This is a genomic window from Streptomyces sp. NPDC088261, from assembly GCF_044740805.1.
GTDB lineage: Bacteria > Actinomycetota > Actinomycetes > Streptomycetales > Streptomycetaceae > Streptomyces.
Genome location: NZ_JBIURL010000002.1, coordinates 398,292 through 455,962 on the forward strand (window position 1 = coordinate 398,292; position 57,671 = coordinate 455,962).

At 73.3% G+C, this 57,671-nt stretch carries 37 protein-coding genes (2 of these 37 cut by a window edge); 11 read left to right on the forward strand and 26 right to left on the reverse strand.

The annotated features are described in order from the left end of the window. The 6 genes from ACIODU_RS05735 to ACIODU_RS05760 form a co-directional block, all read right to left on the reverse strand. Positions 1–1,727: the start of an amino acid adenylation domain-containing protein gene (locus ACIODU_RS05735; RefSeq protein WP_401764275.1), read on the reverse strand. The gene continues 5,362 nt to the left of window position 1, outside the view; the window shows 1,727 of its 7,089 coding nt (coding positions 1–1,727); the start codon lies at positions 1,725–1,727; the stop codon falls past the left edge of the window. Next, on the reverse strand, positions 1,724–13,078 hold the full coding sequence (locus ACIODU_RS05740) for an amino acid adenylation domain-containing protein (protein WP_401764278.1): 11,355 nt from the start codon (positions 13,076–13,078) through the stop codon (positions 1,724–1,726). The genes ACIODU_RS05735 and ACIODU_RS05740 overlap by 4 nt, the downstream gene beginning before the upstream one ends. Before the next feature lie 126 nt (positions 13,079–13,204). Continuing rightward, complete coding sequence (locus tag ACIODU_RS05745; RefSeq protein ID WP_401764280.1) at positions 13,205–14,473, reverse strand: glutamate synthase-related protein; 1,269 nt, start codon at positions 14,471–14,473, stop codon at positions 13,205–13,207. Further along, positions 14,470–15,486, reverse strand: coding sequence for an asparagine synthetase A (locus ACIODU_RS05750; RefSeq protein WP_401764283.1), 1,017 nt, complete (start codon positions 15,484–15,486; stop codon positions 14,470–14,472). Before ACIODU_RS05750 ends, ACIODU_RS05745 begins: the two co-directional genes overlap by 4 nt. After that, entirely contained in the window at positions 15,483–16,964 is a 1,482-nt protein-coding gene (locus tag ACIODU_RS05755) for a methylaspartate mutase (protein ID WP_401764285.1), read from the reverse strand. The genes ACIODU_RS05750 and ACIODU_RS05755 overlap by 4 nt, the downstream gene beginning before the upstream one ends. Beyond that, a complete protein-coding gene (locus ACIODU_RS05760) occupies positions 16,961–17,308 on the reverse strand; it encodes a cobalamin B12-binding domain-containing protein (RefSeq protein ID WP_401764288.1) in 348 nt (115 codons plus the stop codon). Before ACIODU_RS05760 ends, ACIODU_RS05755 begins: the two co-directional genes overlap by 4 nt. Before the next feature lie 365 nt (positions 17,309–17,673). On the opposite strand from ACIODU_RS05760, the gene ACIODU_RS05765 reads away from it, so the two are divergent. Together ACIODU_RS05765 and ACIODU_RS05770 are read left to right on the forward strand one after the other, a co-directional pair. Beyond that, positions 17,674–17,955 carry a hypothetical protein gene (locus ACIODU_RS05765; protein ID WP_327233088.1) on the forward strand — a complete coding sequence of 94 codons (282 nt, stop codon included), beginning with the start codon at positions 17,674–17,676 and terminating at the stop codon, positions 17,953–17,955. 141 nt (positions 17,956–18,096) lie between these two features. Beyond that, entirely contained in the window at positions 18,097–18,309 is a 213-nt protein-coding gene (locus ACIODU_RS05770) for an MbtH family NRPS accessory protein (protein ID WP_161311378.1), read from the forward strand. A 175-nt stretch (positions 18,310–18,484) separates the two neighbouring features. On the opposite strand, the gene ACIODU_RS05775 is transcribed toward ACIODU_RS05770, so the two are convergent. Then, on the reverse strand, positions 18,485–19,411 hold the full coding sequence (locus ACIODU_RS05775) for an ornithine carbamoyltransferase (protein ID WP_356420353.1): 927 nt from the start codon (positions 19,409–19,411) through the stop codon (positions 18,485–18,487). A gap of 124 nt (positions 19,412–19,535) precedes the next feature. Next, positions 19,536–20,912 carry a helix-turn-helix domain-containing protein gene (locus ACIODU_RS05780; RefSeq protein ID WP_401764292.1) on the reverse strand — a complete coding sequence of 459 codons (1,377 nt, stop codon included), beginning with the start codon at positions 20,910–20,912 and terminating at the stop codon, positions 19,536–19,538. Between the two features lie 277 nt (positions 20,913–21,189). On the opposite strand from ACIODU_RS05780, the gene ACIODU_RS05785 reads away from it, so the two are divergent. Next, the gene (locus ACIODU_RS05785) at positions 21,190–24,201 is read left to right on the forward strand and encodes a BTAD domain-containing putative transcriptional regulator (RefSeq protein WP_401764294.1); all 3,012 of its coding nucleotides are present in this window, start codon (positions 21,190–21,192) and stop codon (positions 24,199–24,201) included. Between the two features lie 130 nt (positions 24,202–24,331). Here the strand turns inward: ACIODU_RS05785 and ACIODU_RS05790 are convergent, their stop codons facing one another. Both ACIODU_RS05790 and ACIODU_RS05795 read right to left on the reverse strand, forming a co-directional pair. Further along, the gene (locus ACIODU_RS05790) at positions 24,332–24,622 is read right to left on the reverse strand and encodes a hypothetical protein (RefSeq protein ID WP_401764297.1); all 291 of its coding nucleotides are present in this window, start codon (positions 24,620–24,622) and stop codon (positions 24,332–24,334) included. A 99-nt stretch (positions 24,623–24,721) separates the two neighbouring features. Further along, the gene (locus tag ACIODU_RS05795) at positions 24,722–25,150 is read right to left on the reverse strand and encodes a hypothetical protein (RefSeq protein WP_356420341.1); all 429 of its coding nucleotides are present in this window, start codon (positions 25,148–25,150) and stop codon (positions 24,722–24,724) included. Between the two features lie 336 nt (positions 25,151–25,486). On the opposite strand from ACIODU_RS05795, the gene ACIODU_RS05800 reads away from it, so the two are divergent. From ACIODU_RS05800 to ACIODU_RS05830, 7 genes are read left to right on the forward strand one after another with little or no spacing between them, the layout of a single operon-like run. Further along, positions 25,487–26,863, forward strand: a complete 1,377-nt coding sequence (locus ACIODU_RS05800) for an MFS transporter (protein WP_356420338.1) — start codon at positions 25,487–25,489, stop codon at positions 26,861–26,863. After that, positions 26,847–30,509 carry an amino acid adenylation domain-containing protein gene (locus tag ACIODU_RS05805; protein ID WP_401764303.1) on the forward strand — a complete coding sequence of 1,221 codons (3,663 nt, stop codon included), beginning with the start codon at positions 26,847–26,849 and terminating at the stop codon, positions 30,507–30,509. Before ACIODU_RS05800 ends, ACIODU_RS05805 begins: the two co-directional genes overlap by 17 nt. Beyond that, on the forward strand, positions 30,494–31,546 hold the full coding sequence (locus tag ACIODU_RS05810; RefSeq protein ID WP_327233080.1) for a MupA/Atu3671 family FMN-dependent luciferase-like monooxygenase: 1,053 nt from the start codon (positions 30,494–30,496) through the stop codon (positions 31,544–31,546). The genes ACIODU_RS05805 and ACIODU_RS05810 overlap by 16 nt, the downstream gene beginning before the upstream one ends. After that, positions 31,546–36,363 (forward strand): amino acid adenylation domain-containing protein, encoded by a 4,818-nt coding sequence (locus ACIODU_RS05815; protein ID WP_401764307.1) that lies wholly within the window; start codon positions 31,546–31,548, stop codon positions 36,361–36,363. Before ACIODU_RS05810 ends, ACIODU_RS05815 begins: the two co-directional genes overlap by 1 nt. Further along, a complete protein-coding gene (locus tag ACIODU_RS05820; RefSeq protein WP_401764310.1) occupies positions 36,360–40,391 on the forward strand; it encodes an amino acid adenylation domain-containing protein in 4,032 nt (1,343 codons plus the stop codon). Before ACIODU_RS05815 ends, ACIODU_RS05820 begins: the two co-directional genes overlap by 4 nt. 4 nt (positions 40,392–40,395) lie before the next feature. Continuing rightward, on the forward strand, positions 40,396–43,692 hold the full coding sequence (locus ACIODU_RS05825; protein WP_401764312.1) for an amino acid adenylation domain-containing protein: 3,297 nt from the start codon (positions 40,396–40,398) through the stop codon (positions 43,690–43,692). Continuing rightward, positions 43,689–45,737: a beta-ketoacyl synthase N-terminal-like domain-containing protein gene (locus ACIODU_RS05830; RefSeq protein ID WP_401764315.1), complete on the forward strand. Its 2,049-nt coding sequence runs from the start codon at positions 43,689–43,691 to the stop codon at positions 45,735–45,737. Before ACIODU_RS05825 ends, ACIODU_RS05830 begins: the two co-directional genes overlap by 4 nt. A gap of 77 nt (positions 45,738–45,814) precedes the next feature. Here ACIODU_RS05830 and ACIODU_RS05835 read toward each other — a convergent pair whose 3' ends face one another. The 8 genes from ACIODU_RS05835 to ACIODU_RS05870 all read right to left on the reverse strand — a co-directional run bounded on the left by ACIODU_RS05835 (position 45,815) and on the right by ACIODU_RS05870 (position 50,175). Continuing rightward, positions 45,815–46,594 carry a thioesterase II family protein gene (locus ACIODU_RS05835; protein ID WP_401764318.1) on the reverse strand — a complete coding sequence of 260 codons (780 nt, stop codon included), beginning with the start codon at positions 46,592–46,594 and terminating at the stop codon, positions 45,815–45,817. A gap of 56 nt (positions 46,595–46,650) precedes the next feature. Continuing rightward, positions 46,651–47,139 (reverse strand): hypothetical protein, encoded by a 489-nt coding sequence (locus tag ACIODU_RS05840; protein WP_401764320.1) that lies wholly within the window; start codon positions 47,137–47,139, stop codon positions 46,651–46,653. Positions 47,140–47,158: 19 nt separating this feature from the next. Next, positions 47,159–47,404, reverse strand: a complete 246-nt coding sequence (locus ACIODU_RS05845; protein WP_161308223.1) for a hypothetical protein — start codon at positions 47,402–47,404, stop codon at positions 47,159–47,161. A 122-nt stretch (positions 47,405–47,526) separates the two neighbouring features. Next, positions 47,527–48,003, reverse strand: a complete 477-nt coding sequence (locus ACIODU_RS05850) for a GNAT family N-acetyltransferase (protein WP_401764323.1) — start codon at positions 48,001–48,003, stop codon at positions 47,527–47,529. Positions 48,004–48,056: 53 nt separating this feature from the next. Next, entirely contained in the window at positions 48,057–48,386 is a 330-nt protein-coding gene (locus tag ACIODU_RS05855; protein WP_401764326.1) for a hypothetical protein, read from the reverse strand. Next, the gene (locus ACIODU_RS05860) at positions 48,377–48,658 is read right to left on the reverse strand and encodes a hypothetical protein (RefSeq protein WP_161308224.1); all 282 of its coding nucleotides are present in this window, start codon (positions 48,656–48,658) and stop codon (positions 48,377–48,379) included. Before ACIODU_RS05860 ends, ACIODU_RS05855 begins: the two co-directional genes overlap by 10 nt. Before the next feature lie 297 nt (positions 48,659–48,955). Continuing rightward, complete coding sequence (locus ACIODU_RS05865; protein ID WP_356420308.1) at positions 48,956–49,165, reverse strand: CDGSH iron-sulfur domain-containing protein; 210 nt, start codon at positions 49,163–49,165, stop codon at positions 48,956–48,958. Between the two features lie 2 nt (positions 49,166–49,167). Further along, on the reverse strand, positions 49,168–50,175 hold the full coding sequence (locus ACIODU_RS05870) for an iron-containing redox enzyme family protein (RefSeq protein WP_401764331.1): 1,008 nt from the start codon (positions 50,173–50,175) through the stop codon (positions 49,168–49,170). 174 nt (positions 50,176–50,349) lie between these two features. On the opposite strand from ACIODU_RS05870, the gene nhaA reads away from it, so the two are divergent. Next, on the forward strand, positions 50,350–52,239 hold the full coding sequence (gene nhaA / locus ACIODU_RS05875; protein WP_356420305.1) for a Na+/H+ antiporter NhaA: 1,890 nt from the start codon (positions 50,350–50,352) through the stop codon (positions 52,237–52,239). Positions 52,240–52,246: 7 nt separating this feature from the next. Here the strand turns inward: nhaA and ACIODU_RS05880 are convergent, their stop codons facing one another. The 8 genes from ACIODU_RS05880 to ACIODU_RS05915 all read right to left on the reverse strand — a co-directional run. Beyond that, positions 52,247–52,753, reverse strand: a complete 507-nt coding sequence (locus ACIODU_RS05880; RefSeq protein ID WP_356420303.1) for a hypothetical protein — start codon at positions 52,751–52,753, stop codon at positions 52,247–52,249. 67 nt (positions 52,754–52,820) lie between these two features. Further along, a complete protein-coding gene (locus ACIODU_RS05885; protein WP_356420301.1) occupies positions 52,821–53,267 on the reverse strand; it encodes a cupredoxin domain-containing protein in 447 nt (148 codons plus the stop codon). A gap of 53 nt (positions 53,268–53,320) precedes the next feature. Then, positions 53,321–53,899 (reverse strand): hypothetical protein, encoded by a 579-nt coding sequence (locus ACIODU_RS05890; protein WP_401764336.1) that lies wholly within the window; start codon positions 53,897–53,899, stop codon positions 53,321–53,323. Positions 53,900–54,050: 151 nt separating this feature from the next. After that, positions 54,051–55,232, reverse strand: coding sequence for a serine hydrolase domain-containing protein (locus ACIODU_RS05895; protein ID WP_401764339.1), 1,182 nt, complete (start codon positions 55,230–55,232; stop codon positions 54,051–54,053). Beyond that, positions 55,229–56,149: a DUF6895 family protein gene (locus tag ACIODU_RS05900; protein WP_401764342.1), complete on the reverse strand. Its 921-nt coding sequence runs from the start codon at positions 56,147–56,149 to the stop codon at positions 55,229–55,231. Before ACIODU_RS05900 ends, ACIODU_RS05895 begins: the two co-directional genes overlap by 4 nt. A 51-nt stretch (positions 56,150–56,200) precedes the next feature. Continuing rightward, positions 56,201–56,854 carry a hypothetical protein gene (locus ACIODU_RS05905; RefSeq protein ID WP_401764345.1) on the reverse strand — a complete coding sequence of 218 codons (654 nt, stop codon included), beginning with the start codon at positions 56,852–56,854 and terminating at the stop codon, positions 56,201–56,203. A 92-nt stretch (positions 56,855–56,946) separates the two neighbouring features. After that, entirely contained in the window at positions 56,947–57,129 is a 183-nt protein-coding gene (locus ACIODU_RS05910; protein WP_202534746.1) for a hypothetical protein, read from the reverse strand. A gap of 187 nt (positions 57,130–57,316) precedes the next feature. Further along, positions 57,317–57,671 carry the 3' end of an APC family permease gene (locus ACIODU_RS05915; protein WP_401764933.1) on the reverse strand. The gene runs 1,901 nt beyond the window's last position, so the window shows 355 of its 2,256 coding nt (coding positions 1,902–2,256); its start codon lies beyond the right edge, outside the window — the gene reads right to left on this strand; its stop codon occupies positions 57,317–57,319.

Here is a 57,671-nt window from a genome sequence, read left to right on the forward strand (position 1 = left end):
TGGTCGGCGAGGGCCCGGTCGGTCAGCAGGACGGGGGCCCGGGTGTCGGCGAGGATCTGGACCAGCCGGCTGTCCGGGTCGGTGGTGTTCAGCGGGGCGTACACGGCCCCCGCCTTCACCACGGCGAGCAGCGCGGTGAGCAGGCCGGTCGAGCGTTCCATCAGGACGGCGACCACGTCGTGCCGCCGGACGCCCAGGTTGACGAGGTGGTGGGCCAACTGATTGGTGCTCGCGTCGAGTTCGGCGTACGTCAGGTCGTGGTCCTCGTCCACCAGCGCGATCGCGTCCGGGGTACGGGCCGCCTGCTCGGCGAACAGCTCGGCGACGCTGAGGTCCGCCGTACCGGTGACCGTACCGATCCGCTCCTCCAGGAGCAGCCGCCGCTCGTGCTCGCCCAGCAGGTCCAGCACCGACAGCGGGGTGTCGGGCGAGGTGAGCACCGCCTCCAGGAGCCGGCACAGCCTCGCCATGAGCGCGTCGATCGTCCGGGCGTCGTACAGGTCGGTGGCGTACTCGATGGTGATGTCCAGGCCGTTGGGCCGGCCGTCGCGCGTCCGGTGCTCGGCGAAGCCGAAGGTCAGGTCGAACTTGGCGATCTGGAGGGCGCTGTACTCGGTCCTGGCGTCGAGCCCGGGGAACCCGACGGCGTCGGAGCCGGCCTCGCCCATCGTCAGCATCACCTGGAAGAGCGGGTGCCGGGAGGCGGAACGCTCCGGGTTGAGCACCTCGACCAGCCGGTCGAAGGGGAGATCCTGGTTGTCCCAGGCCGCCAGGTCCGTCCCGCGGACCCGCTTCAGCAGCTCACGGAAGCTCGGGTCGCCCGACAGATCCGTCCGCAGGATCAGGGTGTTGACGAAGAAGCCGACCAGATCGTCCAGGGCCTCGTCGATGCGGCCGGAGACCGGGGAGCCGACGGGGATGTCGAGACCCGCGCCCGAGCGGGACAGGGCCGTAGCGACCGCGGCCTGGGCCGCCATGAACACCGTGGCCCCCGACTCCCGCGCGAGGTGCGTCAGTCCGGTGTGGAGGTCGGCGGACAGGTGGGCGTCACAGGTGGCGCCCACGTACGACGCGGCGGCCGGGCGCGGCCGGTCGGCCGGCAGCGTGGCCTCCTCCGGCAGGTCCGCCAACGCCTCGCACCAGAAGTCGAGTTGGCGCGCCCCGGTGCTCGCCGGGTCGTCGCCCTCGCCGAGCAACTCCTGCTGCCACAGCGTGTAGTCGGCGTACTGCACCGGCAGCGGCTCCCAGTCCGGCGCCCGCCCCCCGGCGGCGCGGGCGCCGTAGGCGGCGGCCAGGTCCCTGAGCAGCGGCCCGGTCGACCCGCCGTCCGACACGATGTGGTGCATCACGACGAGCAGGACGTGCTCCCGCTCACCGAGCGCGATCAGCCGCGCCCGGATCGGCAGGTCCACCGCGAGGTGGAACACCTGCGCGGACTCCTCGGCGAGGACGGCCGCCAGACTCAGCTCGTCGGCGGGGACCACCGGCAGCGGGAGGTCCACCTCCTCCTCGGCGAGGATGTGCTGGTACGGCGTGCCGTCCTGGTCGGGGAAGAGGGTCCGCAGGCTCTCGTGCCTGCCGACCACGTCCAGGAGAGCCGACCGGAGGGCCGCGTGGTCGAGTTCGCCGTGGAGGCGCACGGTCAGGGGGATGTTGTAGGTGGTCGAAGGCCCTTCCATCTGGGCGATGAACCACAGCCGCTGCTGGGCGAAGGACAACGGAATCACTTGGTCGCTCCCATCCGGCGCATCGGCCGCAGTGTGGGCCTTGCGGCCTCGGCGCTGTCGAGCTTCTCGACGAGCGTTGCCACGATCGGGTGTTCGAAGAGCGTCGCCACGGACAGACCGACGCCCATGACGGAGCGGATCCGGCCGACGAGGCGGGTGGCGAGCAGCGAGTGGCCGCCCAGGTGGAAGAAGTGGTCGTCGATGGTGACCGACGGCAGTCCGAGGATCTCGGCGAACAGGCCGCACAGGATTTCTTCCTTGACCGTGCGCGGGGCGCGCCCGGTGGTGGGGGCGATCTCCGGTACGGGCAGGGCGCGCCGGTCCACCTTGCCGTTGACGGTCAGCGGGATCTCGTCCAGCACCATGAAGGCGGACGGGATCATGTACTCGGGCAGCAGCCCGGACATCCGCCGCCGCACGTCCTCGGTGTCGATCCGCGCGCCGTCCTCCGCCGTGAGGTAGGTGACCAGGCGCTTGTCGCCGGGCAGGTCCTCGCGAACGGTCACGACGGCCTGCGCGACCCCGGGCCGGCCGGTGAGGACGGTCTCGATCTCGCCGGGTTCGATGCGGAAGCCCCGGAGTTTGACCTGCTGGTCGGCGCGGCCGAGGTATTCGAGGGCCCCTTCGTGGTTCCAGCGGGTGAGGTCCCCGGTGCGATACATCCGGGTGCCCGCGGGGCCGTACGGGTCGGCGACGAAGCGGTCGGCGGTGAGCGAGGGCCGGTCCAGGTAGCCCTGGGCGAGACCCGTTCCCGCGATGTACAGCTCGCCCGGCGCGCCCGGCGGGACGAGGCGCAGGTGGTCGTCGAGGACGTAGAGGCGGTGGTTGTCGAGGGGGCCGCCGATGGGCAGGGCGCCGGAGTCGGCGGCGAGGGGGTGGCCGACGCGGTGGGTGGTGGCGAAGGTGGTGGTCTCGGTGGGTCCGTAGCCGTTGACGACCGTGATCCCCGGGCAGCGGTCCATGACCCGGCGTACGGCGTCCGGCGGGACGACGTCGCCGCCGGCCCAGACCTCCCGTACCCCTGCGAAGGCTTCCGGCGCTTCTTCCGCGATGAGGCGGAAGAGGCCCGCGGTGAGCCAGAGGGCGGTGACGGAGTGCTCGGTGAGAAGACGCTGGTAGGCGGCGGTGTCGAGGTGGCCGGGGGGTGCGACGACGAGGGTGCCGCCGTTGAGCCAGGGGACCCACATCTCGTAGGTGGAGGCGTCGAAGGCCATCGCGGAGTGGAACAGGACGCGCTGGTGGTGGCCGTTGGCGTACATCGTCTGGGCGGCGAGGTCGGCGACGTTGCGGTGGGTCACCGCGACGCCCTTGGGCACCCCCGTCGAGCCCGAGGTGAACATCGCGTACACCGGCTGGTCGGGGTGGACCGGCACGGCGGGGTCGGTGGTGTCGGCGGAGTGGGTCCCGGTCGTGAGCGTCGTCACGCCCGGGGGAAGGGTGAGTGGGCCGGGGTCGCGGTCGGTGAGGAGGTGGGTGATGGCGGACTGTTCGGTGATGAGCTGGATACGGTCGGCGGGGTAGCGGGTGTCGAGCGGAATGTAGGTGGCGCCCGCCTTGACCACGGCGAGGGTGGTGACCACGGCGCTGAGGGAGCGCTCCTGGAGGAGGGCCACGCGGCTGCCGGGCCGTACCCCTTCCGTGATGAGGTGGTGGGCGGTCCGGTTGGCCAGTGTGTCGAGTTCCCGGTAGGTCAGTTCACGGTCGTCGGCGACGACGGCGATCGCGTCCGGGGTGCGGTGGGTCTGCGCGGCGAACAGCTGCGCGAGGCTCTTGCCGGGGGTGCCGGTGGCGAGGCCGTTCCACTCCTCCAGGAGAAGCCCGCGCTCACCCGCCGAGAGCAACTCCAGCTCGCCGACGGGGAGATCGGGGGAGGCCACGGCTCCGGTGAGCAGGCGGACCAGGCGGTCCGCGGTGGCTTCGACGGTACGGGGGTCGTAGAGGTCGGTGGCGTACTCGACGGTGATGGTCAGACCGGCCGGCCGGCCGTCGTCCGTACGGTGCTCCTCGAAGCCGAACGTCAGGTCGAACTTGGCGATCTGCACCGCCGAGTACTCGTACGCCGTGTCCAGCCCGGGGAGCCCCGGTGCCTCGGTGGTGGTGTCGCCGACGGTGAGCATGACCTGGAACAGGGGGTGGCGGGCGGTGGTGCGCTCGGGGTTGAGGGCTTCGACCAACCGGTCGAAGGGGAGATCCTGGTGCGCCCAGGCCGCGAGGTCGGTCTCCCGGACGTGGGACAGCAGGTCGCGGAAGCTCGGATCGCCCGTCAGATCCGTACGCAGCACGAGGGTGTTGACGAAGAACCCGATCAGGCCGTCGAGTTTCTGGTCGGTGCGGCCGGCGACGGGGGAGCCGAGGGGGATGTCGTGTCCGGCGCCCGACCGGGAGAGCAGAGTGGCGACGGCGGCCTGGGCCACCATGAACAGGGTGCTGCCCGTGTCCTGTGCCAGGGAGATGAGCGCGTCGTGCAGGGCGGCGGGGCAGTGCACGGTGTGCGTGGTGCCCCGGTTGGACGCGGTGGCGGGCCTGGCGTGGTCGGTGGGAAGGGTCACCTCCTCCGGGAGGTCGGCCAACGTCTGCCGCCAGTGCTCGAGTTGGCGCTCCTCGTCGCTCTCCAGCAACCGCTGCTGCCAGAGGCTGTAGTCGGCGTACTGGACCGGCAGTGGCTCCCACTCCGGTGCCAGGCCCTCGATGCGGGCCGCGTAGGACGTGGCGAGGTCCTGGAAGAGGGGTGCGTTGGACCAGCCGTCGGACGCGATGTGGTGGATGACGACGAGCAGGACGTGTTCCCGCTCGCCGAGGGCGAAGAGGTGGGAGCGTACGGGGGCCTGGGTGGCGAGGTCGAAGGTACGGGCGGACAGCTCGGCGAGGAGCGCGGGCAGCGCCTCCTCCGTGGTGGCGGTCAGCGGCAGGGCGACCGGGGCCGGCGGAAGGATGTGCTGGTGGGTGCGGCCCTCATGAGTGGGGAAGACCGTACGGAGGGATTCGTGGCGGGTGGTGAGGTCGGTGAGGGCGAGCCGCAGGGCCTCGTGGTCGAGCGGGCCGGTGAGGCGCAGCGCGAGCGGGATGTTGTAGGTGGGGGAGGGGCCCTCCATCTGGTCCAGGAACCAGAGGCGCTGCTGGGCGGAGGAGAGCGGGATCAGCTCCGGGCGCTCCTCGCTGGTCAGCGCCGGACGCGGCAGTTCGCCGTTGCCCGCCGTGACCTGCTCCGAGAGGGCGGACACCGTGGGGTGCTGGAAGAGGTCCTTGACGCCGAGCTGGACGCCGAACGCCTGCCGGATGCGGCTGATGAGCCGGGTGCCCAGCAGGGAGTGTCCGCCGCTCCGGAAGAAGTGGTCGTCGATGGTGACCGACGGCAGTCCGAGCACGGCCGCGAACAGGCCACACAGCACCTCCTCCTGCGGAGAACGGGGCGCTCTTCCCTGGGTGAGGTGGGAGATCTGGGGGGCGGGCAGGGCGCGCCGGTCGACCTTGCCGTTGGTGTTGAGAGGGATCCGGTCCAGGACCATGAAGGCGGACGGGACCATGTACTCGGGTACGGCGTCCGCGATCGCGCGGCGCAGCTCGGTGAGGTCGATGGTGGCGTTCTCGGCGGGGACGACATAGGCGACGAGTCGTTTGTCGCCGGGGCGGTCCTCACGGACGCTGACGTTGGCCTGGCCCACGGTCCGGTGGCTGATCAGGGCGCTCTCGATCTCGCCGAGTTCGATGCGGAAGCCGCGCAGTTTGACCTGCTGGTCGGTGCGGCCGAGGTATTCGATCTCCCCGTGCCGGTTCCACCGGACCAGGTCGCCCGTGCGGTACATGCGGGTACCCGCGGGACCGTACGGGTCGGCCGTGAAGCGTTCCGCGGTCAGGGCGGCTCGGCCGAGATAGCCGCGCGCGACGCCGGCGCCCGCGATGTACAGCTCACCGGGGGTGCCCGGCGGGACGAGGCGCAGCCCGGGGTCGAGGACGTAGAGGCGGTGGTTGTCGAAGGGGCCGCCGATGGGGAGCGCGCCGGGATCGAGGGGGCGGCGGACGGGGTGGGTGGTGGCGAAGGTGGTGGTCTCGGTGGGTCCGTACACGTTGAAGACGGTGGTGCCCGGGCAGCGGTCCATGACCCGGCGCACGGCCTCCGGCGGGACGACCTCCCCGCCGGTCCAGACCTCCCGCAGCCCCGCGAACGCCTCGGGTGCCTCGTCGGCCACGACCCGGAACAGGCCCACCGTCAGCCACAGTCCGGTCAGACCGGCGTCCTTGAGCAGGGCGCCCAGTGTCGCCGGATCGAGGTGGCCCGGGGGTGCGACCACGATGGTGCCGCCGTTCAGCCACGGCACCCACATCTCGTACGTCGACGCGTCGAAGGTGTGGGGCGAGTGGAACAGCACCCGCCGGTGGTTCTCGTTGGCGAACACCCGCTGGGCGGCGAGGTCGGAGACGTTGCGGTGCGTCACCGTGACGCCCTTGGGCACCCCGGTCGAGCCCGAGGTGTACATGACGTACACCCACTGGTCGGGATGGGCCGGGTACGCCGGCGGGGTCGCCGGGAGGTGGTCGAACGCGGCGGTCCCGTCGAGCACGACGACGTGAGCGGTGGTCTTCGGCACGATCGGGTGGTCGGACAGGGCCGTGTCGGTGATCAGGACCGGCGCCCTGGTCTCCGTGATGATCTGGCCGAGCCGTCCGTCGGGGTCGGCGTGGTTGAGCGGGGCGTAGACCCCGCCGGCCTTGACCACGGAGAGCAGGGCGGTGAGCAGGTCGGCCGAGCGCTCCATCAGGACCGCGACGACGCTCTCCTGTCGGACTCCGAGACCGATGAGGTGGTGGGCCAGCCGGTTGGTGGCCGCGTCCAGCTCCGCGTACGTCAGATTCCGGTCGCCGTCGGTGAGGGCGACCGCGTCGGGGGTACGGGCGGCCTGTGCGGCGAACAGCTCGGCGAGGTTCGACCCGGAGACGCCGGTGACCGCGCCGTGCCACTCCTCCAGGAGCCGGTGCCGGTCGTCGGGGCTCATGAACGCCAGCTCCCCGACGGGCAGTTCCGGGTTCTCGGCGGCGGCGCCGAGCAGCCGGACCAGCCGGTCGGTGACCGCCTCGACGGTTCCGGCGTCGTACAGGTCGGTGGCGTACTCGACCCGGATGTCCAGTCCGCCGGGGCGGCCGTCCGCCGTGCGGTGCTCGTGGAAGGAGAACGTCAGGTCGAACTTGGAGATCTCCAGCGGCGCGAAGCCCGACTCGGCGGTGAGACCCGGCAGTCCGAGCGTCGGGGTGACCGCGTCCTGGAGGGTGAGGACCACCTGGAAGAGCGGGTGCCTGGCGGTGCTGCGCTCGGGGTTCAGGGTCTCGACCAACTGGTCGAAGGGGAGGTCCTGATGGGCCCACGCGGCCAGGTCCGTGTCCCGGAGGCGGGACAGCAGCTCACGGAAGCTCGGGTCGCCCGACAGGTCCGTACGGAGCACGAGGGTGTTGACGAAGAAGCCGACCATATCGTCGAGTGACTGCTCGGAACGGCCCGCGATCGGGGCGCCGAGGGGGATGTCCTCGCCCGCCCCGGAGCGGGACAGGGCGGTGGCGACGGCGGCCTGGGCCACCATGAACAGGGTGCTGCCGGTCTCCCTGGCCAGCAGGGTCAGCGCCCGGTGCGGCTCCGCCGGGACGTGCGCGCTGTGGGTCGTGCCCCGGTAGCTGGCGACCGCCGGGCGGGGCCGGTCGGTCGGCAGGGTGGCCTCGTCCGGCAGCCCGTCCAGCGTGTGGCGCCAGAACTCCGCCTGGCGCTCGCCGTCCGCCGCCAGCACCTCCCGCTGCCACAGCGTGTAGTCGGCGTACTGCACGGGCAGCGGCTCCCAGCCGGGCGCCTGCCCCTCGGTACGGGCCGTGTAGGCGGCGGTCAGGTCACGCAGGAGGGGGGTGGTGGACCAGCCGTCCGAGGCGATGTGGTGCATCACGAGCAGCAGCGCCGCGTCGTCACCGCCGAGGTCGAACAGGCAGGCGCGGAAGGGCAGTTCGGACTCCAGGTCGAAGCTCCTGGCGGCCTGCGCGCCGAGGGCCGCGTCCAGGGTGTCCCCGGTCACGGTGGTGACCGGCAGCTCCACCCGGATCTCGTCGGCCGGCACCTGCCACTGGTAGGCGGTGTCGCCGGCCGTCCCGAACAGGGTGCGCAGGCTCTCGTGCCGTACCACCACGTCCGTCAGGGCGAGTCGCAGCGCGTCCCGGTCGAGCGCGCCCTTGAGGCGCAGGGCGAGCGGGATGTTGTACGTCGCCGAGGGGCCCTCCAAGTGGTGCAGGAACCAGAGGCGTTGCTGGGCGGAGGAGAGCGGGACCCGTCGCGGCCGGACCGACTCCCGGAGCGCGGGCCGCCGCACCGCGTCGCCGCCCGCCGCCACGAACGCGGCGAGCCCGGCCACGGTCGGGCCCTGGAAGAGGTCCTTGACGGTGATCTGGACCCCGAAGGTCTCCCGGACGCGGCTGATGAGGCGGGTGGCGAGGAGGGAGTGCCCGCCGAGGTGGAAGAAGTGGTCGTCGATGGTGACGGACGGCAGTCCGAGGACGGCCGCGAAGTGACCGCAGAGGACTTCCTCGGCGGGGGTGCGGGGCGCGCGCCCGTCGGTGTCGGCCTGCTGCTGGGGGGCGGGCAGGGCGCGGCGGTCGATCTTGCCGTTGGTGGTGAGGGGGATCTCGTCCAGGACCAGGAAGGCGGAGGGGACCATGTAGTCCGGCAGGGCGCCGGAGATCTCGCGGCGCAGTGCGGTGAGATCGATGGTGGCGTTCTGGGCGGGGACGAGGTAGGCCACGAGGCGTTTGTCGCCGGGGCGGTCCTCGCGGACGACGACGGTGGCCTGGGCGACCGTCTGATCCATAGTCAGATGATTCTCGATCTCGCCGGGTTCGATGCGGAAGCCGCGCAGCTTGACCTGCTGGTCGGCCCGGCCGAGGTATTCGAGGGACCCGTCCTCGTTCCAGCGGGTGAGGTCGCCCGTTCGGTACATCCGGGTGCCCGCGGGACCGTACGGATCGGCGACGAAGCGGTCCGCGGTGAGGGCCGGGCGGTCGAGGTAGCCCTGCGCCAGCCCGGCGCCGGCGATGTACAGCTCGCCGGGGGTGCCGGGCGGGACGAGACGGAGGTGGTCGTCGAGGACGTAGAGGCGGTGGTTGTCGAGGGGTTCGCCGATGGGAAGTGTGCCGGGGTAGTCGAGCGGGCGGTGGATCCGGTGGGTGGCGGCGAACGTGGTGGTCTCGGTGGGTCCGTAGCCGTTGACGACGGTGGTGTCGGGGCAGTGCGCGTGGATCCGGCGTACGGCGTCCGGCGGGACGACGTCGCCGCCGGCCCAGACCTCCCGTACCCCGGCGAAGGCCTCGGGTGCCTCCTCCGCCATGAGCCGGAACAGGCCCGCCGTCATCCAGAGGGCGGTGATGGCGTGCTCGCTGAGAAGACGCTGGTACGTGGCGGTGTCGAGGTGGCCGGCGGGTGCGACGACGAGGGTGCCGCCGTTGAGCCAGGGGACCCACATCTCGTACGTGGAGGCGTCGAAGGCCATCGCGGAGTGGAACAGCACCCGCGAGTGATGGCCGTTGGCATACATCCCCTGGGCGGCGAGGTCCGCGACGTTGCGGTGGGTGACCGCGACTCCCTTGGGCACGCCCGTCGAGCCCGAGGTGAACATCGCGTACACCGGCTGGTCGGGGTGGACCGGCACGGCGGGGTCGGTGGCGTCGGCGGAGTGGGTTCCGGTGGTCAGGGTGGTGACCCCGGACGGCAGGGTGAGATACCCCGGGTCGTGGTCCGTGAGGAGGTGGGTGAGCGCGGACTGCTCCGTGATCAGCTGGATGCGGTCGCCCGGGTAGCGGGTGTCCAGCGGGACGTACGTGGCACCCGCCTTGACCACCGCGAGCGTGGTGACCACGGCGGTCAGGGACCGCTCTTGCAGAAGACCGACGCGGCTGCCGGGGCGGACCCCCTCGGCGATCAGGTGGTGGGCGGTCCGGTTGGCGAGAGCGTCGAGTTCGCGGTACGTGAGCTCGCGGTCGTCGGCGACGACGGCGATCGCGTCCGGGGTGCGGGCGGCCTGCGCGGCGAAGAGTTCCGCGAGGCCCTGGTCCGGGACGCCGGTCGCCGCGCCGCTCCACCCCTCCAGGAGGAGCCCGCGCTCGCTCGCGGACAGCAACTCCACCTCCCCGACCGGCAGATCGGGTGCGGCCACCGCTCCGGCCAGCAGCCGGACCAGCCGGTCCCCGGTGGCCTCGATGGCGGGCGCGTCGTAGAGGTCGGTGGCGTACTCGATGGTGATGTCGAGACCGCCGGGCCGGCCGTCCTCCGACCGGTGCTCGGCGAACGAGAACGTCAGGTCGAACTTGGCGAACCGCAGCCAGGTGAACTCCGACTCCGTGTCCAGGCCGTCCGCGACCAGCGTCGGCGTCGCCGCGTCCGTCAGCGTCAGCATCACCTGGAACAGCGGGTGCCTGGCCGCCGACCGGTCCGGGTTCAGGGCCTCGACCAGCCGGTCGAAGGGAAGGTCCTGGTGCGCCCAGGCCGCGAGGTCGGTCTCCCTCACCCGCGTGAGCAGCTCGCGGAAGCTCGGGTCGCCCGACACATCCGTACGCAACACCAGTGTGTTGACGAAGAAGCCGACGAGGTCGTCGAGCGCCTGGTCGGTGCGGCCGGCGATCGGGGAGCCGAGCGGGATGTCGTGCCCGGCGCCGGACCGGGACAGCAGCGTCGACACCGCCGCCTGCGCCACCATGAACACCGAGGCACCCGACTCGCGCGCCAGGTCCGCCAGCGCGGCGTGGACGTCCGCGGGGCAGTGCACGGTGTGGGTGGCGCCCCGGTACGAGGCGGCGGTCGGCCGCTGCCGTACGGCGGGCAGGGTGACCTCCTCCGGGAGGTCCGCCAGCGTCCGCTTCCAGAAGCCCAGTTGGCGGGCGCCGACGCTCCCGTCGTCCGCCGGGTCGCCGAGCAGGCCCCGGTGCCACAGCGCGTAGTCCGCGTACTGCGCGGTCAGCGGCTCCCAACTCGGCCGCTCCCCGCGCGAGCGGGTCGTGTAGGCGGTGCTCAGGTCCCGCATGAGCGGCTGGTACGACCAGCCGTCGGAGACGATGTGGTGCATCACCACCAGCAGCACGTGCTCCCGCTCGCCGAGCGCGAACAGCCGGGCGCGGAACGGCAGATCGGACGTCAGGTCGAAGACCCGCTCGGACTCGGCGGTGAGCAGCGCGCCCACCGTCTCCCCGGTCGCCGGGGTGACCGGCAGCCCGACGCGGACCCCGTCGGCCGGCAGCACCCGCTGGTACGCCTGACCCCCGTCCCGCTCCCCGGTCTGCCCGAACACGGTACGCAGGCTCTCGTGCCGGCCCACCACGTCGGTGAACGCCGACTCCAGCGCGGCCAGGTCCAGTTCACCCCGTACGCGCACCGCGAGCGGGATGTTGTACGTCGCCGACGGGCCCTCCAACTGGTCCAGGAACCACAACCGCTGCTGCGCCGCCGAGAGCGGGAGGGGCTCGGGGCGCTCCTGGGCCGTCAGGGCGGGGCGGGCCGGCTCGCCCCCGTTCGTGGCGGCGTACTCGGCGAGCAGCGCCACGGTCGGGTAGAGGAAGAACTCCCGCAGGGTCAGCTGTACGCCGAGGGCCGCGCGCACCCGGCTCACCAGCCGGGTCGCGAGCAGCGAGTGGCCGCCGACCCCGAAGAAGTCGTCGTCGACGCCGATCGACGGCAGCCCGAGGGTGTGCGCGAACAGGCCGCACAGCACCTCCTCGACGGGGTTGCGCGGCGCCCGGCCGTTGGGCGCCGCGCCGACCCGGGGGGCGGGCAGCGCGCGCCGGTCCAGCTTGCCGTTGGGCGTCAGCGGCAGCGCCCCCAGGGGCACGACCGCCGAGGGCACCATGTACTCGACCAGTTCCGTGCCCGCGTGCCGCAGCAGCTCGGCGGCGTCCAGGACGCCCTCCACCGCGGGCACGGCGTACGCCACCAGGCGCTTGTCGCCCGGGCGGTCCTCGCGGACGATGACCGCCGCCTGCGCGACGGACGGGTGGCGGGTCAACACCGTCTCGATCTCGCCCAGTTCGATACGGTTGCCGCGCAGTTTGACCTGCTGGTCGGCGCGGCCCAGGAAGACGATCTCGCCGTGCTCGTTCCAGGCGGCCAGGTCGCCGGTGCGGTACATCCGGGTGCCCGCGGGGCCGTACGGGTCGGCGGTGAACCGCTCGGCGGTCAGGGCCGCCAGCCGGCCGTACCCCTGCGCCAAGTGCGGCCCGGCGACGTAGAGTTCACCGGTCTCGCCCGGGGCGGTGTGGCGCAGTTCCGCGTCCAGCACGTACATCGAGGTGTTCGCCATCGGGATGCCCAGGTGCAGGCGGTCGAGGGTGCGGACCTCGGGCGTGAAGGACTGGTAACTGCAAAAGACCGTGGCTTCGGTGGGTCCGTACACATGCACGACCGTGGTGTCCGGGCAGTGGTCCAGGACCCGCTGGAGGGCAGTGGCGGACAGGACGTCGCCGCCGGTCCAGATCTCCCGCAGCAGCGCCAGGCCGTCGATCGCCTCGCCCGCCATCGCGTCGAACAGCGCGGTCGTGAAGTACGCGGCGGTCACCCCGTGGCGGGCGACGGCCTCGCCCAGCTCACCGATGTCGATCTTCGGCGCCGACAGCACGACGGCCAGCCCGCCGCGCAGCAGCGGGACCCACAGTTCGTACGTCGAGGAGTCGAAGGGCAGCGGCGAGTAGGCGAGGACCCGCTCGTGCGCCGTGGCCCCGAAGCCCGGGTCGAGGGCCAGCTCCACGACGTTGCGGTGGGTGTTGACGACTCCCTTGGGGGTGCCGCTGGAACCGGAGGTGAACATCACGTACAGCGGCTGGTCGGGGTGGACCGTGACGGCGGGCGCGGTGGGCGAGAGGCCGGCCGTGGCGTCGGCGTCGGTGAGCCGCAGGGCGGTCAGGTCGTCCGCGAAGCCCGTCTCCTCCTCGGGGCGGTCCGTCACCAGCAATACGGCCCCGGTGTCGCCGAGGATCCAGGAGAGCCGTTCCGCGGGCTGGCGGGGGTCCAGCGGGACGTACACACCGCCGCTCTTCATCACGGCGAGAACGGTGATCACGTAGGCGAAGGAGCGGTTGAAGAGGAGGCCGACCGCGTCGCCCGGCCGCACGCCGGCACCGATGAGCCGGTGCGCGAGCGCGTTGGCCGCGTGGTCCAGCTCCCGGTAGGTGAGCCGGTGGTCCTCGTGGACGAGGGCGACGGCATCCGGGGTGCGGGCGGCCTGCGCGGCGAATAGATCGTGCAGCGAGCCCTCGGGGAGTGCCAGCGCCGTGGTGTTGTACGCGGCGACGCGCGCGGGCACGCCGGCGCCGGGGGAGAGAGCGGGATCTTCGTGCGGTCGGGACATCTCGACACCTTCTCGGTAGCTCGGATCGACGTGGTCTCGCGGCGTGCCGGGAGACCGACGGAGCCACGGTGGATGACGTGCGGATGGTGCGAAGTCGCGTGCGAAGTCAAAGAGGTGTGCGGGGAGTCAGCCGGTACGGGCCGTCAACACGCCCCCGGGAGGCAGCAGTACGTCGTCCGCCTCCAGGGCGTTCACGCGGTACTTGCCCAAGGAGCTGATCAGCAGGCGGAGTTCGAGGGCGATGCTCTCGGCCAGCCGTACGAGACCGGCCTCGCCGTCCTCGTCCACCGCGAGCAGCGCGGCCCGGCCGAGTCCGACGGCGCGCGCGCCGAGCGCCAGCGCCTTGGTGGCCCGGCCGCCCTCCCAGATCCGCCCGCTGGCGAGCAGGCAGTGGCCGGTCGGTCCGATACGGGCCAGGCACTCGCCGAGCGGCAGTCCCACCTGACCGAGGAAGGCGTTCGGCGCCCAGGCGGTGCCGCCCTCCGCGCCGTCCACCGTGACGGAGTCCGCGCCGGCCGCCCAGGCGGTGGCCGCCGCGAGCGCCACGTCCCGGCCGGGGTGCAGCTTCACCCACACCTTCACGCGGGGGAAGTTGTTGCGCATCAGCCGGATCTGCTGGCGCAGGATCTCCTCGGTGAAGGTGCCGGGGCTGCTGATCCGCAGGACCGCGTCGGTGTCCGCGCCGAACACCGCGTCCGTGGCGTACTGTCCGGCCACCCGGCCCGCCGCCTCGCGGCCGAGGACCGTGAGACCGCCGAGACCCGGCTTGGCGCCCTGGCCGACCTTCAGCTCGAAGGCCAGCCGTCCGGTGGCGAGCAGCGGCTCCGTGACCGGGTCGCTGTAGACCAGGTTCCACACCTCGGCGTCCGCGTCCTCGGTGGACTGCTGCACCACCACCCCGCCGTACTCGTCGTCGGCGGCGGCCGTGTAGGCGGCGATCCGGCCGAGCAGCGGGGAGGCGTCGGCGTCGGACGACGCGCGGTAGCCGTTGACCGGCACCACGTTCTCGCCGATGACCATCGGGATGCCGAGCCGCCCCGCCTGCCGTCCCGCCGCCTCGCCCAGGTCGTGGCTGGCGACCCGCGTCGAGCCGAACGCCGACACGTACAGCGGCAGCCGGGAGGTGAACCCGCCGATCACCGTGGCGAGTTCGACATCCGTGTACAGCGGCTCCCTGGCCAGGTCGATGAGCTTCTTCAGCCGCTCCGGCATGAACACCGGGGGCACGATCCTGGCCCGCTCCAGCAGGTCGTACGGATCGTGGCCGGCCGGAGCCGCGCCCAGCAGGCCGGAGCCGTACGACTCCAGCGCGGGGAACACGGCGGCCGCCCCGGTCCTGGCCCGGTGCCGCACCTGTTCCTCGGGGAAACCGGCGGCGCTCAGTACGGTGCTCATGCCGACACCACTCCGGGGAGCTTCGGGTAGGCGCTGGCCTCCCAGGCGGCCGTGCGGCCGGTGACGTACCGGGTGAACCGCTCCAGGCCGATGCCGAACCCGGAGCTGGCGGGGATGCCGCGGCGGGCCAGGTCCAGGTACCAGCCGTACTTCGCCGGGTTCTCCCCGGTCTCCCGCATCCGCGTGACCAGCGCCGCGTAGACGTGCTCGCGCTCGCTGCCGCTGGCCAGCTCGCCGTACCCCTCGGGGGCGATCAGGTCGAAGTTCCGCAGCACGCCCGGGCGTTCGGCGTCCTCCTGGTCGTAGAAGCCCCGCGACCCCTTGGGGTAGTCGACGACGAAGAACGGCCGGCTGGACTTGGCGGAGAGGATCTCCTCGCCCTCCCAGTCGATCTCGGCGCCCGGGTCCTGCGGGTGGCCCAGCGCGACCAGGTCGGCGGTCGCCGCCGCGTGGGTGGTCCTGGCGAACGCCCCCTGGACGACCTCCCGGAACGCGTCCTTGTCCCGGCCGAGGAGTTCCAGCTCGCCCGGCATCTCCCGGACGACCTCGCCGACCACGTACGCCACCAGGCGCTCCGCCAGCTCCATCGCGTCCTCGCGGCGGGCGTCCCTGATCTCCACGTCGATCTGGTGGAACTCCGCGAGATGGCGGTGCGTGACCGCCGTCTCCAGCGGCTCCAGACGCACGTTGGGCGCGATGTAGAAGATCTTGTCGAAGGCCATCAGCGACGCCTGCTTGTAGAGGATCGCGCTGGTCATCAGCTTGTACTTGTGACCGTAGAAATCGATGTCCACCTGTTTGGAGCCCCGGATGCCCGGGTCGGTGACCGGCCCGATCACCGGCGGCAGCAGCTCCTGGAAGCCCTGCCCGGTGAGGAAGGCCCGGGTCGCCGCGAGCATGTGGCTCTGCACCCGCAGCGTGGCCCGGGTCGGCTCGGCCATCAGGTGCTGGTCGGGCGAGGTCGGGAACGAGGGCGTGGTGCGGCCGTTGCGCTCAGCGATCGTGCTGGTCATGGTGCTACCTCCTGGGTGTGCTGACGGTGGGCTGCCGGGCGACGGGCCGCCGCGGGAAGCGGGGGCCGGGAAGAGGACGGAAGCGGGGGCCGGGACGACGCGTACGACGGCGCCGGCGCGGACGGAGCGGAAGCGGCCGTGCGGACGACCCGGTCGTGCCGGCGCTGGACGAACGACAGCGCCTCGAACAGCCCGGCGGCCGTCAGCCGCCGGCCCCGGTCGGTGACGTGCCCGATGGGCATCGCCCCGATCTCGGACCAGGTCAGCCGCCCCGACGCGTCGATGTGACTGCGGCTGCGGCCCGCGTTGTCCGGGTGCAGGCAGAACGGCACGTCCAGGTAACCGCGGGCGAAGGCCTTCAACAGGGCCTGGCCCAGGTCGCCGTCGAGGTCGAGCACCGCGTCCACCAGGGCGCGGGCCTCCGCGTACACCGCGTTGTCCGCCGCCCCGGCGGGCGGGACCGGCGCGGACCCGTCACGGGCGCCGGGCCGGGTCCGGTGCCGGGCCGCGGCCCGCGAGGCGACCCGCAGGGCCTCCACGTTCTCCGTGACCTTCGGGATGCGGTGCGCCTCGGCGGTCGTCTTCACGATCAGCCGGGCCGCCCCCGTCTCCACGGCCAGCTCGGCCGACCGCTCCAGGAGGTCCAGGGAACCGCTCCGGGTCTGCGGGTACAGCCCCATGTACGTGTAGAGGACGACGTGCCAGTCGGTGTCCGGCAGCAGTTCGGCGGCCAGCCGCCGCAGCGCGTGCACCGCGTCCCGGTCCTGCTCCTGGCTGGTCTGCTGGGCGTAGCTGAGCGAGATGCTGCGCAGCCCCGCCCGGTGGAAGAACAGCGCCTCCAGGGCGCTGATCGCCACGAGCAGCCCGGGCGGGCACAGCTGCCCGAGCATGCAGCCGCCGAAGGTCTCCAGGTGCGGTTCCGCCCCGGTGCCGCGCAGACCGGCCAGGAAGTCGCAGGTCTCCTGCCAGTTCCGTACGGAGTCCAGGAGCGGGGTGCGCCCGTACGGCAGGCAGTACGAGACGGGCCCGCCCTCCGTCGCGTCCAGGCCGAGCCGCGCCAGGGCGGCGACGATGCGCTGGGGGCGGGCGGAGCCGTGCCGGATCTGTACGGGGAAGCCCGCGTCGCGGACCCCGTCCAGGACCCAGTGCGAGGTGTGCGGACTGTACGAGGTGAGGGGAAAGCCGTTGAGGGGGACTCCGCTGTTCAGGGCCCGTACCGCCGACGGTTCGTCATTGACCCGCGTGTAGCTGTCGATGGTCATCGTGCCGACGACCCCGTCCGCCGCGGCCTTGGTGGCCAGCAGGCCCGCCCGCATCAGCGCGGGGTCGGAGAACCCCATGCGGGGCTGGACCACGAGGGTGCCCCGGGCCTGCGACTCGGCGACGAAGCGGCCGAAGGAGCGCGGGCGCCGGTGGGCGGCGATCCGGCCGGCCGGGGCGGCGGGGGGCGGGACGTCCGTACGGACCGGTGCGGTCATCGTTCCACCTCTCGGGACAGGGAGCCGACGTACGACTCGAAGGCGGCGATGTTCACGCCGTCCTGGAAGACCGCGTCGAAACCGGCGCTCATCAGCGCGTCGGTCTGGTCCTGCCGACCGCCGGAGACCCCGAGCTTCCCGCCGATGACGGCGGGCAGCCCGGCCAGTTCCCAGCGGGACCGGATCGCGCCGATCAGCGGCCTGGCGTCGTTGAAGCCGTGCCCGTTGACGCTGCTGACCACCAGCAGGTCGGGCTGGAACTTGCAGCAGGACTCGACGATCTCGTCCTCGGGCACACAGGAACCGAGATTGACCACCGTGTGCCCGAGGTCTTCGAGCAGCAATTGGATGTAAATGAGATTCCAGGTGTGCGCATCGGAGGGGAGTCCGGTGACAACAACATCCAGCGGCCCGGATCGATGACGAGCCGCCCATTCCGCAGGCTTCATTGTTCGCTTCGTCCACATCATTGGATGACAAGGGGAAAAGGAGGCCCTGGCGTGCCGGAACTTCCTTTCGGAGACCACCGTAGATTCGGCGGGGACCGGTTTCCGGCGCCCCGTGCGGCAACCGCCCGGCAGGAAAGGAGCAGTTGCGCGACAGGACCGTGCCGGACGGCCCCGGGGGCGCGAGACTGATCGCACTGCGCTCGCAGAATTCAGCCTCCGGCTCCGTACCGACCGCCGGCGAACGACCGAGGAGTGATGACATGGCAGAGACCGGCCACAGTGTCCTGGTGGCGGACGTACTCGCGGACGTCCTGGAGGAGGTGCGGGAGCGGGTCGACCGCCGGGAGGCGCTGGGAGAGGCCCAGATCGCCGTGCTCGAAGCCGCGCTGAACATCGTCCGTGCCGGTCAGGCCGGGTTCGAGGGCCTGCCGCTGGAGCGCTCCGAGCTGGTGCGCGAGGCGCTCGGGGCGGTGCGCGCGGCGACCGTGGCCACCGGGGTCGCGTTCACGTACGCGCACCAGCGGGCCCGGATGCTCGCCTGACGGGGCGGGCCGTGGTGCCGCCGATCTGCCTGGGCTTCTGCCCGGTGGAGCGGCGCGCCGCTCCTAGTCTTTGACTGAGCCGAACAACTCAGGCGCACCCCACGACCGAACGCTTACCTTCGTCCAACCGAGGTGGAGAACATGGCAACCAATCCGTTCGAGGACTCCAACGGCCGCTATGTGGTGCTGGCCAACGAAGAAGGCCAGTACTCGCTGTGGCCGGCCCGGATCCAGCAGCCCGCCGGCTGGGAGCTGATGAGGGACGAGGGCAGCAAGGAGGAGTGCGGCGAATTCATCGAGGCGAACTGGACCGATATGCGGCCGCGTTCGGTGGTCGCGGCGATGGGTGGCTGATCCCACCGGTTCCTCCCGTTTCCGAAGGGGCGGGTACGAGGCGCTAAAAGCCTCGTACCCGCCCTTTCCGCTACGGCGGGCTTTTCCCCGGCGGGACTCGCGGGAGCCGGGGGCACGGCACGCGCGGCGCCCCCGGCCGGACGGCCGGGGGCGGAAGGCGCGGGGAGCGGCGCGGTCAGTCCTGGGCGCCCACCACACACCACTCCAGGACCGCGGCCGCCGCGGTCATCTTGTGGTGCGCCTGCCGCCACGCCAGGCTCGAAGGACCGTCGAGGACCTCGTCGGTGACCTCCTCGCCCCGCACCGCCGGCAGGTCGTGCAGGAAGACCGTCCGCGGGCCGCCGAAGCGGTCCAGGAAGGCGCGGTTGATCTGGAAGCCGTCGAAGTCGCTCAGCCAGTCGGGGTTCTCCTTCGTCACGCCCATGGTCTGCCACCGGCTGGTGTACACCGCGTCCACCGGGCCCTCGACCTCGTCGGCCGTCACGACCTGGCGCACCAGGGCCGTACCGCCGCTGAGTTCGGCCACCAGGTCCAGGGTGTCCTTGGGCACCTCGTACCCGCGCGGGCACAGCAGGGTGAGCCGCAGGCCGGGGGTGAGGGCGGCGGCCAGCGCGAGGGCGGCGCCGGAGCTGTTGCCCTCACCGACGGCCAGCAGGTGCACCCCGTCGAGCGAGCCGAACTCCTCGGTGAGCGTGGCGAGATCGGCGATCGCCTGGGTCGGGTGCTCGTCCAGGCTAAGGGCGTTGACGACGGCCAGGTCCGGGCTGCTGCCGAGCCGGCGGATCTCCTCCACGTCCCCGTTGGTGCGGACGACGAGGGCGTCGAGGTACTGCCCGAGGACCCGGGCGGTGTCCTCCACCGTCTCCCCGGTGCTGAGCTGGAGCTCGTTCGGGCCGAACGTGATCACGTCGGCGCCCAGGCGGGTCGCGCCGCTCCAGAACGACGTACGGGTACGGGTCGAGGACTTGCGGAAGTAGACGCCGACCTGGCGCCCGGCGAGCGACGTCGCGTGGATGCCGTCACGGCCGAACTCGACGGCCCGGCCGACGAGGTGGTGCAGCTCGGCGGGGGTGAGGTCGGCGAGGGAGATCAGGTTGCGCATGGGGGCGAGGCCTTTCACGAGAGGAGAGAGGAGAGAGGGGGGAGGAGGGGGAGGAGAGGGGAGGAGAGAGGGAGGTACAGAGGGGAGGAAGACGAAAGGAGGGACAGGAAGCGGGCGGGCGGCCCTACTCCACGAGCGCGTCGACCAGGGAGCCGCGCTCCCTTTCCTGCTCGCGCTCCTGCTCCCGCTCCTGTTCCGCCACGAGCGCCGCGCGGACCAGGTTGAGCACCGTGAAGCCCACCGGACCGCCCGGCGTCGTGGGGAGCTGGCGGATCAGCCCCCGCACCAGCAGCGCGTGCGCGTCGCGGGCGGTCTCCGCCAGCGACGTGCCGTTCGCGCGGGCCGCGTCGTCCACCGTCCACGGGTCGACCGGGGTACGGAGCAGGGCCGTCGCGCGCGGGCCGAGCCCGGTCACCGCCGCGGCGAGCCGGTCGCTCAGGGTGGGACCGGCGGCGGGGTCGGTGGGGGTGACGCCGTCGACCAGGACCAGCGGCACGGTGCGGGCGATGTCGAGCAGCTGCTCGGGCGAGTACAGCAGCAGCCAGGAGGCCGCGGCCTCCAGCGCCTGCGGAATGCCGTCCAGCGCCCGGCAGATGTGGGCCGCGGTGGTGGTGACGGTGTCCGTGGGGAGGAAGTCCGGCCGCATGTGGCTGACATGCGACAGCATCAGCTCCACGGCGGGCCGGTCCGTGACCAGGGAGTCGCCCGGCAGGGAACCGGCCAGGTCGGAGGGGGCGGGCACGGGCAGCGGGGCCAGCGGCAGCAGCCGGCCGCCGGGCAGCTGGACCGGCCGGCAGGTGGTCGTGAGGATTTTCACCCGCTCGCAGACGCGCAGCAGGTTCAGCAGCGGCCGGATCGCGGAGGGTGACGAATCGTAACCGTCAAGTACGATCAGGGTAGGCTTGTGCCCTATGACCGTGGCAAGTTCGTCCAGTTTCTCGCCGTCACGGACCAGCGCCCGCACCCATCCCGTCATGGTCGACAGCGGGCTGTTCGCCGCCGCGCCGCTGCTCTCGGCCCCGCCGTCCGCGGCGACCCAGAGCACCGGGACCCGGTCGCGGGAGTGCAGCACCGAGGCGGCCTCCTGCGCCAGCCGGGTCTTGCCCACCCCCGGCAGCCCCACCAGTGTCAGCAGCCGCTCGTGTTCCGTGGACAACCGGGCCGTCAGCGCCTCCAGTTCGGGGCGCCGCCCCACCAGGGGGCGCAGCGGGGTGGGCGGCACGGCGAGGTCTGCTCCGTATATGTCCTGGAATACCCGCCCCACGGCCTGGGCGTCGACGGCGAGTTCGAGCTCGATCCGCCGCGCGTCCGTCAGGCGCATGGCATTGGCGAGGAGTCTGAGAGTTTCTTTGCGGGGATGTTGCACGCGGCCCAGCTCCAGGTCCCGAATGGCCCGCACGCTCACGGTGGAAAGCCCCGCGAGCTGTTCCTGGGTGAGCCCCGCCCGCCTGCGCGCATTCTGGAGCAGTACGTCAAGACCGGGCGCCGTCTGGGAATTCATCATTCTCTCCTTGGTCCCCAAAATCTCGGTAATGCGATGGCCGGTGACGCGATCTCCCAGGACGGTCCGAACGCACCCGCTCGGACCCGTCTTTCCCCGGTCTGCTCACGCTCTGTATCCTCCGCGGCGGCGAAGGACCGCCGTCGATGAACAGCTTGCAACGGGCCATTCCCGAACTCTTCCCGGCGCAGTACCGCGCTTTTCCTGGTAGGGGCTACGATCGCTTCGCGCTGGGGAGGGTCTGCGTGTGAGCAGAGCTGAGGGGGAGGGAGGCCGCATGACGACAGCGGCAGGAGATCGGCTGCGATTCAACATTCTTGGCCCGATCGAGGGCTGGTCGAACGGGACACGACTGCGGCTCGGAGGAGTGATTCAGGAGCGAGTTCTGGCCACTCTGCTCCTGGATCCGGGAAAGGTGCTTCCCGTTTCGCGACTGGTCGAGGCGGCCTGGGACGAGGAGCCGCCGACCACGGCCTCTCACCAAGTACGCAAGGCCATAGCGGATCTGAGACGGCGGATACCGGGCGGAGCGGACGTCCTTCTCACCGACGGGCCCGGTTATCGCGTCGCCCTCGAACAGTGTGAAATCGACCTGGCCGAATTTGGACTGCTCACGCGCAAAGCGAAGATCGCGGCCGCCGAGAGCCGGCCCGCCGAAGCGGCCGAGATCCTGCGGGGAGCGCTTGCCCTCTGGCGGGGACCCGTCCTGTCGGGCAGCGGCGGACCGGTGATCCAGGCGGCCTCCACCTCCATCGAGGAACGCCGGCTGACCGCCGCGGAACAGCTCTTCGAGCTCCATCTCGCGCTCGGCGAGGCCGCCGAACTCGTCGTGGACTTAAAAGATTTGGTCAACCAGCATCCCCTGCGGGAGACGCTGCGCGGCCAGTTGATGGTCGCGCTCTACCGGTCCGGCCGCCAGGCCGAGGCGCTGGAGGAGTACGGCAAGGTCCGCGAACTGCTCGTCGAGGAACTGGGCATCGACCCGGGGCCCCAGCTCACCAAGCTGTACGAGGGAATCCTGCGGGAGAGCCCCGAACTGGCGGGGCCGGGACCCGCGCCCGCACCTGCCGCCCCCGTACCGCTGCCGGCGGAACCGCCCAGCACCCTCCCGTACGACCTCTCCGACTTCACCGGACGCGAGCGGGAACTGGCGGAGATCCTGCGCTGTGCCGGGGAGGTCAGCGAACAGGGCCCGCAGATCGTCGCCATCGACGGCATGGGCGGCTGCGGCAAGACCTCCCTCGCGGTACGGGCGGCGCACCGCCTCGCCCCCGAGTACCCCGACGGCCAGCTCCACATCGACCTGCGCGGCTACACACCCGGCGACCAGCCCGTCACCGCCGGCACCGCGCTCGACAGCCTGCTGCGGGCCCTCGGCATCCCGGGCGACCGCATCCCCGACGACGTACCGGCCCGTACCGCCCTGTGGCGTGCGACCCTCGTCGGCAGACGGCTGCTGATCCTCCTGGACAACGCGGGCGACGCGGGCGGCATCCGCCCGCTGCTGCCCGCCTCCTCCGGCTGCCTCGTCCTGGTCACCAGCCGGGCCCGCCTGGTCGACCTGGACGGCGCGCAGTGGATCTCCATCGGCGTGATGCCGCCCGAGGAGAGCGCCACCCTGGTGGCCGAGACCCTCGGCGCCCAGCGCGTGGCGGCCGAGCCGGAGGCCGCCGCCGAACTCGCCCGGCTCTGCGGCCACCTCCCCCTCGCCCTGCGGATCGCCACCGCCCGCCTGCGCAACCGCCCGCGCTGGACCCTCCAGTACCTGGCGGAACGCCTGCGCGACGAGACCCGCAGACTCGACGAGCTCAGCTCCGGCGCCCGCAGCGTCTCCGCCACCCTCCGTCTGTCCTACCAGGCCCTGGACGACGAGTGCCGTACCGCGTTCCGGACACTGGCCCTGCACCCGGGCGGCGACATGGACGTCCACGCGGCGGGGGCGCTCCTGGGCTCGGGCACCCGCGAGGCGGAGGACCTGCTCGAAATGCTGCTCGACGTGCACCTCGTACAGCAGCCCGAGATCGGCCTCTACACCTTCCACGATCTGGTCCGCAGCTTCGCGCAGAGCCAGCTCGGCGAGTCCGCGGAGGGGGAGGACGCGGTCGCGGTGGAACGTTTGCTCTGCTACTACCTGACCGCCACCGAAGTGGCCTGCGACCTCCTCTACTCCGGGCGGCGCCACCGCCCCACCGGGCTGCTCCCCTCCTCGGCCGAACTGCCCGATCTGAGCACCGCCGACCGGGCCCAGGAGTGGTTCCTGCGCGAGCAGACGGCGCTCCTCGCCGCCGTCAAACTCGCGGAGAGACGGGGCCACGACCGGTATGTCGTGTGCCTCGCCCGCAACCTCGTCTTCCAGCTCAACGCGCGTGGACACCTGGAGGAGTTCGGCGAACTGGGCCGGATCGCGGTCGCCGCCGCCGAGCGGTTGCAGGACCTGGCGCTGCTGGGAGTGAGCCTGTCCAACCTGGGCGTCGCCTGCTGGAAACTCGGCCGGTTCTCCGAAGGGCTCGACGCGGCCCGGGAGAGCCGGGACGTCGCGATCCGCCTCGGTGACCTGCACACCCAGGCGCACAGCGAGAGCATCCTCGGCCAGTTCAACAGCCTCCTCGGCAACTTCGCCGAGGCGCTGGGCCACATGGAGACCGCGATCGCCCACGAACGCTCGCTCGGCATCCCGCGCGCGGAGGCCGAGAGCCTGACCATCCTCAGCACGCTGTACGAACAGTGGGGCCGGTACGAGGAGGCACGGGACGCGGCCCAGCGCTCGGCCGAACTGAGCCTCCAGCTCGGACAGCACGAAGGACTGCCCGGAGCCATCACCGATCTCGCGCTGGCCCACATCGGCCTGGGGGAGTACGGCGAGGCCGACCGCTGCCTGACCGAGGCCCGCGCGCTGTACGGGGACACCGGGAACCAGGTGAACCTGGCGCTGACCCTGGCGCTCTCCGCGGATGTGGAGGACCGGCTCGGAAAGCCGCCCCGCACCCCCGACCAGGCGGAGTACGCCCTCCAGTTGATGCGGACCAACTCCTCGCCCCTGCGGCGCGCCAAGGTGGAGAACACGGTGGGCCGGCTGCGGCTGCGGCAGGGCGACGCGGCGGCGGCGCTGGCGCTGCACCAGCACGCCTTCGACCTCTCCGCGGCCATCAGCTACCGCATCGAGGAGGCCTACGCGTTAGCGGGCATGGCCGCCGCCCTGGGCGACACGGCGGAGGCCCGCGCGCACCGGGCCGCCGCCGAGAAGCTCTTCGCCGAGATGGGAGTGCCTGCGGACCGCCGCCGTACCTGACGGCACGTACCCCGCACACCGCACCGAGCCGCACAGCGCCGAGCCGCACAGCACCGAGCCCCGTACCGGAACTCCGGTACGGGGCTCAGCTGTTCGGGGGAGCGGGAAGAGCGGTGGGACGGGGAGCGGTTCAGAGAACGGAGGACGTGGGGCCCTTGTCGTCGTTGGTGACGGCGATCACGGTCGGACCCTTGTCGTCGGCGAGCACCACGGTCGGCCCCTTGTCGTCCGCCGGGACGAGAGTGGGTCCCTTGTCGTCGGCGGGGACGCCGGGGCCGGTGATCGTGGGGCCCTTGTCGTCGGCGACAACCTGCTGGACGCTCTGGGGGCCCTGCGTGTGTCCCGCCTCGGCCACCGTGCCGAAGCCGAAGGCCAGCGTTGCCGCGAAGATCCCGAAGAGTCCAGCAAGCTTACGTCCCATGGTCCCGCCCCTAAGTTGGTGTTTGTGGGTATTCGCGGTGTTCCGCTTCCCGACACCACTGATGTTGCTGGCGGGCGTTCCCTGACCGTTCCCGCCCCGTTACCGGCCCGGGGAACCGTCGCGGGAACGGTCCAACACCAGGTAGTGCGGCCCCAGTTGGCAGGCGGCCACCCGGGGTCCGCCGGGGGTGAGCACCACATGGGTACGGGCGGGGCCCGACTCGTGGCCGGCCAGGTCGAGCAGCGATCTCACGAGCGAGCGGAGCACGGCGCGCTCCGTCTCGTCCAAGCCCGCGGTACCGCTGTCCGGTACGGGCGGCAGCGCCACGATCCCGGCCACGGTGTGCATGCCGTTCTCGGTCTCGGTCTCGACACTGAACTGGGGCCCGTCCAGGGACTCCTGCGCGGCGTACGGCTCGGGGCGGCCCCCCGACGCCACGCGCTCGGCCCACCGTTCCACGGTGGAGAGGTCCTGGAGGGCGTGGCGCAGATTCGCCCTGTCCGGCGAATGATCCCTGGGGTTCTTCACGGGAGTACTCCTTCTGTGCAGACAACTACGTGACGACCCTCGCCCGTCCGGGTCCCGCCGGCGTCCCGTTCCGTTCCCGCGCCCTTCCCGTTCCGGTGTTCGCGAAGGGAACGCGGAGGTAATCCGCCGACGCATGCTGACCCCGTTCGATTCAGGCAGGGATCCGTGGTGATCCGCGTGGAAAGCGAAAACCCTGGGGGATTGAGGCGTGGCAACCAACCCGTTCGAAAGCCGCGGTACGGCGTACCGGGCCCCGGTGGACAGGGGACCCGGATCGTGAAGGACGCCCAGAAAACAGCGGACATTCCCGGAAGTTTCGCCGGGATGGGGCCGCTCATGCTCGTCTGGTCCGGTCAGGCGGTGTCCCTGGTGGGCAGCGCGGCGGTCCGGTTCGCCTTCATCATCGAGGTGTGGTCGGCCGGCGAACAGGCCACCGCCGTCACGATCCTCTCCCTGTGCGCGATGCTCCCCCAGGCGGTGTTCAGCCCCATTGCGGGTGCGATCGTCGACCGGATCCCCAAGCGGGCCGCGCTCCAACTCGCCGACGCCGGCGGCCTGGTCGTCGTGGGCTCCCTCGCCCTCCTCCACTACCTCGGCGCGCTCCAGTCGTGGCAGATATATCCGGCCACCGTGCTGCTCGGGGTGTGCGCCGCGTTCCAGTTCCCGGCCCTCTCCTCGGCCGTTCCCCTCCTCGTCCGCAAGGACCAGCTCGGCCGCGCCAACGGTCTGCTCGCCGGCGCCAAGAGCGCGGCCGGGATCGGCGGCCCCGCCCTGGGCGGCCTCCTCGTCGCGGTCTTCGGGATCGGCCCCACGCTCCTGGTGGACGTGGCGAGTTACGCGTTCGCGCTCATCGGGATCCGTGTCGTACGGCTCAAGGGCGACGTGGTCGTCAAGGACACCACCGGCGCGCCCCGGCGGCGGATCACGGCCGACGCGGCCGAGGGGCTGCGGTACCTGTTCCGGGTGCCCAGCCTGCGCGACCTGATCGTCAACTTCTGCCTGGTCAACCTGGTCATGGTCTTCGGCTTCGCCCTCATCTCCCCGATGGTGCTGCTGCGCGCCGACACCGGCGCGCTCGCCGCCGTGAACAGCGCGATCGGGATCGGCGGAGTGGCCGGCGCCCTGCTGATGGCGGCCTGGGGCGGACCCGGGAACCGCGGCCGGGGCATGATGCTCGGCGTGGTCGGCATGTGCCTGTCCGGCCTGGTCGCGATGGGTCTGGCCGGCGGAGTCGTCGGCTGGTGCGTGGCGATCCTCATCGGCGCCCTGCTCATGACGACGGTCAACGCGTCCATGCAGGCGATCGTGCAGACCAAGGTGCCCCACGAGTGGCAGGGCCGGGTCTTCGGCGCGGTGATGTTCCTGTCCCAGATCTCCGTACCCCTGGCCATGGCGGTCTCCGGACCGCTCGCCGACCACGTCTTCGAACCGGCGGCGGCCGACGGCTCCGGGATCTTCACCGTCCTCGGGCCGCTCGTCGGCGACGGTCCCGGCAGCGGCATGGCGGCCATGTTGTTCCTCGCCGGGGTCGGCGGGACCGCGATCGCCCTGTGGGGCCTCGCCAGCCGCTCCATCAGAGACATCGACGTCCTGCTGCTCGACTTCGACGCACCCGGGGAGCCAGAGGCGTCCGGGGTGCCGGAAGCGCACGACGCGCCCCGCGCGGAGAGCGGCAGCCATCCAGGAGGTGAGCGCGATGAAGTGCACGCATGAACTGTTCGAGGACCAGGCGGTACGGACGCCCGGCGCGACGGCCCTGATCCACGGCGGCGAACGCCTCGACTACGCCGGACTCGACGCCCGCGCCGACCGGCTGGCCGGCCTCCTCGCGGCGAGCGGTGTCCGGCACGGCGACACGGTCGGGGTGTTCCTGGAGCGCTCCACCGCGCTGGTCGTGACCGTGCTCGGGATCCTCAAGGCCGGCGCCGGGTACGTGATGCTCGACCCCGCCTTCCCCGCCGAACGGCTCCGGGCGATGGCGGCGGACGCGGAGATCGCCGCCGTGGTGTCGGCCCGCGACGCCGGGCCCGACGCGCTCGGCGTCCCCGAGGTCCACGTCGAGGACGCCCCGTCCGCGCCGCCGCTGGCGCGCGGCACGGTCCCGGTCCGCCCCGGCGACATCGCCTGCGTGATGTTCACCTCCGGCTCGACCGGACGGCCCAAGGGCATCGCCGCCTCGCACCACGCCCTCACCGCCACCCTCACCGGACAGGACTTCGCCTCCTTCGGCCCCGGATTCGTGTGGCTCCAGTGCGCGCCCCTGTCCTGGGACGCGTTCGCCCTGGAGCTGTGGGGCCCGCTCCTCAACGGCGGGACCTGCGTCCTGCACCCCGGACGGCGCCCCGAACCCTTCGTGATGGCACGGCTCGTCGCCGAGCACGGCATCACCTCCCTCTACCTCTCCTCCTCCCTCTTCAGCGTCATCGTGGACGAGTACCCGCAGGCGCTCGACGGGCTGCGGGAGCTGATCGTCGGCGGCGAGGCCCTGTCCGCGCCGCACGCGGCCCGCGCCCTGGAGCGCCACCCCGGCCTGCGGCTGAGCAACGGCTACGGCCCCGTCGAGTGCATGATCTTCCTCACCGTCCACCCGGTGAGCCCGGAGGACGTGCGCGACGGCGGTCCCGTGCCCATCGGCCGCCCGCTGGCCGGCAAGCGGCTGCACATCCTGGACGAGGAACTGCGCCCCGTGCCGGACGGCGGGACCGGTGAGCTGTACGCCGCCGGGGCCGGGGTCGCCCGCGACTACCGGGGCCGGCCCGCGCTGACCGCCGAACGTTTTGTCGCGGCCCCCACGGGCGAACGCCTCTACCGCACCGGTGACCTCGTGCGCCGGGGCGCCGACGGTGTCCTCGCCTACCTGGGCCGCGCCGACAGCCAGGTGAAGATCCGGGGCTTCCGGGTCGAGCCCGGCGAGGTGGAGAGCGTCCTGGCCCGCCACCCCGCGATCGACCGGGCGGCCGTCGTCGCCCACGCTCACCCGGCCGGCGACCGGCAGCTGACCGCGTACGTCGTCCCGCGCGGCGGACGCCACCAGGCGCCCCCGGCCGACGAGCTGCGCGCCTACGCCCGTACCGTCCTGGCCGACTACCTCGTCCCGGCCGCCTTCGTCCCCCTGGACGCGCTGCCGCTGACCCCCAGCGGCAAACTCGACCGGGCCGCCCTGCCGGACCCCGGCCGCGCCGCGGCCGACGCGGGACACCCGGAGGCCGGCGGGACCGTGGCCGCCCTCTGCGGCCTCTTCGCCCAGATCCTGCGCACCGGCCCGGTCGGCCCCGACGACGACTTCTTCTCGCTGGGCGGCCATTCGCTGCTCGCCGCCCGGCTGCTCGGCCGCGTTCACGCCACCCTCGGCGCCGAACTCGACCTCCGTACGCTCTTCGAGTCACCCACCCCGGCGCTCCTCGCCCCGTACGTCGACACCGCGCCCCGCTCGTCCCCCGTACCGTCCACCACCGCGCCCCGGTCCGGCACCCTCCCGGTCTCGCCCGCCCAGCACCGTCTCTGGTTCCTGGACCGGATCGGCGCGGGCGCCGCGTACAACCTGCCGATGCTGGTCCGCCTGCGCGGCGACGTCGACCCGGACGCGCTCAGCGACGCCCTGGCGCAGGTCGCCGACCGGCACGAGGTGCTCCGTACCGTCTTCGACGAGACCGACGGCTCGCCCGTACGGAGCGTACGGACCGGCGCCGAGGCGCGGCCTCCCTTCCAGCACGTCCGGCTGCCCGCCACCGACGTGGCCGGGGAGATCGAGCGCGAGGCCGCCCACGTGTTCGACCTGCGCACCGAACTCCCGCTGCGCGCCACCCTGTTCACCACCCGGGAGCGGCCCGACGAGCACGCGCTCCTGGTGCTGGTCCACCACATTGCCGGGGACGGCTGGTCGCTGCGCCCGCTGTTCCGCGACCTGTCCCGCGCCTACCGCGCCCGGGTCGAGGACGGACAGGGCACGTCCGAACTGCCGCCGCTCCCCGTCCCGTACGCGGAACACGCCCGCCACCAGCTCGACCGGCTCGGCTCACCGGCCGACCCGCACGCCCTCGCCGCGCGCCAGCTCACCTACTGGCGCAAGGAGTTGGACGGACTGGCCGCCGACGGGCCGCTGCTGCCCCGCCGTTCCGGACGCCCCGCCGTCCCCGGCCCGGCCGCCCGGGTGGTGGTACGCCACCTCGGCGCGGCGGCCCACGCCCGCCTGGTCGACGCCGCCCGCGCGCAGGGCGCCACTCTCTTCATGGCCCTGCACGCCGCCCTGGCCACCGCGTTGGTACGGGCCGGCGCCGGCGAGGACACCGCGATCGGCGCCCCGGTCGCCGGCCGGTCCGGCGACGGCAGGGTCGAGGACGTCGTCGGGTTCTTCGTCAACATGCTGGTTCTGCGCACCGACCTGTCCGGCGACCCCACGGCGGGGGAGCTGCTGGCCCGCGTGAGGGAGACCGACCTCACCGCCTTCGCACACCAGGACGTGCCGTTCGAGGACGTGGTCGGCGCCCTCAACCCGCCGCGCACACCCGGCCGCCAGCCGTTCACCGACGTGGTCCTCGCCCTCCAGAACAACGCGCGCGCCGAGGTCGCGCTGCCCGGCGCAGACCAGGGCGTCGAGGTCGTCCGTACCGGCGCCGCCCGGTTCGAACTGCTGGTGGACGTCACCGACTCGACCGCGCCCGACGGCACCCCGGACGGACTGACCCTCACGTTCGAGTACCGCGAGGACACCCTGGACGCGGGCTTCGTCCACTGGCTCGCCGACACCCTCCCGCACGCCCTGGAGGCGGCCGCCGCCGACCCGTCCACCCCGCTCTCCCGCCTCGGCCTCGCCGCACCGCCCCGGCGGGCCGGCGTGGGCGACACCGTCGCCGTACCGTCCCGGCCCGCGCCGCCCTCCGGGGCAGGCCCGCGCCCCCTGACCGACCTGGAGCGGCGGACCGCCGCCGTGTGGTGCGAGGTCCTCGGCGTGCCGGAGCCCGGACCGCACGACGACTTCTTCACCCTCGGCGGCAACTCGCTGCGCGCGGTCCGGGTCGCGGCCCGCCTCAGCACCGACGAACGGCCCGTCACCGCGGCCCAGCTCTTCGCCGCGCCGACCGTCGCCGCGCTCGCCGCCGCGCTGGAGCGGCCGGCCACCGGGACCGGACCCGCGGCGGCCCCCATCACACGCCGCCCCCGGGTGCCGCGCCAGCACCAGAACCCGGCGCGGCCACACGACACCTCCGCGCGACCCCACGAGACCCCGGCGCGCGGGCACGAAGGTCCGGCACGACCGCACGACACCCCGGCGCGACCGCGCGACACCCCGGCGCGACCGCGCGACACCCCGGACCGGCCCGGCACCCAACAGGAGGAGTGGCAGTGGACCTCAGTGTGATGTTCTTCGGTGCGGACAGCACCACCGCCGGGGAGACCCGGCACGCCGAGACGTACGAGGACATCCTCACCGTGGCCAGAACCGCGGACCGGCTCGGATTCCACGCCATCTGGACCCCCGAACGCCACTTCCAGCAGGTGGGACAGGTGTTCCCCAGCCCGCCCGTGCTCGGCGCGGCGCTCGCCGTCGCCACCGAGCGGATCGGGATCCGCGCCGGCAGTGTGGTCCTGCCGCTCCACCACCCGCTGAAGGTGGCGGAGGACTGGGCCGTCGTCGACAACCTCTCGCACGGCCGGGTGGGCCTGTCCGTCGCCACCGGCTGGCATTCAAAGGACTTCACCCTGGCCCCCGAGCAGTACGCGGACCGCAGGCGGACCGCCCTGGAGACCGTCCCCCGGCTGCGGGCGCTGTGGGCGGGCGAGCCCGCCGAGTACCCCGACGGCACCGGCACCCCGGTCTCCGTCGTGCCCCAGCCCCGGCCCGTCCAGGACACCCTGCCGCTGTGGATCACCACGTCCGGCAACCCGGAGACCTGGGAGGCCGCCGGACGGCTGCGCGCCGGAGTGCTCGGCGCGACCGTCGGCCAGAGCAGGGACGAACTCGCCGACCGGATCGCCCGCTACCGCGCCGCCTGCGCCGAGGCCCCCGACCAGCGGGGCACCGACGCGCACGGCCGGGTCACCCTGATGGCCCACACCTACGTCGGCACGGACGACGCGGAGGTCCGGCGCCAGGCCGGCGCGCCCCTGCGGGCCTACCTCGCCTCGTACGTCCGCCAGACCGCCGCCAACCGGTCCGCGGACGCCGCGACCGCGCGGCTCACCGACGAACAGGCCGCGATGCTCGCCGAGTTCGCGTTCGAGCGCTACCTGAGCTGGGGCAGTCTCCTCGGCTCACCCGGCCACTGCGCCAAGATGCTCGCCGATCTGGCCGAGCTGGGCGTCGACGAGGTCGCCTGCTTCATCGACTTCGGCATCGGACGGGACGACGTACTGGCCGGACTGCACCGGCTGGCCGAACTGAAAGAGACCCTGTGATGACTGCTCCCACCCTCTTCCGCGCGGCGGCCGCCGCGGCGACCCCTTCCCTGGCCGACCGGTTCGGCGCCCTCGGCCGGGAGCAGCGCGTGCGCCTGATGCGCCGTCTCCTGGAGGCCGGCCGCGCCCGCGAGATACCCGCCGTCATACCCCCGCGCGACCCCGGCAGGCCGGTGCCCCTCAGCCCCGCCCAGCACGACCTGTGGGTGTACGACTCGCTCTATCCCGGCACCGCCGCCCTCAACCTGTGCTCCGCCTACCACTTCGACCGCCCCGCCGACCCGGCGCACCTGGAGGCGGCCCTCACCCTGATCCAGCGGCACCACGACATCCTGCGCACCCGGATCAGGACGGACGAGTCGGGCGGGCTGCGGGTCGAATTCCCCGACGACGGCCCCTTCGACCTGGAGCGCGAGGACCTGCGGGGTACGGACACCACCATCGACGAGGCCTTCGAGACCTTCCGCGCCCGCCCGTTCGACCTGGGCCGGGACAAGCTGATCCGGGCCCGGTTCGTCCGGGTCGACGAGCGGCGCTCCACGCTGATGCTGAGCCTGCACCACACCATCAGCGACTGGTGGTCGTTCGACGTGCTCCAGAACGAGTTCGCCCAGGCGTACGGAGCCCTGCGCGACGGTAAGGAGCCGCCCCTGACCCGGCCCGCCGTCCAGTACGCCGACTTCTCGTCCTGGCAGGACGAGTTGGCGGAGTCCGGGGTCTTCGGGGCCCGCCTCGACTTCTGGCGCCGCTACCTCGCGGACCCGCCCGGGCCGCTCACCGTGCCGGGCGGCGGCGGCACCCCCGTCACCTCGGGCGACGGCATCGCCCAGGTCCCGTTCCACATCGACGCGCGGACCGCCGCGGCCGTGCGCGCCCTGGCCCGCGAGCGCGGCGCCTCCGTCTACGTCGTCCTGATGGCGGCCTTCGCCGTCCTCGCGCACCGGGTCAGCGGCGCCGACGACCTGATCCTCGGCACCCCCATCGCCAACCGCGCGGCCAAGGGGCTCGACCAGGTCATCGGGTACGTCATGAACGCCGTCCCGACCCGGTGGCGGGTGCGGTCCGACCGCTCCTTCGCCGACGTCCTCGCCGGATTCGCGGTCGACTTCCCCGAGTTGATGGCCAACGCGGACGTCCCGGTCGGCCGGATCGTGTCGGCCGCCGCCCCGGAGCGCAGCGCGGGCCGGGCCCCGCTGTACCAGTGGGTGTTCATGCACCTGACGCAGCAGCCCAGCGTCTCCGTGATGAAGGAGTTCGCGGAGCCCGAGCGCATCCACACCGGCGGCGAGCACGACCTCGTCGGCGTCGTGAAGGACTGCGACGACGGCATGGAAGGCAGCTTCGGGCTCCGTACCGACGTCTTCGACCCGCGGGTCGTGGCCCGCTGGACCGAGTGCTACGTCGAACTCCTGCGGCGGATCACCGCCGATCCCACCGCGCTCGTCGGTGACATCGACCTCGTGCCGGGTGCCATGCGCGGCCGGCTGCTCGCCGAGTCGGCGGGACCCGCCGCGCCCGCCCCCGCCTCGCTTCCCGGGCTGGTGGCCAGGCAGGCGGCCCGTACCCCGGACGCACCGGCCCTCGAATCCGGCGGAGAAGCCCTCAGCTACGCCCAACTGGCCGACCGCGTCGACCGGTTGGCGCACCGGATGGTACGGGAGGGAGCGGGGCCGGGGCGGATCGTCGCCCTCGCCCTCGACCGGGGCACCGACTGGCCGGTGGCGGCGCTGGCCGCCCAGCGCGCCGGCGCCGCGTACCTGCCCGTCGACCCGGCGCACCCCGTCGAGCGCGTCCGGCGTGTCCTCGCCGAGGCCGCCCCCGTACTCCTGGTCACCGCACCGGGCGCCGAGCCCGTCGGGGCGGACGTGCCGACCCTGGTCCTGGACGCGAACGCCTGGGCGGGGGAACCCCTTCTGCCGCCCGGCGACCCGGAGACCACCGGCGCCGCCCACGTCATCCACACCTCCGGCTCCACCGGCACCCCCAAGGGCGTGATCGTCACCCACGCCGGGGTGGCCGCCCTGACAACCGGTCTCGTGGACGGCACCGCCCTCGGCGCGGGCAGCCGGGTCCTCCAGCTCGGGCCGCCGACCTTCGACATCTCCGTCGGCGAGATGTGCCTGGCCTTCGGCTCGGGCGGCACCCTCGTCCTGCCGCCCCGGGGCCCCCTCGTGGGCGACGCCCTCGGGGACGTACTGACCGAACGCCGCGTCTCCTGCGCCTTCGTCCCGCCGTCCGTGCTCGCCACCGTGCCCGCCGGACCCCACCCGGAGCTGCGCACCCTTCTCGTCGGCGCGGAGTCCTGCCCGCCGGACCTGATCGCCCGCTGGGCCGCCGGAGGCCGGCGCCTTTACAACGCGTACGGGCCCACCGAGGCCACCGTCGTCTCCACCCTCTCCGCGCCCCTCGCCGCCGACGGCACCGCCCCGCCCGTCGGCACCCCGCTGCCGGGCACCGGCGCCTACGTCCTCGACGAGCGGCTGCGCCCGGTGCCCGCCGGGGTCAGCGGTGAGCTGTACCTGGCGGGGCCGGCGCTCGCCCGCGGCTACCTGGGGCGCGCCGCGCTCACCGCCGAGCGGTTCGTCGCCGACCCGTACGGGCCGCCCGGCAGCCGCATGTACCGCACCGGCGACCTCGCCCACCGCGACCCCGACGGCACCACGCACTACCTGGGACGCGGCGACGAGCAGGTGAAACTGCGCGGACTGCGCATCGAACCGGGCGAGATCGCCGCCGCGCTCACCGAACACCCCACCGTGGACCGCGCGGTGGCCGTCGTACGGAACAGCAGGGCCGGAGTCGCGCAGCTCGTCGCGTACGCCGTCCCCGCCCCCGGGAGCACGATCGACCCGGACGCACTGCTGCTCCACGCCGCCGGGCGCCTGCCCGCGGCCATGGTCCCCGCCGCCGTGGTGGCGCTCGACGCCCTGCCCCTGACGTCCGGCGGCAAGCTCGACCGGGCCGCCCTGCCGGCGCCCGCGCAGCGCTCCGACGCGACCGTACGAGCCCCGGGATCGGCCCGCGAGGAGATCCTGTGCGGTCTCTTCGCCGGCCTCCTCGGCCTCGAACAGGCGGGCCCGGACGACGACTTCTTCCGTCTCGGCGGCGACAGCATCATGGCGATCCAGCTCGCGGTACGCGCCAGGGCGGCCGGTCTGGTGCTCTCCCCGCACGACGTGTTCACCGTCCGCACCCCCGCCCGGCTGGCCGTGCTCGCCCGCACCCCGGACACCGAGCTTCCCCAGGAGGAGGACACCGGGTACGGGCGGCTGCCGCTCACCCCCGTGATGCGCTGGTGGCGCGAACAGAGCCCGGACACCTCGGCGTTCACCCAGTCCATGGTCTTCCCGGTGGCCGCGGGCACCGGCCTCGGAACGCTCACGGAGGCCGTCACCGGCCTGGCCGCGCGTCACGCGGCGCTGCGGATGCGCCTGGTGGGCGACGCCCCCGCCGACTGGGAGCTGGAGGTGCCGCCGGGGGACCTCCCGGGCAACGCCCGCACCCTGCGGGTTCCCGTCGCCCCCGACGCCGATCTCCTGCACCGGGCACGCGCGTTGGCGGTCTCCACCGCGCTCCGCCCCGAGGACGGCGAGATGCTGCGGGCCGTCTGGCTCGACCCGGGCCCCGGCCGCCCCGGCGCCCTGCTCGTCACCGTGCACCACCTGGCCGTCGACGGACTGTCCTGGCGGGTGATCGGCCAGGAACTCGCGGCGGCGCTCGGCCACCGGGACGAGGGCGACCCGGCCCCCGCGAAGACCACCTCGTTCACCCGCTGGGCCCGGCTGCTGCCCGGGGAGGCCGACCGGCGGCTCGGCGAACTCCCCTGGTGGGAAAGACAGCTGGCGGACGGGACGGCCAGGATCGCCGGCGGCAGAGGGGCCGGCGAGCACCGGAAGACCCTCACCGTCGAGCTGGGCCCGGACCTCACCAGGAGCGCGCTCGTCACCCTGCCGGGCGCCTTCAACTGCCGCCCGGACGCCGTCCTGCTGACCGCGCTGACGGCGGCGGCCGTCCAGTGGCGGGGCACCGGATCCGCCCTGCTCGTCCACCTGGAGGGCCACGGCCGCGAAGTGATCTCCGCGCCGGTGGACGTGTCCGGCACGGTCGGCTGGTTCACCACGCAGTACCCGGTCCGCCTGGACCTCGGCGCCGCGACGGTACGGCCCGGCGGCCGACCGGGGGAGGCGCTCAAGAGCGTCAAGGAACAGCTGCGGGGCGTGCCCGCGGGCGGCCTCGGCTGGGGCCTGCTGCGCTACCTCCACCCCACGGCCGGGCCCGCCCTCGCCGCGCTCCCCGTCCCCGACGTCCGCTTCAACTACCTCGGCAGGTTCGCCGAGTCGGACGCGGCGGGCGGCCGGCTGCTCGATGTCGGGCCGGAGGCCGTACCGCTCGGCCACGCGCTGGAGGTGGACGTGCTGTCGCGCGAGGAGAACGGCGGTCTCCTGCTGGAGGCCAGCTTCTCGTACGCGGCCGGGGTGTTCACCGAGGACGAGGTACGCGCCCTGGCGGCGGCCTGGTCCGAGGCGATCGGCGTCCTCGCGGACCACTGCGGTCCCGACGCCGGGGCCGTCCACACCCCGTCCGACTTCCCGCTGGTCGACCTCACCGGGGACCAGCTGGAACTTCTGGGCCAGAACATCGACTTCGGCGACTTCGGCGACTTCGGAGACCTCGACACGGAGTTCGGCACGGACGGCGACAGCGACAGCCACCCCGGCTTCGGCACGAACCCCGGCACCGGTCCCGACGGCGGCATCCACGACACGGACGGCACGGACGCCACCGGAGCCTCCGCCCACCAAGGGGGACGACGATGAACGCGCGCATCGCGGACGTACTGCCACTCTCCCCGGTCCAGGAAGGACTGCTCTTCCACGCCGCCCGGGACACCGGCGGCTCCGACCCCTACCTGGTGCAGGCCCGGTTCGTGATCGGCCGCGCCGTCGCCACGGACGCGGTACGGGCCGGCGTCGGCGCCCTCCTCGCCCGCCACCCCAACCTCCGCGCCTGCTTCCGGCACGAGCGCCTGGACCGGCCCGTCCAGGTCGTCCCGCAGGCCGTCCGCCTGCCGTGGACCGAGGTGGACCTGACAGGACTGGGCCCGGACGACGTCACCGTACGGACCGAGGAGGTGCTGCGCGAGGACGCGGCGCTCCGCTTCGACCTGGCCCGCCCGCCGCTGGTCCGCGCCACCTTCCTGCGGCACGACACCGGCGCCGAACTGATCGTGTCCTTCCACCACATCCTGCTCGACGGCTGGTCGCTGCCGATCCTGGAACGGGACCTCGTGGCCCTCGTCGCGGGCCGCCCGCTGCCGCCCCCCGTGCCCTACCGCGACTATCTGGTGTGGCTGAGCGGGCAGGACCAGCACAAGGCCGACACCGCGTGGGCCGAGGCGCTCGACGGCCTCGACCGGCCCGCGCTGCTGGCACCGGACGGCCCGGACACCGCGCCCGACCGGACGCGGACCCGGCTGCCGGCCGCCCTCACCGGCACCCTCGCCGCCCGGGCCGCCGAGGCGGGCGTCACCCTCAACACCGTGGTGCAGGTCGCCTGGGCGCTGGTCCTGGCCCGGCTGACCGGCGCCCGTGACCTGGTCTTCGGCGCGGTCGTCTCCGGGCGCCCGCACGACCTGCCGGGCGTCGAGTCCATGGTGGGCCTGTTCATCAACACCCTGCCGGTACGGGTGCGACTCCGCGACGGCGAGAGCGCCGGGGACCTGCTCCACCGGATCCAGGACGAGCAGTCCCGGCTGCTGGCCCATCATCACGCCCGCGTCGCCGAGGTGCAGCGGACCGTGGGCGCCGGTGAACTCTTCGACTCCATCCTCGCCTTCGAGAACTTCCCCCAGGCCCCGCCGAGCCACGACGGGCCCGACACCATACGCCTGGTGACGGTGACGGACCAGACCCACTACCCGGTCACCGTCGCCGCCGTCGCCGAGGACCGGATGCTGCTGTCCGTGAGCTGCCGCCGGGGCATCTCCGCCACCGCGATCACCGGCGGCATCGTCCGCGTACTGGAACAACTCGCCGAGGATCCGACGCGGTTGGCGCAGGACATCGACGCCCTTCCGCAGGCGGAACACGACCGGCTGCTCGCCCTCGCCGCAGGCCCGGCCCGCGCCGTCGCCGAACCCGCCACGATGACGGGGCGGTTCGCCGCGCAGGTGGCCCGTACGCCGGACGCGCCCGCCGTCGACACGGACGGCGAGATCCTCAGCTACGCGCGGCTCGACGCCGCCTCGGACCGGCTGGCCGGCCGGCTCGTCCGGGCCGGGGTGGCGCCGGGGGACACGGTGGCCCTGCTGCTGCCCCGCTCGGCGTCCGTGGTCGTGGCCCAGCTGGCGGTCCTCAAGGCGGGGGCCTGCTGGCTGCCGCTCGACCCGGCCCAGCCGTCGGAGCGGCTGGCCCGGCTGGTGAAGGCGGCGGCGCCCGTCCTCGCCCTCACCCTGGGCGCCTTCCCGGTCCGACTCCCCGCGGACCTGCGGGTGTTGGACCTGGAGGAGGAGCACGCGCGAACCGGGCAGTTCGACGGCGTCCCCGCTCCTCCCGAGTCCGCCGCCTGTGTGATCTACACCTCCGGCTCCACCGGAGAGCCCAAAGGCGTGGTCGTCCCGCAACGGGCGATCACCGAACTGGCCGCCGACGGCCGCTTCACGGGCGGCGCGCACCGGCGGGTGCTGTTCCACAACCCGTACACGTTCGACGCCTCCACCTACGAGGTGTGGATCCCGCTCCTGAACGGCGGGACCGTGGTCGTCGCCCCCGCCGAGGCCGTCACCCCCGACCTGCTCAAGCGGGTGGTGCCCGATCGCCGGGTCACCGCGCTGATGCTCACGCCCGAACTGCTGCGCACCGTCGCGGAGATCGCGCCCGACGCCCTCGCGGGGCTCAGCGAGGTGTGGTCCGGCGGCGACGTCCTGGCACGGGACACCGTGCGCCGGATCCGGGAACACTGCCCCGGCGCCGTGGTGGTCAACGGCTACGGACCCACCGAAACCACGGTGTTCGCGACCGCGCACACCGCACACGTCACTCCCGAGCCCACCGCACCCACCGAGCACACCGCACACACCGACAGCGACCCGGGCGCCGTGCCCATCGGCCGCCCCCTCGACAACACCCGCGCCCATGTCCTGGACGCCGCGCTGCGCCCGATGCCCGACGGCGCCACCGGCGAGCTGTACCTCGCCGGCACCGGCCTCGCCCACGGCTACCTCGGGCGCCCGGTGGCCACCGCCGAGCGCTTCGTCGCCGACCCCTACGGACCGCCGGGCAGCCGCATGTACCGCACCGGCGACCTCGCCCGCCGTACCGCCGACGGAGTCCTGGAGTTCGCCGGCCGCGCCGACGACCAGGTCAAAGTACGCGGCTTCCGCGTCGAACCCGCCGAGGTGGAGGCCGCGCTGGCCGGCTGCCCCGGCGTGGCGCGGGCCGTGGTCGGCGCCCGGCGCGACGCGACCGGCGGCAAACTCCTCGCCGCCTGGCTGCTCCTGGAGGAAGGCGCCGCCGACGCGACGGGCACGGATACGGACGCCCCCCGCGACGACCAGTGGCACAGCACCCTCGCCCGGGTCCGCGAACACGCCGCCCGCCACCTGCCCGCCCACCTCGTCCCGTCCGTCTGGGCCCGCATCGACCACGTGCCGCTCACCCGCCACCACAAGGTCGACCGCGCCGCCCTGCCCGCCCCCGGACCCACCGGGGAGCAGGCGGCCTCCCGGCCCCCGCGCAGCGAGCGCGAGCGGGAGCTGTGCGCCCTGTTCGGTACGGTGCTCGGCCTCCCCGCGGTCGGCCCTGACACCGACTTCTTCACCGCGGGCGGCCACTCCCTGACGGCCCTGCGCCTGAAGTCGAAGATCGAGACGGTCCTCGACGTACGGATCCCCGTCTCGGTCCTGTTCGACGCGCCGACCCCGGCCGCCCTCGCCGCCCGCCTCGACGCACCGGCCACCGCGCACGGCCGCGCCCCCCGGATCCCCCTGCGGTCCGCCCGGCAGCGCACCGGTCCGGCGGCCGCTTCCGCCGCTTCCGCCGATCCGTCCGGGAACAGCCTGGAGCCGGTGCTCACCCTGCGCGCCGGCGGCGACCGTACCCCGCTCGTCTGCGTGCACCCGGGGCTCGGCCTCGGCTGGTCGTTCGCCAACCTGCTCCCGCACCTCGATCCGGCCCGCCCGGTGCACACCCTCCAGAGCCCGGGCCTGCTCACCGGCGTGGACCACCTCCCGCCCTCCATGGGCGGGATGGCCGACCTGTACGTGGCCCGCCTCCGCGCACTCCTGCCGCACGGGCCGTACCTGCTGCTCGGCCGGTCCTTCGGCGGCGGGCTCGCCCACGAGATGGCGGTCCGGCTGCGCCGGGCGGGGGAGGAGGTCAGGATGCTCGCCGTGGTGGACGCCATGCCGATGCCGGACACCATCCTCGGCACCCCGCTGGACCCGGTGGCCGTCGAGGACGAACTGCTGCGCATCCTGCTCCAGAGCCACGTCCCCGACCTGCCCGTACCGCCGGGACCGCTCGACCGCGCACGGGTGTTCGCCACCGTCCGCCGCGGCGGCTTCGACGCGCTGACCGACCCTCAGCTCCACGCCCTGGTCGACGTGGGGACCCATCACACCCGGGTCGTCAGGCACTGGAGCCCGACGCCCTACGAGGGGCGCGTGACGCTCTTCTCCGCCACCCGCGACACCTGGCCCACCCCGGCCGAGAAGACCGCGGCCTGGCGGCGGGTGGCCGCCGCGCTCGACGTGCACGACCTGGCCTGCGGCCACAGCGACGTCCTGACCCCGGGCCCGGCGGCCGAGATCGCCGCGGTCCTCGAAACCGCCCTCCGAGGGGACTGAACCGATGACCACCGACACCGTAGACCTCATCGACCTCCACGCCTGGGCGGGCGAGGAGTACGAGTTCCCCGCCTCCGACACCCAGAGCCGCCTGCTCGTCCTCGACCAGATGGACCCCGGCACCGCCCAGTACAACGTGCCCGCCGCGTTCGCCGTGCGCGGTCCCTTCGACCCCGCCGCGTTCCGCCGCGCGCTGGACGCGCTCGTCGCCCGTCACGAGTCGCTGCGGACCGTGTTCCGTACCGCCGCCGACGGCACCCAGGCGCAGATCGTCTCCACGGCTCGACGGGCCGGGTTCACGGTCGAGCGGGACGTGCCGGCCGGCCGGGTGGACGCCCTGATCCGTACGGAGGCCGCCCGCCCCTTCGACACGGCCGCGGGACCCCTCCTGCGCTGCACCGTGTACGCCGTGGACGACGGGACCCACCGGGTGCTGCTCGTCGCCCACCACCTGGTCTGCGACGGCTGGTCGCTCGGCCTCGTACTGGACGAACTGTCCGCCGCGTACGGTCAGGAGACCGGCGGCCCGCCGCACCACCCGGCCCCCCTCCCGCTCCAGTTCGCGGACTACGCCGCCTGGCAGCGGGAGCGCCAGGCCGACGGCGCGTTCACGGAGGCGGTGGCGCACTGGGCCGAACGCCTGCGCGGCGCGCCCCCCGTCGCGGAACTGCCGCTGGACCGGCCGCGCCCGCCGGTCCGTACCTCCGCCGGCGGCGTCGAGCGCTTCCTGCTCGACGCCGGGGTCAGGGAACGCCTCGCCGAGGTCGCGGCGGCCCAGGGCGCCACCCCGTTCATGACGATGTTCGCCGTGTACGCGGCGTTCCTCGCCCGGATCTCGGGCCGCGACGACCTCGTCGTCGGCTTCCCGGTGTCCGGCCGCGACCGGCCCGAACTGGGCGGCATGATCGGCATGCTGGCCAACACGCTGGCGCTGCGCGTCGACGTGTCGGGCGACCCGTCCCTCGACGGGCTCACCGGCCGTGTCCGGGCCGCGCTGCTGGCGGCCAGGCCCCACCAGGACGCGCCGTTCGAGGCGGTGGTCGACGCCCTCGCCCCCGTCCGCGAGACCAGCCACGACCCCGTCGTGCAGGTGGCGCTCACCTACGACGACGAGGCGGAGGTCGCGCTGGACCTGTCCGGCGCCGACACCGAGCGGCTCGCCCTCACCCTGGACACCGCGAAGTTCGACTTCCTGCTCTTCGTGGAGCGGTGGGGCGCCGACCTGGCCGCCCAGTTCATCTACCGCGCCGACCTCTTCGACGCCGGGACGGTACGCCGCTGGACGGTCACCTTCCGGACCCTGCTGGACGGCCTCCTCGCCGACCCGGCCGCCCCGCTGTCCTCCGTCGAAGCCGTGCCGGCCGACGAGCGCCGCCGTACTCTCGCCGTCGCCGACCGCGTCGCGGAGGCCGCGCCCCCGGACCGCCTGGTGCCCGACCTGATCGCCGACATCGCGGCCGTACGCCCCGACGCCACGGCCCTGGTCAGCGGCGACCTGCGCCTCAGCTACCGCGAGCTGCTCGCCCGGGCCGACGCCCTCGCGGCCCGGCTGCGCGCCGCCGGCGTACGGCCCGGATTCCGCGTCGGCCTGCTCCTGCCCCGCTCGGCCGACCAGGGCATCGCGGCCCTCGCGGTCCTGCGCGCGGGCGGCGCGTACGTCCCGCTGGACCAGGCCCACCCGACCGCCCGGCTCCGCCACATGGTGGAGAGCTCGGGCACCGGACTGCTCCTGACGGCTCGTGGGACGGCGGAGAAGGGGGAGAGCCTGGACGTGCCGTGCGTCCGCCTCGACCGGCCGGCCGTCACCGACCCGGTACTGCCGGGAGCGGCCCCCGCCGGTCCGGTCCGGGCGCCGGGCCCCAAGGACCTCGCGTACGTCCTGTTCACCTCCGGCTCCACCGGCGTGCCCAAGGGCGTCGCCGTCGAACACCGGGCCCTGGTCAACCTCACCCGCGCGGTACGGCACTCCTTCCCCGTCGACGCGGACGACCGGGTCCTGCAATTCGTGTCGTTCGGCTTCGACGTCGCCGTCTCCGACCTCTTCTTCCCCTGGGTCGCGGGCGCCGAGCTGCACATCCCGAACGAGGACGAACGGATCGGCGAGGCCCTCCTGGACAAGCTCAGGGAGTCCCGCATCACCTATGTCTTCCTGCCGCCGTCCGCCGCGATGCTGCTGCCCGACCTCGCCGGGCAACTGCCCGACCTGCGGACCGTCGGGGTCGGCGGCGAGCCCTGCCCGCCCGAGCTGGTCGAACGGCTCAGCGCGCCCGGACGGCGGATCGTCAACGCGTACGGGCCCAGCGAGGTCACCGTCTACGCCACCACCGCCGACCTGGTGCCCGGCGAGCCCGTGGTGCTCGGCGGCGCGGTCGCCGGGGCCCGGGTCTACGTCCTGGACGAGCTGCTCAGGCCCGTCCCCACCGGCGTCACCGGCGAGATCTACATCGCGGGCGCCTCCCTGGGACGCGGCTACATCGGACAGCCCGGCATGACCGCGGAACGGTTCGTCGCCGACCCGCACGGCGCGCCGGGCACCCGGATGTACCGCAGCGGCGACCTCGGCAAGATCGACGCGAGCGGCCTCATCCACTACCTCGGACGCGGCGACCTCCAGGTCAAACTGCGCGGCGTACGCATCGAACTCGGCGAGATCGAGACCCTGCTGGCCGCCACCCCGGGCGTCGCCCTCGCGGCGGCCACCGTCCGGGGCACCGGCACCGAACAGCGCCTCGTCGCGTACGTCGTCGGCCGGGACGGGGCCGCGCCCCCCGACGCCGCCCTGCGCGCCCACCTCGTCACGAAGCTGCCCGGCTTCATGGTGCCCGAGGTGTTCGTACGCCTCGACGAGATGCCGCTCAGCCGCAACGGGAAGATCGACCGGGCCCGGCTCCCCGCGCCCGCCGTCCTCCCGGCCCCGCAGGACGACGGTCCGGCCCCCGTCGCCGGCACCCCCACCGAGCGGCTGGTGGCCGGGGTGTGGGCCCGCGTCCTGACCCTCGACCGGGTCGCCGTCCACGACAACTTCTTCGACCTGGGCGGCAATTCGGTACGGATGCTCAGCGTCCTGTCCGCCCTGCGCGAGCGGCCGGAGCTGGGCCCCATCAGCCTGGTCGACCTGTTCCGCCACCCCACCGTCGTCACCCTCGCCGCCCACCTCGACCGCGCGAACGCCGCGCCCACCGGGCGGACCCCCGCCCCCGCACACCCCGCCGAGACGGCCGCCGCGCGCGGCGTCGACCGGCACGCACGCCGCACCGCCGCCGCCCACCGACTCAGCTCCCGGAAAGGCTCCACACGATGACCGAGAAGGCAGCAGCCACCGACACCACCCCGGCCGAGTCCGCGATCGCGGTCGTCGGGATGAGCGGGCGCTTCCCCGGCGCCCCCGACCTGGACACGTACTGGAGCAACCTCCTCGGCGGGGTCTGCTCGGTGACCGACTTCACCGAGGACGAACTCCTCGCCGACGGCGCCGACGCCCAGGAGGTGAGAAGCCGCGACTACGTCCCCGCCAAGGGCTTCCTGCCGGACGCGGACCGCTTCGACGCGGAGCTGTTCGGCTTCAACCGCACCGAGGCCGCGGCCCTCGACCCCCAGCACCGGCTGCTCCTCCAGACGGCCTGGGCCGCCCTGGAGGACGCGGGGCGCAATCCGCGGGGCGGATCCGCGCGCACCGGCGTGTACGTCGGCGGCGGCTCCACCGAGCACATGCTGGCCGCCGCGACCGACCCCCGGCTCGCCGCGTCGATCGGGGCGCTCCAGGTCCGCATCCTCACCGACCGCGAGTTCCTCGGCCCGTGGATCTCGTACCGCCTCGGTCTGGAGGGCCCGAGCCTGACCGTGCAGACGGCCTGCTCGACCTCGCTGACCGCCGTTCACCTCGCGGTGCAGTCGCTGCTGCTCGGCGAGTGCGACACGGCGCTGGCCGGCGGCGTCGCCGTGGACACGGTGCGCAAGCGCGGTTACGTCCACACCCAGGGCGGGATCTTCTCGCCCGACGGCCGCTGCCGCCCCTTCGACGAGCGGGCCGGCGGCACCGTACCGGGCAACGGGGTCGGGGTGGTCGTGCTGCGGCGGCTGTCCGACGCGCTCGCCGACAACGACCCGATCAGGGCGGTCATCCGGGGCAGCGCCGTCACCAACGACGGCGCCACCAAGGTCGGGTTCACCGCGCCCGGCGTCGACCAGCAGACCGCCGCGATCGTCGAGGCCTGGGCCGCCGCCGGGCTCGACCCCGCCGACGCCCAGTACCTGGAGGCGCACGGTACGGCGACCGCGCTCGGCGACCGCGTCGAGGCGGCGGCGGCGACCGCCGCGTTCAAGGGGGCGCTGGGCACCGGCCGGATCGGCATCGGCTCGGTGAAGTCCAACATCGGACACCTGGACGCCGCCGCGGGCGTGGCCGCGCTCATCAAGTCGGTCCTCATGCTGGAGCACGCGACCCTGGTGCCGAACGCCAACGCCGGCCGCCCGCACCCCGGCATGGCCTTCGCGGACTCGCCGTTCCACGTGGTCGACCGGGCCGCCGCCTGGGAGGAGCCCGAATTCGGCCCGCGCCGGGCGGGCGTCAGCTCGGTCGGCATCGGCGGCACGAACGTGCACGTCGTCCTGGAGCAGGCGCCCGGGCGCGCCGCCGCCGAAGAGCCGGACGCCGGATCCGTACCGGAGATCCTGCTCCTGTCCGCCCGTACGAGAGAGGATCTCGCCGCCCTCGCCGGACGGCTCGCGGCGGCGCTGCGGGCGCCCGGCGCCCCGTCCCTCGCGGACACCGCCCACACGCTGCGGGTGGGGCGCGCCCCGATGGACGTCCGCGGCTATGTGCGGGCGGCCGACCTGGCCGGCGCGGCGGCCGGGCTGGCCGAACTGGCCGGGGGCGCCCTGACCGCCGGCGGCCTCGACCCGCTGGGCGAGACCTGGCTCAGCGGCGGGCCCGCGCCCGAGGCGGGCGGCGGCCGCCGGGTCTCCCTGCCGGCGTACCCCTTCGCGGGCGAGAGCTTCGGCGCCTTCGACCTCACCTCCCGCGCGGCCCGCGACGAGCGGCCGGAACAGCCCGAGGAAGCGGGCGAGTCCGGCGCCGGCCTGGAGCAGGCCGTCCGCGCGCTGCTCGCCGAGGCCCTGGGCCTGGAGGACGCGGACGACCCGGAGATGACGTACTTCGCGGCCGGCGGCGACTCCCTGACCGCCGTCCACCTGGTGGGCTGCCTGCGGGACGACTTCGACCTCGACGTCCCCATCACGCTCTTCCTGGAGCAGCTGACCCTGCACGAGATGGCCCGCCGGATCGCGGCGGCCCGCGACGGGGACGACTCGCTCGACGCGCTGATGTCGGAGTTCGAGGCGGAGTAGTTCCCGCGCACCACAAAGGGCCTGGGGCCGCATCCCGGAAGGGATGCGGCCCCAGGCCCTTGACGGCGGCGCGAGCGTCAGACGCCGCCCGTGCCCGTACGACTGGCGGTACGGTCGGAACGCCCCGCCCCCGCCACGGACGCGGCGACCAGATCCGCCACGTACGGCAGGTGGTCGCCCAGGAAGAAGTGCCCGCCGGGCAGCACGTGCCGCTCGAACGGGCCCTCGGTCTCACGCTCCCACGCCAGGACGCGCCCGACGTCCACCCGGGGGTCGTCGTCCCCGGTCAGCGCGGTGACCGGGCAGCCCAGCGGAGGCCCCGGGCGGTGCGTGTGGGCGAAGAGCATGGCGTAGTCGGCGCGCAGCGGCGGCAGGGCCAGTTCGAGGATGTCCGGGTTGCTGAGCAACTCGTGCTCCGTCCCCGACAGCAGCCGCATCTCCCCGATCAGGTCCTCGTCGCTCGGCGGGTTCGGCAGCCGTGGCCGCTGCGCCAGCGAGGGACCCTCACGCCCGGAGACGAACAGCGCCGCCGGGCCCCGCCCCTCGCGTTCGAGCCGGCGCGCGGTCTCGAACGCCAAAATCGCGCCCATGCTGTGGCCGAACAGCACCAACGGCCGGCCCCCGCTCGCGGGGAGTCCGGCCACGACGGCGTCCACCACCTCGCCGAGCCGTTCGGTGAACGGCTCGGCGAAGCGGTCGTGCCGCCCGGGGTACTGCACGACCAGTGTCTCCGCCGTCCCCCCGACCGCGATCGACAGCGGCAGGTAGGCGCCCGCCGAGCCTCCGGCGTGCGGGAAGCACAGCAACCGCGCCCCGGCTTCGGGAGCCGGGCGGAAACACCGTGTCCAGTTGTCCACAACATCCCTTCTCTCGTCTGGGGTCGGTCCCGGACCGGTCCGGTCACCGGGCCCGCTCACCTCCCCGCCGCGACCCAGCTTTCCAGCTGTTCGCGGGTGGTGGCGGGATCCGCGACAAGAACGGTCAGTTCGTCGTCGCGGGAGTTGAGGGTGGAAATGGCCGGGCAGCGGTGGCAGGCCTCGACTCCGGTCTGGTTCCACCACTTGCAGTGCGGTCGGAGGTGGCACCGTGGCACGGCGCTCGCGTCGGTCCCGGCCGGCACGGTCTTGATGCGCTCGATCAGACCGCAGGCCTCACCGACCCGGTTCGCGCAGTCCGACACGCAGTGCGAGGCGAACCGGAGCACCCGGCTGGGCGCGATTCCCTCCGGGATGCTGCCGAGTACATCGGCCGCCGGTACGGGTTCCGCCAGGTAGACGACCTGATCGCCGTCCCCGGAACGGACGCCGAGGACAACGCTCTCCGGGCGGCTCGCATCGCCGCTCGGACACCAGGCGACGGGGGTCTCCCGCACGTCCTGAGCACGGTCCGCTGAGCTGTCCACGGTGCTCACCTCCATTTCGTCAGCAGAAAAGGGCGCGGGTGGTGCTCGCGGTGACTTCGGAGATCATCCCGACGACGATGACGCCACCGGTGTCCCCCTTCTCCTGCTCGGTGGCGACCGCCTGCGCGATGCTCGCCGCGAGCTGCTCCTGCGACGTGATGCGCTCGGGACGCGGGGCCGCGGCGGCGGAGGCGGTGCCGCCGGCCGTCACGAGACCGGTCACGAGCGCCACGGCCGCCGCTGCCGTACGAAGGTTGTTGTTCATTCGTCTCCTCCATGAAGTCGGGTGACACGTACTGGAGTTGACGCTAGAACCTGAGAACGCCCCGGATCGGCAGTTGCGGCGGCACCTTCGCACGGGCGGCGCTGCCTGAGGGGTACGGCGGGTCAGCGCACGCTTCTCCGGTAGATCTGCCGGGAGCCGCCCTCCGGGCCGGGAGCGGTCGGTTCGGCGGGCGTGAAGCCGAGGCGCTCGTAGAAGGCGCGGGCGCCGCTGGTGACGGCGCCGGGGTGGTCGGCGCCGAAGGTGACCACTTCGAGGGTGCCGGGCCCCCGGACGAACCGGCGCACCGCCTCCGCCATGAGGGCCCGGCCGACACCGGTGCCGCGGGCCTCCTCGGAGATGACGAGCCAATGGACGTGGTGGACCGGCGGCTCCGCGCCGAACAGCAGGCCGCCGAGGAGCGCGCTGCCGGGATCCGCCCCCGACGGAACCGCGGCCAGCGCGGTGGATTCGCGGAGGTGCGCGTCCACCGCGTCCCGGAAGCCGGGATCCCCGACCATCGGGCCGAACCAGTGCTCCACCTGGGCGGCGAGGGCGGTGAACGCGGCGAGATCCCGTTCCCGGGCCAGTCTGACGATCATGCGACCAGTCTGCCGGACCGACCGATCCGCCCGGCCCGGGACGGCTTCGCGCCTCAGGGGCGGCCCGCGCAGTCCGGGTCGGACACGACCACCTGGTGGGCCGGGATGATCTCGATCTCCTTGTTGTCGTCGTCCTGGTTCTGGAAGGACCGGGTGGTCGTGTAGGCGCGCCGCCCCTCGCCGACACACTTGGTGGCGAGGTTCCCGAACCCGTCGGGGAAGTTGTAGACCTCCGCCGCCGAGTCCTCCCCCGCGCGCCCGCTGACCGGCGCGTCCGCCTTGCCGCGCTCCTCGTAGTGCTCGCGGGAACAGCCCACCGTCAGTGCGAGGAGCGCGCAGACGGCGACGGCGGCCGAGGCCCGTCCCGCCGGCCTCACCCGCACGAACTGTCCTTGACTATCTGGACGTTGGACGGGCCGGTGGCGTTGGTGGTGACGTACGCGCGGTTCCCGTGGCCGACACACTTGGTGGCCAGGTTCCCGAACCCGTCGGGGAAGTTGAACACCTCCGCCGCGGAGTTGTCGCCCTGCTTCCCCTGCACGGGCGCGTCCCCCTTGCCGCGCTCGTCGTCGTACTCCTTCGAGCACCCGGACAGCGCGAGAAGCGCCGTCGTGGCCAGCACCAGACCCGTGATCGTTCTGACGTTCCGTCGCATGCGCTCTCCCCGTTTCCCGAACCGTGGACCATGGTGGCGACCGGAGCCGGGTCACGGTCAAGGGAGTTGAGCGACCTCAGAGGTTCCGTGTCGGACATGTCCCGATTGTTGACATCGTGTTGCGTTCCTGCGGCCGGGCAGAACGTCGCTTCCGCGGGCGAATCCCGGCGCCGTACCGTGACGGTTCCGCCAGAGGAAGCAGGACCGACGTGACCGTCACCGACGACGTCATCCGCTCCCTGACGTTCAGTCGGAAGCCGCGAGTCGCGGGAGAGCCGGGGCGGCCGCCGGACGGGATCAGCCGCGGGTACGTCTCCGGTGGCTGGTGTCGCACCACGGGAAGCGCCGGCTGCGCCGGCAGGTGCACAGCGCGACCCGGAACCGGTCCGAGGTGGCGGTCGTCCCGTCGTCCAGCTCCACCGTCACCGGGCCGTCGACCAGCGTGGGCCCTTCGCGCTGCACGCGCAGCCGGACCGGCTCCGGCTCCCCGGCGGGTTCGCGCGCCACGGTCACCGCCCCCCGCCCGGGCCAGTGCGCAACGACGTGTCGCCCGCCCGCCAGCACCCCAGGAGGCGCGCGCCGAGACGGCTCTCCAGGTAGGTCGTCGCGTCGATCCCGAAGGCGACGTCCGGCGCGAGGCGCGGCTCCTCCTCCAGCAGCCCCCCGACCACCTCGTGCCGCATGACCTGCTCGTGCACGGCGTCCGCCTCCACGTGCTCGGTGTGGAAGAACTCCGCCGCCGGACCCGCCCCGGTCCGCTTCATCGCCAGCGCCAGCCGCCGCGACCCGGGCGACGACGTGATCTCGACGCTCGCGTAGTGCCCCACCAGCGCGCCCCGCCACTCCCGGTGCAGCCCCAGCAGGGACATCAGGTTGACGGTGGCCAGCATCTCCGCGCACGCGGCGTCGAGGTAGCGGCCGTACGCCGGATCCAGGTCCAGGTCGGTCATCAGCTCCGCGAACAGCCGCGCGTGCACCCGCTCCGCCCGGCCCGCGCCGAACTCGTCGAACTCGACCGCCGCCATGCCGGCCTTGGCCCGGCCCCACAGCCTCGGCAGCACCCAGGCGTGCGGATCGGCCTCCTTGAGGTGGTAGAGCGAGCGGTGGACCGCGTACTCCCGTACGTGCCACAGCTCGCCGTCGTCCTGGAGGAACAGCGACACGCCCGTCCCGTCGTCCCGCGCCGGTTCGACCAGCAGTTCCGCCATCGCCTCGGCGGGGTCGTCGTGCCGGGAGGCGTCCCGGCGCAGGGCGTCCAGGAACCGTTCCTCCAGACCGGCCCGCGCCGCCAGCAGGGCGGGGTCCCATTCGAGGGAGGCGTCCACCCTGGCGAAGCCCCGGTAGTGGAGTTCGTAGCAGACGTACAGCGCCAGCTGGAGGTCGTCCCCGTACGGATCCGCCGTGCGCGCGTCCGCGCGGCCGGGCGGCGGCGCCCCGTCGCGCAGGAAGCCGATCACCGCCGCTGACAGCTCACCGCGCGCGACCGGCAGCGCGGGACCGTGTGTGTCGATTGCCATGACACACCTCTACCCGCTGACCTCCGCGGACTGACCGGAAAAACGTTATTTGCTGCGTTTTGGCCCAGCCGCCCGACCGCCGGACGGGAATGAGCCACCACCCGCATGAGTTTCACGCCGTGCGGTCCGTGGCGCAGCCGAGCCCCGACCGCACCGGGAGGAGAGAATCGCGACGTGACGGAAGCTACATCGGAGTCCGGCTACGCGGGGCGGACGGAGTGCGCCGGGGTGCGCACCCCCTGGAGGACGTTCCTGCGCACCGAGACGGGCAGCGCCGCCGTCCTGCTGGCGGCCGTGATCGCCGCCCTGACCTGGGCGAACATCAGTCTGTCGTCGTACGAGACCTTCTGGCACAACGGCCTGTCCGTGCGGATCGGGTCCTACGGCCTGTCGATGGACCTGCGGGAGTGGATCAACAGCGGGCTGATGACGATCTTCTTCTTCGTCGTCGGCCTGGAGGCACGCCGCGAGTTCGACACGGGCGAGCTGCGGGAGAGACGCCGCGTCGCGCTGCCCTTCGTCGCCGGGATCAGCGGCATGGCACTCCCGGTCGCGATCTATCTCGCCATCAACGCCGGGGACGGCAGTGTGCACGGCTGGGGCGCCGCGATGTCCACGGACACCGCGTTCGCCCTCGGCATGCTCGCCCTCCTCGGCAGACGGCTGCCCGGCGGGCTGCGCGCCTTCATCCTCTCCGTCGCCGTCGTCGACGACTTCGTGGCCCTGGCCGTCATCGCCGTCGCCTACAGCGAGAACGTCGACATGGCCGCCGTCCTCGCCGCCGTCGGCCTGCTGATCGTCATCGTGGTGCTGCGCGGGACCGGCGTACGGCGTGGCGCGGTGTACGCGGTCCTCGCCGTGGGCGTGTGGATCGCCCTCCTCGAATCGGGGGTCGACCCGGTGGTCACCGGCCTCGCGATGGGGCTGCTCACCTTCGCCTACCCGGCGTCCCGCTCCGACCTGGAGCGCGCGAGCGGCCTCTTCCGCCGCTTCCGCGAACAGCCCACCCCGGAGCTGGAGCGCTCGGCGCGCCTCGGGCTGGCCTCGGCGGTCTCGCCGAACGAACGGCTCCAGCGCATGTACCACCCGTGGAGCAGCTATGTGATCGTGCCGCTGTTCGCGCTGGCCAACGCCGGCATCCGGATCACCCCGCACGAGCTGTCCCAAGCCTTCACCTCACCGATCACCCTCGGCATCCTGGTCGGCTTCGTGGTCGGCAAACCGCTCGCCATCCTGACCGCCTCCTACCTGGCCACCCGCCTCAGCGGCGGGCGACTGCGGCCCCCGGTGGGCTGGGGCGCGACGGCGGCGGGCGGCACGATCGCCGGGGCCGGCTTCACCGTGTCGCTGCTCATCGCGACCCTGGCGTTCCACGGCGACCAGCTGGAGGAGGCGAAGATCGGCACCCTCTCCGCGCTGATCTGCGCCTTCCTCGTCGCCTGGGCGGTCACCGCCGTCATCGGCCTGCTGCCCCGGCAGCGGCGCAACCGCGCCCTCCTCGGCACGTCGGAACAGATCGTCGACCTCGCGGTCCCCGTCGACCCCGAGCGCGACAAGGTGCGCGGCCCGATGGACGCGCCGGTCACGGTGGTCGAGTACGGCGACTTCGAGTGCCCGTACTGCGGCCGGGCCGAGTCGGTCATCCGCGACCTGCTCGCGGGCTTCGGGGACGTACGGTACGTGTGGCGGCACCTGCCCCTGACCGACGTCCACCCGCAGGCCCAGCTCGCCTCCGAGGCGTCCGAGGCGGCGGCCGAGCAGGGCGCCTTCTGGGAGATGCACGACGTGCTGCTCGCCCACCAGGAGGCGCTGCGCCCGCAGGACCTGCACCGGTACGCGGAAGAGCTGGGCCTGGACGTCGAACGCTTCCGCAAGCACCTGCGCAAGCACCAGGGGGCCGCGCGGGTCGGCGAGGACGTGGACTCGGCGGACCTCAGCGGAGTGTCGGGGACCCCCACGTTCTTCATCAACGGGCGGCGCCACCGGGGGGCGTACGACATCGGGCATCTCTCGACGGCGGTACGGGCGGCCCGCCAGCGCGCCGCGCTGGCCCCGGGGGACTGACCCCGGGTCAGACCCGCCGGCCGCCGGCCGCGTGGGCGCGCCGGCGTCCGCGCCGGCGCGGACGGCCGCGCTTGGACCACATCAGGAAGCTGGTCACCAGCAGGTACGACGTGGCCACGATGGCCACCGCCTGGACGACCACGGTGAAGACCTTGTCGCCGTACCAGATCGGCTCGTACATGTCGGGGAACGGCCCCCACGCCCCGATGTCGGCGTACCGGTAGATGAGCAGGAGCGTCAGTCCTCCGGCGGCGACCGACCAGGCGAACAGCTCGGCCGGCCACCGCCGCCACAGCAGGATCAGCAGCGCCGCCGCCGCGGCGAAACCCGCCTCGATCCGGAAGAGCGTCCCCTGGCTGATGTCGGCACTGACCAGGTCGTACCGGTCGGCCAGGTGGGCGTGCAGATAGGAGTCCAGCGCCAGACCGACGGCGGCGAGCAGCCGTGCGGCCTCCCTGACGAGCCGGCGGACCAGGCGGGTCCTGCGGGGAACGGCGGTGGGATCTGTTGCCATGACGTCTCCAGGTGCACCGTGGCCGGGGGAACCGTGGCCGGGGAAACCGTGCCGGGAAAGCAGGCGGTCAGCGGACGGTGAGCGTCCCCTTCATGAAGGGGTGGATGGTGCACATGTACTTGTACGCGCCCGGCTTGGTCGGCGCCGTGAAGGTCGCCGACTTGCCGGGCGCGATGTCACCCGTGTTCCACGCCTTGTCCGTGATGGCGGTCAGCGTGTGGGTGGTGGTGTCGTTGTTGGTCACGGTGATCTTCGTGCCGGGCGCCACGGTGAGCTTGTCCGGCATGAACTTGAAGTTCTTGATGGTGATCTTCGCCGTGGCGTTGCTCGACGGTGAGGCCGACGACGGCGGGGACGACGACGCGGGCGCCGTGGAGGCCGGTGCCGAGGACGCGGGGGCGGAGGAGGAGTCCGAGGAGCCGCTGTTGTTGTTGTCGCTGGAACAGCCCGCGACAGCGGTGAGACAGGCGAAGGCGAGTGCCAGGGCGAGGCGGGCGGGGCGACGGGACGGCATGAAGGTCTCCGGGAGATCGGGCGGGAGGCGGTACGGGAGGACGGGAGCCGGGGTCAGTAACCGGTGCCCGGGTTCTGCGACTTCTTGGTGATCTGCTTGCCGTCGGTGCCCATGACGTACCACTTGGCGCCGAACGCGTTGACGCCCTGCCCGTTGGTGTTGCCGGGCTGCGGGTCGCCGGAGAAGCGGTAGAGGGGGTGGCCGTGGTAGGTGACCTGCTTCTTGCCGTCGCTCCGGGTGCTCGTGGAGAGCAGGCTGGACTTCACGCCCGTGCCCGCGGTCGGCTTCGAGGTGACGGTGAACGGCGGCCACGCCGTGGCGCACGCCCCCTCGCAGGTGGACTTGGACGTCTTGTCCTTGTCGAACACGTACAGCGTCCGGCCCTTGTGGTCGAAGAGGATCGTGCCGAGCGGCCCCTTGGACGAGGTCACCTCCGCCGGGCTGGACGCCGACGGGGAGGCCGCCACCTCGGCGGCCCGCGGCGCCGAGGTGGCGGCGGCCGCGGAAGCGGTCTCGGCGGCGCTCGGGGCCGAGCCGCCGCCGCTGTCGCCGCCGGAACAGGCGGTGGCCGCCCCGGCGATCAGCACGGTGGCGGAGACTGCGGTGAACACTCTGGCGCGGTACGACGTCATGGTGGGCTCCTCGGGAGAGGGAGGGGCCGCCCGGTCCGGGCAGCACACGACCCGCTCGATCGGGGTCGCACACTCCCAGTGGAGGACGGCCCGCGCGACCCGGCCACCGCGCTTCGGCCGTCCGGCCGTACCACACCGCCCTTACGGGTCGTCAGCCCCGCGCGCCCAGGGCCAACAGGGCCTCGTACGCGCTCTGGACGAAGCGGTGACCGGCGTCCGGCGTCGTGTTGGCGAGGGCGGCGAGCGCGGTGCCCCGGCGCGGGCAGAACCCCGCGAACGCGGTGAAGCCGCTCGTACCGCCGGAGTGGTGGTACACGTCACCCCCGGGCCGCACCCGGATGTTCCAGACGAGAGCCAGCCGCCGGGCACCGCCCCGCACCGCGAGCCGCGGACGGGTGACGTCGGCGAGGGCCGCGCGCAGGGGGAGCGGCGCGGCGGCCTCACGGGTTCCCGGCGGGGCGCCGGGACGGGCCTCCAGGTGCGCGTCGAGGAGAGTCAGCAGGTCGCGGGCGGTGGAGCGGACGGCCCCCGCGCCCGGCAGACCGGGGATCTCCCACGGGGGGCGGGCGCCACCGTGCCCGTAACCGGTGGCCGTGGATCCCGGAGGCCCGGGCACGCAGGAGGTGCCGTACAGGCCGAGGGGGTCCAGGACCCGCGCCGCGAGGAGGTTCCCGTACGGCGCCGTGCCGTCCGCCGTGCGCGCCTCGCCCGTCCCCGTGAGGAGGTGGCCGAGGAGCGCCACCCCGAAGTTCGAGTACCGCATCCGCTCGCCGGGCCGGGCGCGGAGCCGGGTCCTGGCGAGGGCGTCCAGCAGGTCGTCCGTGTCGAACCGGGCGTACGGATTGCTCAGCCAGCGCCCCGTCGCACTGGCGAACAGACCTGGTGGCAGCCGGGGCAGCCCGGAGGTGTGGGTGGCCAGATGGAGGAGGGTGACGGGCCCGCCGCGCGGCTCCGGCACGGCCTCCGGGGGCAGGAAGCGGGTCAGCGGATCACCGGGGGCGACCTCGCCGCGCGCCACGCGCTCGGCGAACAGCAGCGCCGTCAGACACTTCGTCAGGGAGCCGATCTCGAAGCGCGTGTCGGCGGTCACCGGCGCTCCGCCCTCCCGGGCGGTCCTGCCGTACGTGACGACGGCCCGCCGGTGACCGTGCCGCAGCGCCACCGCGACGGCGCTGGCGCCCCGGGCGGCGGTGACGACCGGATGGGCGGCACCGAGGGCCCACGCCCCGGGCGGCGCGCCGGTGTGGCCGCCGGTGCCGGGGCCGGCGTTTTCGGAGGCGTACGGACGGTCCGTGCCCGGCGTGGCGCGGATCCCGGCCCGCCCCTCGCTCACGGCCGGGAGCCGAGGGTACGGGAGAGCGCGAGGGTGCCCGCGACCGCCGCGACCACCGTCGGATGGTGCTGGTCGGAGAAGCGCTCACCGGGATCGTCGCCGACGGGCTGCGCGTCGCGGGGGAACAGCCCGTCCTCGTGCTGGAGGGACGCCAGCCGCTCCCAGTCCCCGGCGTCGCAGCGTGGTTCCGGCAGACAGCTGCCGACGATCATCAGCTCGGCCATCAGGTCCCACTCACCGATCTCGGCCCAGATGTCCGTCCACACCGGCAGCCAGTCGCCGACGTACGCGCCGAGACCGGCGGCGAGACCGGTGGGCAGCCGCCCCCAGTCGGTGCTGTGGAAGATGGTGTGGGTCATGTTGTACGCGTTCGTCCAGTCGACGAGCCACGGCTCGGGGAACGAGCCGAGCCAGGTCTCCCCGATCAGCGCGTCCCAGTCGAAGGGAATCGGCCCCCGGTCGAGCCCGGCGACCCGCGCGGCGTTGGCGACGGCGAGGCGCCGGTTCGGCAGGACCTCCGCCGCCCGCGCGGAGCGCAGCGAGGTGGTGTGCGCGACGAGCCGTTCCAGCGCCCGGTGACGGTAGCCACTCCGGGCGAAGTGGGTGTACGTCTCCAGCGGGTCGCTCATCATCGGGTACCGCAGCAGCCGCTCGTGGAGCATGGCGCCCTCGCCGAGCTGCTCCCAGCAGAAGTCCAGCAGTTCGCGGGCGATCCGCAGCTCCTGCGTGCCGGCCACCGCCTCGCGGACGACGAGCGAGGCGGCGAGCGCGGTCTCGCCGAGCGGCTTGTAGACGCTGTCGGGCTCGGCCAGCTGCGCCGTGCTGTCCGCCGGCAGCGCGCCGTGCTCGCGGTGGGTGTGGAGCCAGCTCAGGGCCTTGGAGGTGACCTGGTGGGCCAGGGGGGTGACGGTGTCCATCGGGGTCTCGGTCCCATCCGGTCGTGGTCGGGTGTCGCTCGTGAGGGGCCGTCAGGTCGTGAGCATGCGGTGGGCGATCGCCGTGTCGAGCGCGAGCCGGTCCCCGCCCGCCATCACCTCGATGTGCTCGACCAGCGGCGCGGGATCGAGCGCGAGCGGCACCCCGTCCGCGTGCAGCCACGCCAGCCAGCGCGTGATCCGCGCGGCGGTGGGGTAGTCGCGCCGCAGCACCGCGCGGGTGGCGCCGCGCGCCAGCGCGAGGGGCTCGGCGCGGGCCGCGTCGTGGATCGGTCCGTCGAGTCCGGGCAGCGCCAGCGTGGACAGCTGGCCCATCCGGACCGACCAGCCGGGCCAGCCCGTCTCGCTCACGGCGGGTGCCCCGTGCCCGGGGCCCGGGGGCGGCAGCGGGGCCGGGGCCGTCGGCGGGACGCCCGTACCGCCGTCGGTGAGCAAGGCCAGCACCGTCGCCGTGCCCCAGTCCCGCCACGCCATCAGCCACGGCCCCTCGGGGCCGGCGGGCGGCGCGGGCACCACGTCCCGCGAGGGCGGGAGCGCGGTCAGCGCGAGGGCGACGGCCTCCGCGTCCTGGGGAGGAAGTGCCTCGCCCGTCAGCAGGACGGGGGCGAAGGTGTCGGCGCCGAGGATCCGGACGGCGGCGAGCGCCGCGCCGGGATCGTCCGCCTGTTCGACGTGGTCCGCGACCATGGCCGTGCCCCCGGTGCCCCGGAGGGCATCGAGGGCACGTCGTGCCAGGCCGGCCGCCGATTCCTGGTATGTGGTCCGCGACCGGTCCGGAATCACCGGCCCTTCGGTTCCTTCGGCTCCTTGGGCGAGAGGAGCAGCGCGAGCAGCAACAGTCCCGCGGCCTCGGGCGAGTACACAGGCGCGTCGCTCTGCGGGGCTTCGGGCTCGGTCATGGCCACCCCCAACGCGTGCCCGTCAAGAGTGATTTCTCCGGCCCTCATGGTCTGAGAAAGCATGTCAGCTCCTCGTGTAGACGCGATTGCCTGTACGGCAATGACACCGTCAACTCTAGACATAGGTGAGCAAATCGGCCAATTGGCCGGATAGTTGATGTTTCAATACGGAAGTTCAATCCCGAACCAGCCGGGGTTCGCCCGTACGCCACCTGCCCGGACGCCCCCGCGGCCGGCCGCCGGACACCCCTTAGACGTGGAAAGGGACCGTCGTCACGACGATCTTCGGCAGCGGCCGGAGCGACCGCCGCAGCCGCCCGCCGAGATAGCTGTGCAGGATCCGGTGGTACCAGTGGCGTACCACGATCTCCGGCAGGATCACCGTGATCGTCAGATCGGGCCGCTGCCGGTGCAGGGACTCGATGTACCCGATCATCGGGGCGACGATCGCGCGGTACGGGGAGACGACGACCGCGAGCGGCAGCCGGTTCCCCCACAGCCGCCACGACTCCCGGAACAGCTCCGCCTCCTCCTCGGCCGGGCTGACGTGCAGCGCGAGCACGGGCTGCTGGAGCGAGGCGGCGTAGGCGAGGGCGCGCATGCTC

Bases quoted from the DNA above. Each gene is read 5' to 3' on its own strand.
- ACIODU_RS05870 (WP_401764331.1), bottom strand. From the start codon at position 50,175: ATGGCAATCGACACACACGGTCCCGCGCTGCCGGTCGCGCGCGGTGAG.
- ACIODU_RS05885 (WP_356420301.1), bottom strand. From the start codon at position 53,267: ATGCCGTCCCGTCGCCCCGCCCGCCTCGCCCTGGCACTCGCCTTCGCC.
- ACIODU_RS05775 (WP_356420353.1), bottom strand. From the start codon at position 19,411: ATGCGCAACCTGATCTCCCTCGCCGACCTCACCCCCGCCGAGCTGCAC.
- ACIODU_RS05750 (WP_401764283.1), bottom strand. From the start codon at position 15,486: ATGACCAGCACGATCGCTGAGCGCAACGGCCGCACCACGCCCTCGTTC.
- ACIODU_RS05755 (WP_401764285.1), bottom strand. From the start codon at position 16,964: ATGACCGCACCGGTCCGTACGGACGTCCCGCCCCCCGCCGCCCCGGCC.
- ACIODU_RS05780 (WP_401764292.1), bottom strand. From the start codon at position 20,912: ATGAATTCCCAGACGGCGCCCGGTCTTGACGTACTGCTCCAGAATGCG.
- ACIODU_RS05800 (WP_356420338.1), top strand. From the start codon at position 25,487: ATGCTCGTCTGGTCCGGTCAGGCGGTGTCCCTGGTGGGCAGCGCGGCG.
- ACIODU_RS05805 (WP_401764303.1), top strand. From the start codon at position 26,847: ATGAAGTGCACGCATGAACTGTTCGAGGACCAGGCGGTACGGACGCCC.
- ACIODU_RS05820 (WP_401764310.1), top strand. From the start codon at position 36,360: ATGAACGCGCGCATCGCGGACGTACTGCCACTCTCCCCGGTCCAGGAA.
- ACIODU_RS05830 (WP_401764315.1), top strand. From the start codon at position 43,689: ATGACCGAGAAGGCAGCAGCCACCGACACCACCCCGGCCGAGTCCGCG.
- ACIODU_RS05765 (WP_327233088.1), top strand. From the start codon at position 17,674: ATGGCAGAGACCGGCCACAGTGTCCTGGTGGCGGACGTACTCGCGGAC.
- ACIODU_RS05910 (WP_202534746.1), bottom strand. From the start codon at position 57,129: ATGCTTTCTCAGACCATGAGGGCCGGAGAAATCACTCTTGACGGGCAC.
- ACIODU_RS05845 (WP_161308223.1), bottom strand. From the start codon at position 47,404: ATGAACAACAACCTTCGTACGGCAGCGGCGGCCGTGGCGCTCGTGACC.
- ACIODU_RS05860 (WP_161308224.1), bottom strand. From the start codon at position 48,658: ATGCGACGGAACGTCAGAACGATCACGGGTCTGGTGCTGGCCACGACG.
- ACIODU_RS05815 (WP_401764307.1), top strand. From the start codon at position 31,546: ATGACTGCTCCCACCCTCTTCCGCGCGGCGGCCGCCGCGGCGACCCCT.
- ACIODU_RS05790 (WP_401764297.1), bottom strand. From the start codon at position 24,622: ATGGGACGTAAGCTTGCTGGACTCTTCGGGATCTTCGCGGCAACGCTG.
- ACIODU_RS05905 (WP_401764345.1), bottom strand. From the start codon at position 56,854: ATGGTCGCGGACCACGTCGAACAGGCGGACGATCCCGGCGCGGCGCTC.
- ACIODU_RS05785 (WP_401764294.1), top strand. From the start codon at position 21,190: ATGACGACAGCGGCAGGAGATCGGCTGCGATTCAACATTCTTGGCCCG.
- ACIODU_RS05740 (WP_401764278.1), bottom strand. From the start codon at position 13,078: ATGTCCCGACCGCACGAAGATCCCGCTCTCTCCCCCGGCGCCGGCGTG.
- ACIODU_RS05890 (WP_401764336.1), bottom strand. From the start codon at position 53,899: ATGACGTCGTACCGCGCCAGAGTGTTCACCGCAGTCTCCGCCACCGTG.
- ACIODU_RS05745 (WP_401764280.1), bottom strand. From the start codon at position 14,473: ATGAGCACCGTACTGAGCGCCGCCGGTTTCCCCGAGGAACAGGTGCGG.
- ACIODU_RS05900 (WP_401764342.1), bottom strand. From the start codon at position 56,149: ATGGACACCGTCACCCCCCTGGCCCACCAGGTCACCTCCAAGGCCCTG.
- ACIODU_RS05770 (WP_161311378.1), top strand. From the start codon at position 18,097: ATGGCAACCAATCCGTTCGAGGACTCCAACGGCCGCTATGTGGTGCTG.
- ACIODU_RS05880 (WP_356420303.1), bottom strand. From the start codon at position 52,753: ATGGCAACAGATCCCACCGCCGTTCCCCGCAGGACCCGCCTGGTCCGC.
- ACIODU_RS05850 (WP_401764323.1), bottom strand. From the start codon at position 48,003: ATGATCGTCAGACTGGCCCGGGAACGGGATCTCGCCGCGTTCACCGCC.
- ACIODU_RS05825 (WP_401764312.1), top strand. From the start codon at position 40,396: ATGACCACCGACACCGTAGACCTCATCGACCTCCACGCCTGGGCGGGC.